Here is a 54207-nt window from a genome sequence, read left to right on the forward strand (position 1 = left end):
TTCATGGACCGGCATGCGCGCCGCGTCGCCCGACGGCCTGCCGTTGCTGGGCAGGCATCCGTGGCGCGAGAAGCTCTGGCTCGCGGTCGGCCACGAAGGCCTCGGCGTGACGACCGCGCCGGGCAGCGCGCAAGTGCTCGCCGCGCTGATGACCGGCGCCAGGCCCGATTTCGACCCGGCGCCCTATGCGCCGCGCGGCCTGCGAGGCATGGCATGAGCGCCCACACCCTGCTGCACATCGACGGGCATCTGGTCCGCGTGAAGACGGGCAGCTCGGTGGCCGCGGCATTGCGCGTGGCCGATGGCGGCGGCATGGGCGCCGCGCGCACCTCGGTCACGAGGCAGCCGCGCGCGCCGTTCTGCGGCATGGGCGTGTGCCAGGAATGCCGCGTGCTGGTCGACGGCCGCCGCAGGCTCGCCTGCCAGACCGTGTGCGCCGAGGGCATGCGCGTGGAGACGACGGAATGACCGGCATCGCGACGGACAGCTGCGACCTGCTGGTCGTCGGCGCCGGGCCGGCCGGCATGGCGGCGGCCGTGGCGGCCGCGCCGAGCGGCGCATCCATCGTCGTGATCGACGACAACCCCGCGCCCGGCGGGCAGATCTGGCGCGACGGCCCCGGCGCCGCCCTGCCGCCAGCGGCGCGCAAGTGGCGCGACGCGCTCGCCGCGCACGCGAACATCCGCGTGCGCAGCGGCACGCGCATCGTCGCCATCGCCGCACCCGACGAACTGCTGCTCGAAGACGCTGGCGGCGCGACGCGCATGGCGTGGCGCAAGCTCATTCTCTGCACCGGCGCGCGCGAACTGCTGCTGCCCTTCCCCGGCTGGACGCTGCCCGGCGTGACGGGCGCGGGCGGCCTGCAGGCGCTCGTCAAGGCGGGCATGCCTGTCGAGGGTGAACGCATCGTCATCGCGGGCAGCGGGCCGCTGCTTCTTGCCGCCGCAGCAACCGCACGCGCGGCAGGCGCGAAGGTGCTGCGCATCGCCGAGCAGGCGTCGTTCGCAGCGGTCGCGCGCTTCGGCGCCAGCCTGGCGCGCTGGCCGGGCAAGGCCGCGCAGGCCGTGACGCTGGCCGACGCCGGCTATCGAACCTCGTCGCGCATCGTCTCCGTGCATGGCGCGGCGCAGGTCGAATCGGTCCGGCTGCTGCAAGGCGGCAAGGAAGCCGACATCGCCTGCGACCGCGTGGCCTGCGGCTTCGGCCTCACGCCCAACACGCAGCTCGGGCAGCTGCTCGGCTGCGCACTCGCGCCCGTCGGCGGCGGCACGCAGGCCCTGTCGGTCGATGCAAGGCAGGCCACCAGCGTCCACGGCATCTACGCCGCCGGCGAATGCACCGGCTTCGGCGGCAGCGAGCGCGCGCTGGTGCAAGGCGCCATTGCCGGCCACGCCGCCGTGGGCAACGAGCGCGCGGCGAAAGCCCTCGAAAGCGAGCGCACCCGCTGGAACGCCTTCGCGGCGCAGCTGCACCGCGCTTTCGCGCTGGCCGACGCCATCAGGCGCATGCCGCAGGCCGACACGCTCGTCTGCCGCTGCGAGGACGTTCCGTTCTCCGCACTGGTCGGCTGCACCGGCTGGACCGACGCCAAGCTGCACCGCCGCTGCGGCATGGGCGCCTGCCAGGGCCGCGTCTGCGGCGATGCGGCGCAGTTCCTCTTCGGCTGGACGCCGCCCGCGCCCAGGCCGCCGCTGTCGCCGGTCCGCATCGCGACGCTGGCGGGCCTGGTGGACACAGCGGACCCGGTGGACGCCCGACAATGACGCCGCAGCATCCGCACAAGAACACCATGGCCGCCCCGAAGACCGATTCCCGCCCCCCGCCCAAGCGCCGCGCCGCCGACCTCGCCTACGACGCCATTGAAACGCTGCTGTCCACCGTGCAGCTCGAGCCGGGCAGCCAGATCGCCGAGGCCGACCTGGCCGAACGCACCGGGCTCGGCCGCACGCCGGTGCGCGAGGCGCTGATGCGCATGGTGTCGATCGGCCTCATCGTGCAGCAGCCGCGCCGGGGCCTGCTGGTGTCGACCATCGACCTGGCCGACCACCTCGACGTGATCCTCACGCGGCGCGTGCTCGAACGGCTGATTGCCGCGTGCTCCGCGCGCCGCGCCACCGCGCAGCAGCGCACGGCCATCGTGCATTGCGCCGAGATGATGGTCGAGGCCGCGGGCCGCGGCGACCTCAACGACTACATGAAGGCCGACCGCGCGCTCGACCTCGTCAACCACCAGGCGAGCCACAACGATTCGGCGGTGAAGGCCGTGGTGCCGCTGATCGTGCAGTGCCGGCGCTTCTGGTACGCCTACCAGCACGAGGGCGAGATCGTCGAGGGCGCGAACGCGCACCTCGAACTGGCGCAGGGCATCGCCACCGGCGACGAGGCCGCCGCCATTGCCGGCGCCGACCGGCTGATGGACTACCTCGAAGTGTTCGCGCGCAAGATCATCGACAGGTAGGCCCCGCCGGTCAGCTGCCCGCCGCGCGCCGCCGCTGCCGCAGCACCGTCGCGCTCTCGCCGCCCTGGCCCCAGTTGTCGGGGTCGATCTCGTCGATCAGCACCGTCACGTCTTCGGGCCGCTTGCCCAGCACCTCCTGCAGCAGCCTGGTGGCGCCGGCGATCAGCGCGGCCTTCTGCTCGCGGGTGGCGGGTTGCTCGCGGCGAGCGAGGCGGATGGTGACGAGGGGCATGAGCGGATTCCTCCAGAGGGCGTGGCTGCGTGATTCTGCCAACGCTGCCCGCCGCGCTGCGCACGCTGGCTGAGCCAGATGCTCGCGATCACGATGCCGATGCCCAGCATCTGCCATGCAGAGAGGCTCTGCCCCAGCAGCGCCCAGCCCAATATCACGGCCGTCACCGGGCTCAGGAAGGCCAGCGGCGCGATCGCCGAGGGCTCCAGCCGGGCCACGCCGCGGAACCACACGATGTAGGTCAGCGCGGCGCCCACCAGGCCGAGCCAGCCGAAGCCGATCCAGTTGTGCAGCGTGAGCGAGGGCAGCGGCGGCTCCAGCAGCAGCGCCACCGGCAACAGCAGCAGGCCGCCCGCCGTGAGCTGCCACGCCGTGAAGGTGAGGGCCGACACCGGCGGCTGCCAGCGCCGGCTCAGCACCGTGCCAAAGGCCATCGACACCGCGGCTGCAATCGCTGCGGCGATGCCGACGGCGTCGAGTGCCGCGTTCGGCGTGAGCACCAGCAGCGCGACCCCGCCGATGCCCACCACCGCCGCCGCCACCGACAGCGCGCGCACCGGCGCGCCCAAAAAGGCGCCGGCCAGGAACACCACCAGCAGCGGCTGCACTGACGTGATGGTGGCCGCCACGCCGCCCGGCAGCCGGTACGCCGCCAGGAACAGCATCGCCCACAGCACCGAGAAATTCAGCGCGCCGAGCACGAAGATGCGGCCCCACCATGCGCGCTCCGGCAGCTTGCGCACGATCAGCATCAACAGCAGCCCGGCTGGCAGCGCGCGCAGCAGCGCCACCGTCAGCGGGTAGCCGGGCGGCAGCAGCTCGGTCGTGACGATGTAGGTGCTGCCCCAGATCGCGGGTGCTGACGCGGTGAGGAGGACGTCGGTGGTGCGGCTTGTCATGGGTCGAATCTATGGAATTGACCGCCGGTTGTGAATGTTCGAATAATGAATTGATTCTTTACCGCCAGTCGTCAATTCGCAGCGTTTCCAGCATGGACCATCTCACGGCCCTCAAGGTGTTCCGCACCACCGCCGCCACGGGCAGCTTCGCCGGTGCCGCGCGGCAACTGGGGCTCTCGGCCGCGGCCGTCAGCAAGAACATCGCGCAGCTGGAGGCGCACCTGAAGGTGCGGCTCATCAACCGCACCACGCGGCAGATGAGCCTGACCGAAGCCGGCGCCGCGTACCACGAGCGCCTGTCGCGCATCCTCGACGAGCTTTCCGAGGCCGACGCCGCCCTCGCGCCCATGGGCAGCAGCCCCGGCGGCGTGCTGCGCGTGAGCGCGCCGCTCACTTTTGCGCTCACCTCGCTGTCGCCCGCCATTCCCGAGTTCATGGCCCGCTACCCCAAGCTGCGGCTCGAGCTCAACCTGCAGGACAGCCGCTCGGACATCATCGGCGAGGGCTACGACCTGGCCATCCGCGGCAGCGACCGGCTCGAGGATTCCAGCCTCGTCGCGCGCCGCCTCATGACCATGGACCACGTGCTGTGCGGCGCCCCCGGCTACTTCGCCGCGTTCGGCCGCCCCACGCAGCCCGAAGACCTGAAGGCCCACGAGTGCGTGCAGTTCACGCTCTCCGGGCATGCGAACAGATGGACCTTCAACCGCGCCGGCCGCAGCGTGGCGGTGCCCGTCGACGGACGCTACAAGGTCAGCTCCAGCATCGCCGTGCGCGACGCGCTGCTCGCGGGCTTCGGCCTGAGCCTGATCCCGCGCATCTACGTCGAGAACGAGCTGGCCTCGGGCCGCCTGCAGGCGGTGCTCGAAGACTGGGAGGCCGACAAGACGCCGGTGTACGCGGTCTACCCCTCGCGTCACCTCGCGGCGAAGACGCGCGCTTTCGTCGACTTCCTGACCGAGCGGTTTTCGGCGCGCTGATCGCTCCGGAGCGGCGCGCTCAGTCGGCGCCGGGCGCCGGTTCCGGGGCCTGCCAGCCCAGCAGCTCGGCCAGCCGCTGCACGATCCAGGCGGCTTCCGCCGCCGACACGCCCGCCTCGGGCGTCGCCAGCCCGGCGTGGATGCGCCGCAGGATCTCGCTCTCGATCGGTATTTCGGTGTGGTGCTGGATCTGCGCGTGGCCCACGAGATGGTTCGCCAGGTCTTCGCAGATCTCGTAGCGCGCGCGCACCACGCCGATCGGCTCGCTCAGGCGCTGGCGCGCGTCGCTGTAGACCGCGAAGAACGAGGGCGGGATGTAGATCTGGTTGTCGTCGGACATCGCGAATCGCTCAGGAAGGCCGTCGTCCCAACGACAAAACGCGCCCGGGGGCGCGTTCGTCGTCGTGGCTCCGTGGAGCCGGCGAAGGCTGGATCAGCCGCCCTTCTTGGCGCGCTTGCCAGGGTTCTTCTTGCTGCGCGTTGCGGTGCCGCGCTCGAGGCTGACCTTCTGGCCGCCACCGGAGCGAGGCACGGTGTAGCCGGGCAGCGGCGTCGGCTTCGGGGTGGCAACGCGTTCGGCTTCGGTACGGAATGTCTTGGGCATGAAAAGCTCGGGTAAAAGTAATGTTCGAACCCGCAATTAGGCCACATCGAGGATTTCATATGCCAATAACCGAAACAACCGCCGGCGCCGGGCGTCCGCGCTTCGTTTCGGGCTCGCTGATGCGCCATGTCTGCGTCATGGCGGGCACGGGCGCCATCGGGCTGATCGCGGTGTTCGCGGTCGACCTGATCAACCTGTTCTACATCTCGCTGCTCGGCGAAAAGGAGACTGCGGCGGCGGTCGGTTTCGCGGGCGTGGTGGGCTTCTTCCACGCGTCGCTGTGCATCGGGCTGACCATCGGCATCGCGGCAGTGGTGTCGCGCACGGTGGGCGCGGGACGCATGGAAGACGCGCGCCGCATCGGCACCTCGAGCCTCGTGCTGATGGTGGCGCTTTCGGTGCTCGCGGGCTCGGGCACCGCCTTCTTCCTGCACCCGGCGCTGCAGGCGCTGGGCGCGCAGGGCGAGACGGCGCGGCTCGCGCATCGCTACCTCTCGGTGACGGTGCACACGCTGCCGCTGCTGGGCATCGGCATGGCGACGTCGGCGCTGCTGCGCTCGGTGGGCGATGCGCGCCGCTCGATGACGGTCACGCTGGCGGGCGCCTTCGTGACGGCGGTGCTCGACCCGATATTGATCTTCGGCCTGGGCCTGGGGCTCGACGGCGCGGCCATCAGCGCGGTGGTCTCGCGCACGGTGCTGGCGGCCATCGGCCTGCACGGCGTGATGGTGAAGCACCGCATGCTCGGTCCCTTCCAGGCTTCGCGGCTCGGCGCCGATGCGAGTGCGCTGGGCTCGGTGGCCGGGCCGGCGGTGCTGACGAACCTGGCCACGCCTGTGGGCGCGGCCTTCGTCACGCATGCGGTGGCGCAGTTCGGTCCCTCGGCGGTGGCGGGCGCGGCCACCATCGACCGGCTCACGCCGGTGGCCTTCGGGCTGGTCTACGCGCTCAGCGGCGCGGTGGGGCCGATCCTGGCGCAGAACCTGGGCGCGGGGCAGTACCGAAGGGTGCAGGAAGGCCTGCGCGACAGCCTGCTGTTCATGGTGGCGTCGGTGGCCGCGGCGTGGCTGCTGCTGGCGCTGGGGCAAGGCGTGCTCATTCGCGCGTTCTCGGCCGAAGGGCAGGCGGCGGAGCTGATCTCGCTGTTCTGCAGCTGGCTGGCCGCGAGCTTCTTCTTCGCGGGCGGGCTGTTCGTGGCGAACGCCTCGTTCAACAACCTCGGGCATCCGCTGCTGTCGACCGCGTTCAACTGGGGGCGCGCCACGCTGGGCACGATTCCGTTCGCCTGGTGGGGCTCGCACCACGGGGCGGCCGGCGTGCTGATCGGGCAGGCCGTGGGCTCGTCGATCTTCGGGCTGCTCGCGGTGGTGGTGGCGTTCAGGCTGGCCGCGAAGCTGGCGCGGCAGGAGGCGCCCGACGCGGCACCGGCCCCGGTGCTCGACGCACCGGTGGCGCCTGCATCGGCGCTGGCCACGCCGCAGGCGGGCGTTACTGATCCAGCAGCCGCACCTTGACCGACTTGCCCTTGACGCGGCCGGCGGACAGCTTGCGCGCCGCCTCGGCCGCGATGGCGCGGTCCACCGCCACGTAGGTCGAAAATTCGTTCACGTTGATCTTGCCGACCTGCTCCTTCGTGTAGCCGCAGTCCCCGGTGAGCGCGCCCAGCACGTCGCCGGCGCGGATCTTTTCCTTGCGCCCGCCCACGATCTGCAGCGTGGCCATCGGCGGCTTCAGCGGCGTGCCCTTGGCAGGCGTGAGTTCGGACAGCTCGTGCCATTCGGATTCGCGGCCCTGCAGCTGCTCGATCTTCCCGACGAAGCCCATCTCGTTCATGCTGGCGAGGTTCAGCGCCAGGCCTTCCGAGCCGCCCTGCTGGCCGACCCGGCCGGTGCGGCCGACGCGGTGGATGTGGATTTCGGAGTCGGGCGTCACGTCGACGTTGATCACCGCCTCGAGATGCGAAATATCGAGCCCGCGCGCGGCCACGTCGGTGGCCACCAGCACCGAGCAGCTGCGGTTGGCGAACTGCACCAGCACCTGGTCGCGCTCGCGCTGCTCCAGCTCGCCGAACAGCGCCAGTGCGCTGAAGCCCTGGGCCTGCAGCACGTCGACGAGGTCGCGGCACTGCTGCTTGGTGTTGCAGAAGGCCAGCGTGCTCACGGGGCGGAAATGGTCGAGCAGCAGGCTCACGGCGTGCAGCCGCTCGCTGTCCTTGACCTGGTACCAGCGCTGGCGGATCTTGCTGCCTTCATGCTGCGCCTGCACCGTGATCTGCTCGGGGTTCTTCATGAACTGCTGCGCGAGCTTGGCGATGCCTTCGGGGTACGTGGCCGAGAACAGCAGCGTCTGGCGGGCCGAAGGGCACTGGCGCGCCACCGTCACGATGTCGTCGAAGAAGCCCATGTCCAGCATGCGGTCGGCTTCGTCGAGCACCAGCGTGTTGAGCGCGGACAGGTCGAGGTTTTCGCGCTCGAGGTGGTCCATGATGCGCCCCGGCGTGCCCACCACGATGTGGGCGCCATGCTCCAGGCTGGCGACCTGCCCGCGCAGCGCGACGCCGCCGCAGAGCGTGACGACCTTGATGTTTTCCTCGGCGCGCGCCAGGCGGCGGATTTCGGTCGTGACCTGGTCGGCCAGCTCGCGCGTCGGGCACAGCACCATCGCCTGGATGGCGAAGCGCCGGGGGTTGAGGTTGGCGAGCAGCGCCAGTGCGAAGGCGGCGGTCTTGCCGCTGCCGGTCTTGGCTTGCGCGATCAGGTCCTTGCCGAGCAGCGCGGGCGGCAGCGCGGCCGCCTGGATCGGCGTCATCTGCGTGTAGCCGAGCTGGGTGAGGTTGGCCAGCGTCTGGGGCGTGAGCGCCAGCGTGGCAAAGCCGTTGTCGGCTGGGGTGCCGCCGGCTGTGGGATTGGTTGTGGTCATCGTTCAGCAGCCGGGGAGCGCAAAAAAACAAAAGCCTTGCCGGCACCCTTGGCGGGGCGCCGCAAGGCCTTGCGTCAGTCGCGGATCAGCGGCGGGGTGCGTTGTTGTTGCCGGAGTTGGTCGGCGGCGGGCCGCGACGTTCCAGGTGACGGAAGGTGATACGGCCCTTGGTCAGGTCGTAGGGCGAGAGTTCGAGCGACACCTTGTCACCCGCCAGGATGCGGATGTGGTGCTTGCGCATCTTGCCGCCGCTGTAGGCGATCAGCTGATGGCCGTTGTCGAGCGTGACGCGGTAGCGCGAGTCGGGCAGGACTTCGGTCACCGCGCCGTTCATTTCGATCAGTTCTTCCTTGGGCATGTGTGATTACCTCTGAATCGTTCGATGTGTGTTGGAGATGGAATCGGGCGTAATTGTTTCAGGCCGCGCACGGGAGTGCGAGGGGCGCGCGTTCGCGCACCCAGCCAAGGCCCTCGTCGACGGCATAGCGGACCGCCGCGGCGTGGCTGGCGAAGCGCGGCGTGAAACGCATCACGCGGTCGTGCATGCCGCTGCCGCTGCCGGAGCGGATGGAGACGGAAGCGGCGAAATTGCCGTCGTCCTGGTGTCGGATGAGCGGCGAAACAAGGTACTTGCCCACCGCGATACTGTGTTGAATGATGTCCATGAAGCCTTGGCTCGGCGCGCGGATACGAAGCGCGAAGAGCCTGAAAAATAATTGAAAACGGGCGTGGGCCGGCCGGAATGGCGCGGCGGACGCGCTATTCGCTTCAACAGGAACGAAGGCAGTGGTGGCAATCATGGGCGCCCGGTCTGGCGCTCCAACACACTGTATGAGCCGGCTTGGGAATGAGGGGCCTGAAGAATCCAAGGACAGTGCAGGTCAGCCGGCGGTATTGACGAAATTCTTCGTCGTGGTATCGAAACGAACCCGACATTATAGCCCGCAGGGCATGACGACTGCTTGTCTTAATTACAACGCCTCCATGAAAAAGGCCCCGAGGGGCCAGCGATCAGGGGTTTTCAGCTACTAAAAACATAGCGATGCCGGGGCGGAGCAGGCCCTCCGTGCCCTGCGAGCCGCCCGAAGCAGCAGCGCCAGCCCCGTGAGTTGCATCGCCGCGCCCGCCCATCCCACCGCGCTCACGCCAAACAGCTCGATGGCCGCGCCGCCCAGCGCCGAGCCGGCCGCGATACCGAGGTACGTCGCCGAGGCATTGAGCGACAGCGTCATCGGCGCGCGCTCCGGCGCCAGCCGGATCAGCCGCACCGCCTGCGCCGGCCCGAAGCCCCAGCCGGCGAAGCCCCACAGCGCCGACAGCCCCACGATCAGCGGCAACGCCAGCCCGCGCGGCAGCATCTGCGCCGCGAACGACAGGCCGCCCAGAATCACCACCAGCAACAGTGCAAAACCCTGCGCCACGCGGTCGGCGCCGAAGCGGTCGGTGGCCCAGCCGCCGGCCGCGGTGCCAAGGGCCGCCGCCACGCCGATGGCGCAGAACACCGCGCTCGCGCCTTCGGCGCCGAAGCCCAGCGTGCCCGACAGGAACAGCGCGATGTAGGTGTAGAAGCTGAAGCCGCCGGTGGCCCACAGCAGGGTGACGAGCAGCGCCGGCAGCACGCCGGGTGCGCGCGCCGCCTCGAAGGCCGGTGCCTGCTTCGCGGCGGCGGGGGCTTGCGCCAGGGCGCGCGGCAATCCCAGGGCCAGGCCCCAGGCGGCCAGCGCCGCCACCGCCGCGATCAGCAAGTAGGCCGTGCGCCAGCCGCCCCAGCTCGCGATCCATGCGCCCAGCGGCACGCCGAGCGCCACCGCCACGGTGCCGCCGCCGCTCACGATGGCCAGCGCCCGGCCGCGCAGCGCGGGCGACACCATCGCCGCCGCCACGGCGCTTGCGGTCGGCAGGAACACGCCGGCTGCCAGTCCCAGCGCGATGCGCGCCAGCGCCAGTAGCGCGAAGCCGTGCGCCAGTCCTGCTGCCAGTGCGAGGCCCGAGAACGCGGCGAGGCTGGCGATCAGCAGCGGCCTCCGCCCGAAGCGCGCGAACAACGCCGCCATCAGCGGGGAGCCGACGGCGTAGCTCAGCGCGAACAGCAGCACCAATTGCCCGGCCCGCGCGGCGCTGACCTGCAGGTCGGCCGCCAGCACCGGCAGCAGTCCCGCGACCATGAAGCTTTCGGTGCCGATGGCGAAGGCGCCCAGCGCGAGCCAGCCGAGGCTCATGGGCAACCGTTCGGGCAAGGGCGCGGCAGTGGGGTTGGTTGGCATGGAAGGCTCCGTTCAAAGGTGTTCCGAGGCCTTCAGAATAGGATTGCGATTGGCTCCTTGAAAGAACCACAATCGGCGAAGTTCATGGAACCACTTTTCGAACTCGCCATCCGCCTGCCGGGCGCCGGCTCGCGCGAACTGCTGCGCGAAGTGCACCGGCAATTGCGCGGCGCCATCCTCGACGGCCGGCTGCAGCCCGGCGCGCGCCTGCCCGCCACGCGCGCGCTGGCCGAGCGGCTCGGCGTGTCGCGCAACACCGTGCTCGCGGCCTACGACCTGCTGCTGAGCGAGGGCTACCTGCTGGCGCGTCCCGGCGCGGGTACCTACGTGGCCGACATCCTGCCGGACTCGCGACGCGGCCGTCCCGCCCGCCCGGCCCGGGGCATGGCGGCCGGGCGCGATTCCCGGCTGGTGCCGCTGCACGTGCCCGGCGCCGATCTCGCGCCGACGCTGCAGCCGCAAGCCGCGCGCGACGACTTCCGCGTCGGCCTGCCCGACGTGAGCGCCTTCCCTTTCGACATCTGGCGCCGCCTGTCCGACCGAGCGCTGCGCCGCGTTGCGCGGCAGACCGCCGACTACGCCGACCCGCAGGGCCAGCAGGCACTGCGCGAGGCGATCGCGCGGCATGTGTCGTTCACCCGCGCGGTGGGCTGCACAGCCGGCGACATCGTCGTCACGGCCGGCGCGCAGCAGGCCTTCGGGCTGCTTGCGCGCATCCTGGTCGTGCCGGGGCGCACCGTGGTCGCGGTCGAGCAGTTGTTCTATCCCTCGCTGCGCGAAGCGATGCTGGCCGCGGGCGCGAAAGTGGTCACCGTGCCGACCGACACCGAGGGCCTGTGCGTCGAGCGCATTCCGCCCGAAGCGCGCGTGATCTGCGTGACGCCGTCGCACCAGTTCCCCACCGGCGTGGCGATGTCGCCGCAGCGGCGCGCCGCACTGCTGGCCTTCGCGCGGGCACGCAATGCGGTCGTGGTGGAAGACGACTATGACAGCGAATTCCGCTTCGCCGGCCGGCCGCTCGATGCGCTGCAGACGCTGGACCGCTCCGAGTCGGTGTTCTACGTCGGCACTTTTTCCAAGAGCCTGTTCCCCGCGCTGCGCCTGGGCTTCGTGGTCGCGCCGCCGTGGGCCCGCGCGGCGCTGGTGCGGGCGCGCGAACTGGCCGACTGGCACGGCCCGGTGCTGGGGCAGGAAGCACTCGCGGCCTTCATTGCCGAGGGGCACCTGGCCCGGCACATCCGCAAGATGCGCAAGCTGTACGGCGCTCGGCGCACCGCCCTGCTCGATGCGCTGGCGCGGCACGGCGCCGGGCGGCTCGAGGCGATTCCATCCAACGCCGGGCTGCACCTGTCGGCCTGGCTGCACGGCCCGACGCGGGCCGATGTGGTGGTCGAGCGCGCCGCTGCGGCCGGCATCGTGCTGCCGCCGCTCTCGCGCTTCGCGCTCGATCCGCACGCGCCCGATGTGCCCAACGGGCTGTCGTTCGGCTACGGGCTGATCGGCGAAGCGCAGATCGACGGCGCCATCCAGCGCTTGGTGCAACTGCTGTAAGCCCGCCCACGCAGGCATTCGAGCGCACGCGATGGCGTCGCGCTCCTACAGCCGTTGCGCGGGCCACTGCGCTCAATCGAGGCATGAACACGACCGCACTCTCTTCAGCAACCCCCGTGCGCTACGACCCCGCCGTGGAAACCTTCCGCGACGACGAGGCGCAGACGCAGACCGACCTGGTGGCCACGCTCGTCGACATGGAGAAAACCATGGCCGACCACACCGGCCATGCCATGCGCGCGGTGCACGCCAAGAGCCACGGCCTGCTGCGCGGTGAACTGAGCGTGCTCGACGGCCTTCCCGAAACGCTGGCGCAGGGCCTCTTCGCGTCGGCGCGCCGCTACCCGGTCGTCATGCGGCTGTCGACGCCGCCCGCCGAGGTGCTCGACGACCGCGTCTCGCTGCCGCGCGGCATGGCCCTGAAGGTGCTCGGCGTGGAAGGTCCGCGCGTCGACGGTGCCGAAGGCGGCTCCTCGCAGGACTTCCTGTTCGTCGACGGACCGGTGTTCTCCGCGCCCGACGCCAAGGGCTTCCTGCGCACCCTGAAGCTGCTTGCGGGCACCACCGACAAGGCGCCGAACGCCAAGCGCGTGCTGTCTGGCGTGCTGCAGGGCGTCGAGAAGGCGGTCGAGACTTTCGGCGGCCAGAGCGGCACGCTGATCGCACTCGGCGGCCATGCGGAGACGCACCCGCTCGGCGCCACCTTCTTCACGCAGGTGCCGATCCGCTATGGCGCCTACATCGCCAAGCTGCAGCTGGCGCCTGTTTCCCCGGCGCTGCTGGCGTTGGAGAACGCGCCGCTCGACCTCGCGGGCAAGCCCGACGGCACGCGCGAGGCGGTGGCCGACTTCATCCGCGCGAACCCCGCCGTGTGGGAACTGCGCGTGCAGCTGTGCGTGGACCTGGAACGCATGCCGGTCGAAGACGCGTCGGTCGAATGGCCGCAGGCGCTCAGCCCGTTCATTGCCGTCGCGCGCATCACGGCCGATCCGCAGGAAGGCTGGAGCGAGGCGCTGGCGCGCGAGATCGACGACGGCATGGCCTTCAACCCCTGGCATGCGCTGGCCGCGCACCGGCCGCTGGGCAACGTGATGCGCGCGCGCAAGGCGGCGTATGCGGCTTCGTCGGACTACCGCAGCGAGCGCAACGGTTGCCCGCTGCACCGCTGAAGATTTCAGCCCAGCCCGAGCATCCGCCGATTGGCCGCCACGTCCACGCCGCCCGCGGCGAAGTCGTCGAAGGCCCGGTCGGCCACGCGGATGATGTGGTCGGCAATGAACTTCGCACCCTCGCGCGCGCCGTCTTCGGGGTGCTTGATGCAGCACTCCCATTCGAGCACCGCCCAGCCCGGGAACTCGTACTGCGCCATCTTCGAGAAGATGGCCTTGAAGTTCACCTGCCCGTCGCCCAGCGAGCGGAAGCGCCCGGCGCGGTTGATCCAGCTCTGGAAGCCGCCGTACACGCCCTGTTTGCCGGTTGGGTTGAACTCGGCGTCCTTCACGTGAAAGATCTTGATGCGCTCGTGGTAGTGGTCGATGTAGGCCAGGTAGTCGAGCTGCTGCAGCATGAAGTGGCTCGGGTCGTACAGCAGGCAGGCGCGCGGATGGTTGTTCACGCGCTCCAGGAACATCTCGTAGCTCACGCCGTCGTGCAGGTCTTCGCCGGGGTGGATCTCGTAGCCCACGTCCACGCCCGCCGCGTCGAAGGCATCGAGGATCGGCCGCCAGCGGCGCGCGAGCTCGTCGAAGGCTTCCTCGATGAGTCCCGGCGGGCGCGGCGGCCACGAATAGAGGTACGGCCAGGCCAGCGCGCCCGAGAAGGTCGCATGCGCCGTGAGGCCCAGGTTGGCCGATGCCTTGGCCGCCAAGTGCAGCTGCTGCACCGCCCATTGCTGGCGCCTGGCCGGATCGCCGCGCACCTCGGGCGCCGCGAAGCCGTCGAAGCCCGCGTCGTAGGCCGGGTGCACCGCCACCAGCTGGCCTTGCAGGTGAGTCGAGAGCTCGGTGATCTCCAGGCCGTGCTTCGCCAGCGTGCCTTTCACTTCGTCGCAGTAGGTCCTGCTTTCGGCCGCCTTCTTCAGGTCGAACAGGCGGGCGTCCCAGCTGGGAATCTGCACGCCCTTGTAGCCGAGCCCGGCGGCCCAGCCCGCAATGCCGTCGAGCGTGTTGAACGGTGCCGTGTCGCCCGCAAACTGGGCGAGAAAAATGGCCGGACCCTTGATTGTCTTCATCGGTTTGTCTTCCTTGTTCGTGGGCGTCGCGTTGAAAGCATACTTGGCGTGTCGTCCGACCCCGTGCGAGAGGCCAACGAGCCACAATGGATTTTCCTTTTCGCATCACCCGTCCGGTTCGCTCCGTCGACAGTCCCGCGATGACACAACCTGTTTCCGCCCGGCTCAAGATCGGCCTGTCCGCCTGCTTCTCGCATGCCGACCCCGCCCGATCGCTCTTCACCAACAAGACGCTGCAGTACGTCGAGCAATCGATCGCGCACTGGCTCATGTCCGCCGGCGCCATGGTGGTGATGGTGCCCTGCCCCACCGGCGAGACCGCGCGCGGCGACACCAAGCTGTCGCACTACGCCGAATGGCTCGACGGGGTGGTGATGCACGGCGGCGCCGACGTCTGGCCCGGCAGCTATGGCGAGGTGCCGCTGAAGGACGCATGGATCGGCGACCGCATCCGCGACCTCTACGACCTGGCGCTGGTCGAAGCCTTCGAGCAGGCCGGCAAGCCCATCTTCGGCGTGTGCCGCGGGCTGCAGCTCATCAACGTGGCCTTCGGCGGCACGCTCTACCAGGACATCGAGGCGCAGCACGGGCACCCCGAGACGCTCAAGCACCGCGACCCTGTCACCTACGACCAGAACTTCCACCAGATCGAGCTGGTGCAGGGCACCCGGCTGTCGAAGCTCTACCCCGACCTGAAGACCGCGCGGGTGAACAGCATCCACCACCAGGGCGTGAAGGACATCGCGCCCGGCTTCGACATCGAGGCCTGGAGCCTGCCCGACCGCGTGCCCGAGGCCATCCGCCGCCGGGCCGACCGCGGCCGCAGCTACATCGCCGCGACCCAGTGGCACCCCGAATTCCACAAGTACGGCAGCACCGAGACGGTCGACGACACGCCCATCCTGCACGACTTCCTCTGGGCCTGCGCCACCGCGCGCGTGGCGCCGCGCACGAGCAGCATGCGCGGCATGCCGGGGCGCATCCGCAACCGCGCCGCGCGGCTGCTGAAGCAGGCACTGCTGCGGCGCTGAGGCCGCGCTCCCATCACCATCCGCGAGACCTTGGCCGCTGCGGGAGATCGTCGATGCGGTGATCGACGCGCAGGTCGAGGCGCACCGCGAGATGTACGACCGTTTTCGTGGCCGAGTGGGTGGGCGTGCTCGAGGCCGCCTCGGACGTGGCGGCCGATGGATGGCCCGGAGAAGGAGCGTGGCGCGCTGAATCAGCGCGAGCTGTTCTTCGTGCTGGAGACGCCGGCGTCGATGGTGCCGAACACGGTGACGCCGCTGCCGCCCGTGGGTGTGGCGGCGCTCGATGCATTGGCGCTGCCGGCCGAGCCGGTGCCCGCGCAACCCGCGACGAGCGCGCCCATCGCGACGGCAAGAACGGCTGCAATGAATGGCTTCACTGGAAACTCCAAGAGGTGTGGTGGGTCATGACCGTTTCCACTATAGGCCGCCGGCCCGGCCCCTCGTGTAACAACACACCGGGGCCGGCAGGGTTGTTGGCCTGCGGCGGGCCGCTCAGCGCGGGTCCGTCGCCAGCAGCATCTCGACCAGCGAGCGCAGGTGCCCCTGCAGCCGCTCGGCGCCGGCCTCGTCCAGCGCCAGCGTGGTCTCGTCCATGTAGAGCTTGCGGTTGATCTCCACCTGGATGCTGTGCCGCTGGCCGGCCGGGTCGCCGTTGCGGCGCACCAGCTCCACGCCCTTGTAGGGGTGGTTGTAGTCCACGCTGTAGCCGAAGCCGCGCAGGTGCTCGCAGATCTTGCGCGACAGCGCCGGGTCGGCGGTGCTGCCGTCGCGGTCGCCGATCACGAAGTCGGCATGCGCCAGCCCCGGGAAGTCGGTGGCATGGCTGGCCGCGATGGCCGGCATCGAGTGGCAGTTGATGTGGATGCTGTAGCCGTGGCGCGCATGCGCCTCGTCGATGGCCTGCGCCACCGCCGCGTGATACGGCCGCCAGCAGGTGTCGATGCGCTGGCGCACCTCTTCCACCGGCAATTGCCGGTCGTAGATCGGCAGGCCTTCGTCGGTGAGCTTCCAGATCAGCCCCTTGCCCAGGCGCACCTTCGACAGCACTCGCGGGTCGGTGGAGACCGGGTCGGTCCACTCGCCCTGCAGCATCGTGGTGTCGATCTCGGTGGTGTCGCGGTTGGCGTCCAGGTAGCTGCGCGGAAAGTGCGCCTCCACCCAGGCCACGCCCATCGCCGGGGCGAAGGCGTATAGCTTTTCCACGTGCGTGTCCTCGGCGCGGCGCAGCGTCGCGAGGTCGCGCACCGTGCCGAAGTCCTCGGGGTAGACGGTGCCGCTGTGCGGGGAGTCCAGCACCAGCGGCGTGTGCCCGGCAACGCTCGTCACCTGGGCGCGGGTCTGGATCAGTTTCAGGACTGGATGCATAGGCAGGCCGGGCTCAGTCCAATCGCACGCGTGCGAATTCGGCCACCTTCTTCATCTTGTCGATCTCGCTGGCGATCTGCTTGGTGAACTGCGCCGGCGTGGTGCCCGATGCGTACAGGCCCTGCAGCGCCAGGCGCTCGCGCACCGAGGCGTCCTTCAGCGCGGTGGCCACGGCCTGCTGCATGCGCAGCACCAGCTCGGCGGGCGTGCCTGCGGGCGCGATCATGCCGAACCACGACGGGTCGTTGTTGGCCGGATATCCCAGCTCGCCGTAGGTGGGCACGTCGGGCAGCACGTCGAGGCGGCCGTTCCACGACACGGCCAGCGCCTTCAGCTTGCCCGCCTTCACGTGCGGCAGCGAGGAAGCCACCTGGTCGAAGTACACCGGCACTTCGCCCGCGAGCACGTCGTTGATGGCCGGGCCCGCACCGCGGTAGGGGATGTGCACCATCGAGGTTCCGGTGCTGCTCTTGAACAGCTCGCCCCACATGTGGCCGATGGTGCCGTTGCCCGGGGAGGCGTACGACACCTTGCCCGGGTTGGCCTTCAGGTACTTCACCAACTCGGCGAAGTTGGCCACCGGCAGCTTCGCCGGGTTGATGACGATCACGCCCGGCGCCTTGACGATCTCGGTCACGGCGGCAAAGCCCTTGATCGGGTCGTACGGCAGCTTCTGGTACACGGCCGGGTTCACGCCGTGCGTGGACAGGGTGGCGATGCCGAAGGTCAGGCCGTCCGGCGTGGCGCGGGCCAGCTCGGCCATGCCGATGGAGCCGCCGGCACCGGCGCGGTTGTCGATGACCACCGGCTGCTGAAGGATCTTGGCCACGGGCTCGCCGAGCACGCGCGCCGTGATGTCGGTGGCGCCGCCGGGCGGGAAAGGAACGACCAGGCGAATCGGCTTGCCCTGGGCAAAGGATATTCCTGGAAGGATGGAAGCAGCGGCCAGCGCGGAGATGAAATGACGACGTTGCATGGGGTGGATTCCAATGTGCATTGAGTGAGAAGGAGCGATTTCGCCTCACTTCAGAAGCAAAGGATAGACCAGCTAACATTCTGATCTGGAATGTTTTAATGGGCATCCTGCCATGTCGCTGCGCCGTCTCAATCCTCCGCTGAACCTGCTGCGTGCCTTTTCCACCGTGGTGCGCTTCGGCGGCGTCTCGCGCGCGGCCGAGGCGCTGCACCTCACGCAGGGCGCGGTCAGCAAGCAGGTGCAGGAGCTCGAGCGCTGGATCGGCGCGCCGCTGTTCGAGCGCAACCGCAAGCGACTGGCGCTCACGCCGGCCGGCGAGCGCTACGAGAAGACGGTGCGCTCCCTGCTCGCGCAGCTGGAGGCGGCCACGCTGGAGCTCATCACCAGCGGCGACGGCGGCGGCGCGCTGCACCTGTCCACCCTGCCCACCTTCGGCGCCAAGTGGCTGATTCCGCGGCTGCCCGACTTCCAGCGCGCCCATCCGCAGATCACGCTGCATTTCGTGCCCTTCGTGCACGGCTACGACTTCGAGCGGCCCGAGCTCGACTGCGCCATTCTTTTCGGCGACGGCCACTGGCCCGGCGCGCAATCGCACTACCTCGCGGGCCGTGACGTGGCGCTGATCGCGCCGCGCGCCGCGCAGGCCGAAGTCGCCATCCGCACGCCGCAGGACGTGGCGCGCTGCACGCTGCTGCGCCACGTCACGGTGCCGCAGTCGTGGCTGCACTGGAGCGAGACGCACGGCGTGCGCGGGCTCGACCCGCTGGCCGGCCCGCAGTTCGACCAGTTCCAGACCATGATCCGCGCGGTGATGGTCGGCATGGGCGTGGCGCTGGTGCCGCGCTGCCTGGTGCAGGACGAAATTTCCTCGGGGCTGGTGGACGAGCCGCTGCCGGGCGGCGGCTACCGGGGCAACGAGGGCTACTGGTTCTGCTATCCGGAAGGGCGCGGCCAGCTGGCCACGCTCGATCATTTCCGCAGCTGGCTGCTGGCGGAGGTCGACCGCGCCAAAGAGGCGCAGGCGCCCGCCTGACGCCTGCTAGGTCGAACGGCTCATTCGGGCTTGGCGCCCGAAGCCTTCACAGCAGCGCCCCACAGGCGGATCTCGCTCGCCACGAAGCGGTCGAACTCCGCCGGCGTGGTGGGCGCCGGCTCGGAGCCGCGCTCGCGGATGAAGCGCTCCATCTGCTCGCTCTTGAGGATGTCCGTCACCTCGTGGTTGAGGCGCTCGACGATCTCGGGCGGCGTGCCGCGCGGCGCCATCAGGCCGAGCCAGCCCACCGCCTCGAAGTTCTTCGTGCCGGCCACGCCGCTTTCGGCCACCGTGGGCACCTCGGGCAGCTGCGACGAGCGCGTGGCCGACGTGACCGCCAGCGCCACCGCCTTGCCCGACTTGATGTGCGGCAGCGCGGCCGTCACCGAGTCGATCATCAGCGGCACCTGGTTGCCCAGGAAGTCCGACTGTGCCGGGCCGCTGCCGCGGTACGGAATGTGCGTGATGAACACATGCGCGGCCGACTTGTACATCTCGCCCGACAGATGCTGCGTGCCGCCGATGCCGGCGCTCGCGTAGCTCAGCCGGCCGGGTTCCGCCTTGGCGCGCGCGGTGAGCTCGGCCAGCGTACGGATGCCGCTCTCCGGCGTGGCCAGGAACACCAGCGGCACCTTCGCGATGAGCGAGATGCCGGCCAGGTCCTTGCGCGGGTCGAAGCCCGGCTTCGCGTAGAGCGTCTGGTTCACCGCCATCGCGCTGCCCGCCACCACCAGCGTGTAGCCGTCTGGCTGCGAGCGCACCACGAACTCGGTGCCGATGTTGCTGCCGGCGCCGGCCTTGTTGTCGACGATCACCGGCTGGCCCAGCCGCCTGCCGAGCTGCTCGGCCACCGCGCGGGCGAAGATGTCGGTGGCCTGCCCCGGCGGGAACGGCACCACCAGCTTGACCGGCCTGTCGGGCCACGCGGCGGCATGCGCCATGCCGGCTGCGCCCAGCGCCGCGACGGCCGCCAGGGCCACGCTCGCTGCGAAGTGTCTGCGCCGCATGGCTCAGGTCGCCGAGAGGTGCTTGCCCACGATGCCCGCGAGTTCGAACATCGTCACCTGGTCCTTGCCGAACACCGGCTTGAGCTTGGCGTCGGCATTGATCGCGCGCTTGTTGGTCGCGTCCTGCAGGCCGTTGGCCTTGATGTAGTCCCACAGCTTCTTGATGACTTCGGTGCGCGCCACCGGTTCGGCGCCGATCACCGCGGCCAGCGACTCGCTGGGCTTCAGGCCCGCGCCAGGCTTGCGCGGCGCGGCGGCCTTCTTCGCAGCCGGTGCCTTCTTGGCGGCGGGCGTCTTCTTCGCCGCCACCTTCTTGGCTGCCGCCGTCTTGCCCGCGGGCACGGCCTTGCCGAAGGTCTTGCGCGGCGGGAACTTGCTGCCGCCCTCGCGCGGTGCAAATTCGAAGGTCACCTTGCCCTCTTCGGCGTTCCAGGTCAGGAAGGCCTTGAAGGCGCGGCGCGTGCGCATGCTCACGAACTTGTCGAGCAGGTCGGTCTTGCCGGTGGCCAGCAGCTTTTCCATCTGCGCGCGCTCCACCGGCTGCTGCAGGATGATCTTGCCGGTCTTGAAGGTGCAGGTTGGCGTGGGTTGCGCATTGGTCGGCACCGACTTCTCGCAGACGTAGTTGCTGCCGTGCTCGAACACCGGCGCGCCGCACACCGGGCACGGGCCCACGGTGTCCTGGTCGCTGAAGTCGACGATCTCGCCGGTGTCGGCGTTCTTGTCGTCGCCGAAGTCGAACTCCAGCTTCCAGTTCTTGGCCTCGTCGTCGAACTTGATGACGATCTCGGAAGTGAAGGGCCAGCCGGCCTTGGAGCGGAAGCCCTCCAGCGGGCCGATGTGCTTGTCGCGCAGCAGCGCCTCTGCTTCGGCCACTTCGAAGGTGCGCCCGGCCGGCGACTTGCCGAACGAGAAGCCGCAGGCGTCCTCGCCGGTGCCGCTCTTGCCGGTGCAGGCGTAGCGGCGGTAGTTCTCGCGCACGATGCCGCCGCAGTTGGGGCACGGCGTCTGCAGGGTGGCGTAGTCGCCCGGCACGGTGTCGCGGTCGTATTCCTTCGCCTTCTTGACGATGTGCTCCGTCATCTCGGCGATCTCGCGCATGAAGGCGTCGCGGCTGAGCGCGCCCTTCTCCATCTGCGCGAGCTTGTATTCCCACTCGCCGGTGAGCTCGGCCTTGGAGAGTTCTTCCACGCCGAGGCCGCGCAGCAGCGTCATCAGCTGGAAGGCCTTGGCCGTGGGAATCAGCTCGCGGCCTTCGCGCAGCATGTATTTCTCGGTGATCAGGCCTTCGATGGTGGCCGCGCGCGTGGCTGGCGTGCCCAGGCCCTTCTCCTGCATGGCTTCGCGCAGCTCGTCGTCGTCGATGGTCTTGCCCGCGCCTTCCATCGCGCCGAGCAGCGTGGCTTCGGAGTAGCGCGCCGGCGGGCGCGTCTTCAGGCCCTTGATGTCGGCGGACTCGGTCTTCACGATCTCGCCCGGCTTCACCGGCACGAGGCGCTTGCCGTCCTTGTCGTCTTCCTTCTCGTCGTCCTGGGCTTCCTTGCCGTAGATGGCGAGCCAGCCCGGCTTCACCAGCACCTTGCCGTCGGTGCGGAAGGGGTACTTCCTGCCGCCCTGCTCCACCGTGCTGATGCGCGTAGTGACCTGGTATTCGGCGCTCGGGAAGAACACCGACAGGAAGCGGCGCACCACGAAGTCGTACAGCTTCTGCTCGGCCTCGCTCAGGCCGCTGGGGGCCTGCAGCGTCGGGATGATGGCGAAGTGATCCGACACCTTGGCGTTGTCGAAGATGCGCTTGTTGGGCTTGACGTAGTTGCCGTCGACCGCCTGCTTGGCGAACGGCGCCAGGTGCTTCATGCCGCTGTTGGCGAGCATGCCCATGGTCTGCTTGACGACGGGAAGATAGTCTTCCGGCAGCGCGCGCGAATCGGTACGCGGGTAGGTCAGCGCCTTGTGGCGCTCGTACAGGCTCTGCGCCAGCGCCAGCGTGGTCTTGGCGCTGAAGCCGAAGCGGCCGTTGGCCTCGCGCTGCAGCGAGGTCAGGTCGAACAGCATCGGCGAAGCCTGCGTGGTGGGCTTGCTTTCTTCGGTGACGGTGGCGGGCTTGCCGCGCGAGGCGTCGGCGATGGCGCGGGCTTCCTGCTCGTTCCATACGCGGTCGGCGCGCTGTTCGGGGTCGGGTTCGCCGTTGGCCAGGAGCGGCGCGTTGGCCTTCTTCCAGTCGGGGTTGAACCACTTGCCGGGGTACTCGCCGGCCTCGGCCGCGAAGCTGCCGTGGACTTCCCAGTAGTCGCGCGAGACGAACTTGCGGATCTGTTCCTCGCGCTCCACCACGACGGAGAGGGTCGGCGTCTGCACGCGGCCCACGGTCGTGAGGAAGAAGCCGCCGTCGCGCGAATTGAATGCGGTCATGGCGCGCGTGCCGTTGATGCCCACCAGCCAGTCGGCCTCGGAGCGCGAGCGCGCGGCGTCGGCCAGGCCCTGCATCTGCTTTTCGGTGCGCAGCGCGTCGAAGCCGTCGCGGATGGCCTGCGGCGTCATCGACTGCAGCCACAGCCGCTTGACCGGCTTGTTCAGCCCCGACTTGCCGCCGGCGTACTGCTCGATCAGGCGGAAGATCAGCTCGCCCTCGCGGCCCGCGTCGCATGCGTTGATGAGCTGCGTCACGTCCTTGCGCTTGGCCTGCTTGACCACCGCGTTCAGGCGCGTTTTGGTCTTGTCGACCGGCTTCAGGTCGAAGTGCGGCGGAATCACGGGCAGGTTGGCAAAACTCCACTTGCCGCGCTTGACGTCGAATTCCTCGGGCGCCTGGATTTCGACCAGGTGACCGACAGCGCTGGTCACGACATAGCTGTCGTTCTCGAAATGCTCGTCATGTTTGTCGAATTTGCCGGCCACCGGCGTGAGGGCGCGGACGATGTCCTGCGCCACCGACGGCTTTTCTGCGATTACCAAGGTCTTCATCAACAATTCCTAAAAAGTTCTCAGGCCGCCGCCGAGCCGCCTCAAGGCGGCCTGCGGCCCCCTCGGGGGGCAGCGACGACACGCAGTGCGGGAGCGTGGGGGCCACATACAATCTGCGGCTTCCCGCGTGCGCACGCGCACACGCGCATGTGTGCATATTCAAACTAACAGACTTCGGCGATGCCTTCCAAAACCCCACTTTCCGCCGGTCGCCGAATCCAGATGCGGCGCTCCGATGTCCACGGCAACGGCGTGTTCGCGGTGCAGGACCTGGCCGAAGGCGAAACGCTGATCGAATACAAGGGCGAGATCATCAGCTGGAAGGAAGCGCTGCGCCGCCATCCGCACGACCCGGCCCAGCCCAACCACACCTTCTACTTCCACATCGACGACGGGCGTGTGATCGACGGCAACGTCAAGGGCAACGACGCGCGCTGGATCAACCACTCGTGCGAACCGAACTGCGAGGCGGACGAGGTCGATGGGCGCGTTTATATCAAGGCGCTGCGCAACATCGCTGCAGGCGAAGAGCTCAATTACGACTACGGCCTGATCATCGACGAGCCGTACACGCCGAAGCTTCTGTCCGAATTCCCTTGCTGGTGCGGCTCCGAGCAGTGCCGCGGCACGCTGCTGACGCCCAAGGATGAGGACGAAGAAAAGAAAAAGAAGAAGAAAGACAAAAAGAAAGCCGAGAAGAAGGCCGAGAAAAAAGAGGCCGAAAAGAAAGAAGCCAAGAAGGCCGAAAAGAAGGCCGGCAAGAAGGCTGAAAAGAAAAAATCCGCCAGGAAGGACAAGTCCGGGAAGGACTGAACATGGGCAGCACCACCGCCGACTGGTTCGAAGACCGGATCGCCGCGGCGGTCGCCCCGCTGCTGCCCGGCTTCACCGTCGAGGCCGTGGCCGAGATCGATTCCACCAACACCGAGCTGATGCGCCGTGCGCGCGCCGGGCATGTCGAGCCCGTGCTGCTCGTGGCCGAGCACCAGACGGCAGGGCGCGGCCGGCTGGGCCGGCCCTGGCAGAGCGCACCGCGGCAGGAAGCCTCGGGCTCCCTGCTGTTCTCGCTGGGCCTGCCGCTGGCGCCCGCCGACTGGTCCGGCCTGTCGCTGGCCGTGGGTGTCAGCGTGGCCGAGAGCCTCGACCCCTCCGGCGCACACAAGGTCGGCCTCAAGTGGCCCAACGACGTGTGGGTCAACGACAGCAAGCTGGTCGGCATCCTCATCGAGACCGCGCTGCCGTCCAGCGGCCGGCCCGATGCGTCGCGCTACCTCGTGATCGGCATCGGCGTGAACATCGGCGCGCGCGATGCCGACGGCATGCGCACCCCGCCGGCCTGGCTGCGCCAGTGGCGCCCCGATGCCAGCGCGCCCGAGGTGCTGGGCGAGCTGGCCCCGCCGCTCGTGCAGGCCGTGCTGGATTTCGAGGCGCGCGGCTTCGCGCCTTTCGCCGAACGCTTTGCCGCGCGCGACGTGCTGCGCGGCCGTGAAGTGGCGCTCAGCGACGGCACCACCGGCCTGTGCGAAGGCGTGGCCTGGGGCGGCGAGCTGCAGGTGCGCACCGACGCCGGGCTGCAGCTCATATCGAGCGACGAAGTGAGCGTGCGCCCTCGCGGCATGGCGTTCTGACCGGCCGATCCGCATGAAGCTGCGTCTTCTGCTCGTCGTATTGCTGCTGGCCAACGCCGGCTACTTCCTCTGGGCGCGCGGCGATCTCGCCGGCTTCGGCCTGGCGCCGGCGGGGCTCAACGAGCGCGAGCCGCAGCGTCTCGCGCGGCAGATCCGGCCGGAGTGGCTGCAGATCCGCAACGACGCGAAGCCTGCCGCGCCGGCTCCGGCTCCAACCCCGGCCCCCGCAGCTGCCGCGCCCGCGCCCTCCCCCTGACCATCAGGCTCAAACGGGCGCCTCGGCCTCGAAGCGCACCGTGAAGAGCGCCCCCGGCGGATGCTTGCCGGGATGCGCATCCTCCAGCCTCACCTGCGCGCGGTGCTGGTTCGCGATCTCGCGCACGATCGGCAGCCCCAGCCCGGAGCCATCGGCCTCGTTGCCGAGCACACGGTAGAAAGGCTCGAACACCAGCTCGCGGTCGGCCTCGGCGATGCCGGGGCCGTTGTCCTCCACCTGCAGCAGCAGCACGTGGCCGAAAGGGTCGGCCAGCACGCGCACGGTGATCAGGCCCGGGCGCTCCGGCGTCGATGGCGTGTAGTTCAGCGCGTTGTCGACGAGGTTGCGCACCAGCTCCTTCAGCAGCGTCTGGTTGCCGTCGAACATCACGCCGGGCGCGCCCGCCTCGGCGCCGTCGTAGCCCAGGTCGATGCGCTTCTCGATGGCCCGCGGCACCGCCTCGCGCACCACCTCGATGGTGAGCCGCGCCAGGTCGCAGGGCTGGTGGTGCACGTTGGCGCTGTTGCCTTCGGCGCGCGCCAGCGACAGCAGCTGGTTCACCGTGTGCGTGGCGCGCTTGCTGGCGCGGCCGATCTGCTTGAGCGACTGCTTCAGCTCGTCGGCGTTGGCGCCTTCGCGCTGCGCCAGGTCGGCCTGCATGCGCAGGCCCGCCAGCGGCGTCTTGAGCTGGTGCGCCGCGTCGGCCAGAAAGCGCTTCTGCGTGCCGATGGAATCGTTGAGCTTGTCCAGCAGCTCGTTCACCGAAGACACCAGCGGCACCACTTCGAGCGGCACCGACGATTCGTCGAGCGGGCTCAGGTCGCCGGGGCGCCGTTCGCGGATGCGCGCCTCCACCACCGACAGCGGCTTGATGCCGCGCACCAGCGCCAGCCAGATCAGCAGCACCGCCAGCGGCAGGATCGCGAACTGCGGCAGCAGCACGCCCTTGATGATCTCGGCCGCCAGCACCGACTGCTTCTCGCGCGTCTCGGCCAGCTGCAGCAGCGAGGGCGGCACGTCGTCGCTGCCGCTGGCCAGCCACATCGAGGCCACGCGCACCGGCTGGCCGTGCACGTCGCTGTTGTGCAGGAACACCTGGTTGGGCGGCAGCGGCTCGTCGAGGCCGGGCTGGGGAATGTCGCGCTCGCCGCTCAGCAGCGTGCCGTGGCCGTCGAGCAGTTGGTAGTAGACGTGGCCGGCGTCGTCGGCCCGCAGGATCTCGCGCGCCGACTGCGAGAGCACGAACTGCGTGTGCCCTTCCTTCACCGTCACCAGTTCGGCCAGCGCCTTCACGTTGTGCTCGAGCGCGCGGTCGAAGGGCGCGTTGGCGATGCCCTGCGCCACCAGCCAGGTGACGCCGATGCTCACCGGCACCAGCAGCAGCAGCGGCGTGAGCATCCAGTCGAGGATCTCGCCGAACAGCGAGCGCTGCGCGCGCTGGAAAAGCTTCACCGGGCTCGCTCCCAGGCTTCGCGCATGAAAAGGGGCATCAGTTCTGGATCTTCTCGAGGCAGTAACCCAGCCCGCGCACCGTGGCGATGCGCACCGGGCCCTTCTCGATCTTCTTGCGCAGCCGGTGGATGTACACCTCGATCGCGTTGAGGCTCACCTCCTCGCCCCATTCGCAGAGGCGGTCGACCAGCTGGTCCTTGCTCACCAGCCGGCCGGCGCGCTGCAGCAGCACTTCGAGCAGGCCGAGTTCGCGCGCCGACAGCTCGATCATCTTGCCGTCGATGGTGGCCACGCGGCCGGCCTGGTCGTACACCAGCGGGCCGTGGCGGATGGCATTGCTGGTTGTGCCCATGCCGCGGCGCGTGAGGGCGCGCACGCGGGCCTCGAGTTCCTGCAGGCTGAAGGGCTTGGCCATGTAGTCGTCGGCGCCGTTGTCCAGGCCCTTGACGCGCTCTTCCACGCTGTCGGCCGCCGTGAGCACGAGCACCGGCAACTGCGAACCGCGCGCGCGCAGGCGCTTGAGGATCTCGATGCCGTGCAGGCTGGGCAGCCCGAGGTCGAGGATCAGCAGGTCGAATTCGTCATGGGTCATGAGCGCGGTGTCGGCCTGCGAGCCGTTGGCCACATGGTCGACCGCCGCGCCCGAGGTGCGCAGGCTGCGCAGCAGGGCATCGGCCAGCACCTGGTCGTCTTCGGCAATCAGAATCCGCATATGCGCCACCTCCGGCCTGTTTGGGTGTCGGGCGCCCGGCGGCGCCGTCGACGTTTGTCTCTGCCTCGAAGTCTAGCCCGCTGTATAGGCTTCCAGTCCGATGGTTACCACGGTGGCGATGTCGTCGCCCACGCTGCTGCGGAACTCGCGCTCGGCCTGCGTCACCGCGCCGTGGAAGGCGTCGAGCCAGGCCAGCCCGTCGGCCGTGAACAGCACGCGCCGGGCCCGCGCGTCGAGCGGATCGGGGCCGCGCGTGACCAGGCCCCAGGCCTCGCACTGGTCCACCAGGGCGCCCATCGCCTGCTTGGTCATGCCGGCGCGCTCGGCCAGCTCGGTGAGGCGCGAGCCCTCGCGCGCCAGGTGCCGGGTGATGTGGATGTGCGCCGCGCTCACCTGCGCGCGCGCCGCGAGGTTCGACAACGCCAGCGGCACGTCGACGTCGTGCGCCATCAGCTCCAGCACGCGCTCGTCGAAACGGCGCATGGCGTGGCCCAGCAGGCGGCCCAGGTGGGTCTGCCGCCAGGCGTCGGGATCGGTCGGAAAGGCGGTTTCGCTCATGCGCCGAATGGTAAAGCAAACTGACCAAAAAACAGGTTTACGCAGCGGCATCAGCCCCTACACTACTGTTCAAGCATCCAGCCTGTGGTTAAAAGCAGATGGGTGAAACCAGACACAAACCGTTGATATTCAAGGAGTTTCCACATGGACGCAGTCGTCAAGGGCGCAAGCATCTCGGTCGCCAACAGTGAAAAAGCCAAGGCGCTGCAAGCCGCGCTGGCCCAGATCGAAAAGCAGTTCGGCAAGGGCACGATCATGCGGCTCGGCGAAGGCGAGGCGCTGGAAGACATCCAGGTGGTCTCCACCGGTTCGCTGGGCCTGGACATCGCGCTGGGCGTCGGCGGCCTGCCGCGCGGCCGCGTCATCGAAATCTACGGCCCTGAATCCTCGGGCAAGACCACGCTCACGCTGCAGGTCATCGCCGCCATGCAGAAGCAGGCCGGCACCTGCGCCTTCGTCGACGCAGAACACGCCCTCGACGTGCAATACGCCCAGAAGCTCGGCGTCAACCTGTCCGACCTGCTGATCAGCCAGCCCGACACCGGCGAACAGGCCCTCGAAATCGTCGATTCGCTGGTGCGCTCCGGCGCGGTGGACCTGATCGTGGTCGACTCGGTCGCCGCGCTCACGCCCAAGGCCGAAATCGAAGGCGAAATGGGCGACTCGCTGCCCGGCCTGCAGGCCCGCCTGATGAGCCAGGCGCTGCGCAAGCTCACCGCCACCATCAAGAAGACCAACTGCATGGTCATCTTCATCAACCAGATCCGCATGAAGATCGGCGTGATGTTCGGTTCGCCCGAAACCACCACTGGCGGCAATGCGCTGAAGTTCTACGCCTCGGTGCGCCTGGACATCCGCCGCATCGGCACCATCAAGAAGGGCGACGAGGCCATCGGCAACGAAACCAAGGTGAAGGTGGTGAAGAACAAGGTCTCGCCCCCGTTCAAGACGGCGGAGTTCGACATCCTGTTCGGCGAAGGCATCAGCCGCGAAGGCGAGATCATCGACATGGGCGTGACCGCCAAGATCGTCGACAAGTCGGGCGCCTGGTACGCCTACAACGGCGAGAAGATCGGCCAGGGCCGCGACAACGCCCGCGAGTTCCTGCGCGAGAACCCCGAGCTGTCGCGCGAGATCGAGAACAAGGTGCGCGAGTCGCTGGGCATTCCGCTGCTGGCAGCCGATGCCGGCTCCACGCCCGAGAAGCCGCAGAAGGCCGCCAAGGCCGAGAAGGCGGACAAGGGCGAGTAACAAGCCCCCGAGCGCGGTCCCCTGCCGGGCCGCGCGAGCGGTTCCCGCATGGCATTCGACGCCCCGTCCCTCAAAGGCCGCGCACTGCGCCTGCTGAGCCAGCGCGAGCATTCGCGCCTGGAGCTGGAGCGCAAGCTCGCCAAGCATGAAGAAGAGCCCGGCACGCTGGCCAAGGCGCTCGACGAGCTGGCCGCCAAGGACTTCATCAGCGAGCCGCGCGTGGTGGCCTCGGTGCTCAACCAGCGCGCGGCCCGCTCCGGCGCGCTGCGGGTGAAGCAGGAACTGCAGGCCAAGGGCATCGCGCCCGAGGCCATCGCCGAAGCGGTGGCCGGCCTGCAGGAAACCGAGGTGGAGCGCGCCACCGCCCTCTGGCGCCGCCGCTTCGACGCCGCGCCCGCCGACGCGAAGGAACGGGCCAAGCAGATGCGATTCCTGATGGCGCGCGGTTTCTCGGGCGCCGTCGTGTCCAAGGTACTCAGGAGCGACTTCGATGAAATCGACGACGAATGAAGGCAGTGCTGCCGTCCAGTCCCGCGTCATCACGCAGCGCGTGGCCTGCGAATGGCGCCGCGCCTACGTGCTGGCTGCCGATCCGAAGCGCCTGCCCGACTGGGCCAGCGGCCTTGCGAAGAGCGCGCTGGTGCCGCACGGCGACCACTGGATCGTGCGCACGCCCGAGAGCGGCGACGCCCGCATGCGCTTCGCACCGCGCAACGACTTCGGCGTGCTCGACCACTGGGTCGCGCCCGAAGGCGTGCCCGAGGTCTACCTGCCCTTTCGCGTGATCGGCGTCGGGCCCGACGCCTGCGAGCTGCAGTTCACGCTGCTGCGACAGCCGCACATGGACGATGCGGCCTTCGAGCGCGACGCCGGCTGGATCGCGCGCGACCTGCAGTCGCTGCGCAGCCTGATCGAAGCCGACTGACCGGCCGGCTCAGCCGCGCAGCACCAGCGGCGTGAACTTGCGCCGCGCCTTCAACTGGTCGGCGTCCCACTCGATGCCCAGCCCGGGCGTTTCCGGCGCCACCGCATGTCCGTCCTCGATGCGCAGGCGGCTTGTCGTCAGGTCGTCGAGCTGCGGGATGTATTCGACCCAGCGCGCATTCGGCACGGCGGCGCACAGGCTCACGTGCAGCTCCATCAGGAAGTGCGGGCACATCGCGATGTTGTGCGCCTCCGCGAGGTGCGCGATCTTCAGCCACGGCGTGATGCCGCCCACCCGCGCCACGTCGGCCTGAACGATGGAGCAGGCGCCCTGCTGGATGTATTCCGCGAACTGCGACGGGTGGTACATCGATTCGCCCACCGCGATCGGCACCGAGGTGCTGGCCAGCAGCTGCGCATGCGCGCGCACATGCTCGGCCGGCATCGGCTCCTCGAACCACGCGAGGTCGAGCGGCGCGTACTGGCGCGCACGGCGGATGGCCTCGGCCACGGTGAAGCTCTGGTTGGCATCCACCATCAGCTCGAAATCCGCGCCGACCGCTTCGCGCACGGCCGACAGGCGCGCGATGTCCTGCGCCACATGCGGCTTGCCGACCTTGATCTTCGCGCCCAGGAAGCCGTCGGCCCTGGCGGCCAGTGTCTGCTCCACCAGCTGCGCGGGCTCGATGTGAAGCCAGCCGCCTTCGGTGGTGTAGACCGGCACGCGCTGCTGCGCGCCGCCGGCCAGCTTCCACAGCGGCAAGCCTGCCGCCCGCGCGTTGCGGTCCCACAGCGCGGTGTCGATCGCCGCCAGCGACAGGCTGGTGATCGCGCCCACGGCGGTGGCGTGCGTGTGGAAAAACAGGTCGCGCCAGATGGCCTCGTACTGCTGCGGGTCGCGCCCGATCAGCCGCGGCGCCAGGTGGTCGTTCAGCAGCGCCACGATGGACGAGCCGCCCGTGCCGATGGTGTACGTGTAGCCGGTGCCCGACGAGCCGTCGTCGCAGCGCACCGTGACCATCACGGTTTCCTGCGTCACGAAGGACTGGATGGCGTCGGTGCGCCTGACCTTCGGCGCGATGTCGATCTGCGCGATCTCGACCTGGTCGATCTTCGCCATCGCGATCAGCCTGCGTTGCGCGTCACGTCGGCCGGCAGGTCGGCGCCGTGGAACTTCTTGTAGATGGTGTTGAGCTCGCCGCTCTTGAGCTGCGCCTTCACGAACTCGTCGAGCCTGGCCTTCAGGCGCGGTTCGTTCTTGCGCATGCCGATGGCCATCATGTTGACCTTCATGGTGAACTTGGGCTCCATCTGCTTGGCCGGGTTCTTGTCGTTGATGGTCTTCAGCAGCGGCGGCGCGGTGGCGAAGATGTCGGCCTGCCCGCTCACCACGGCGGTGATGGAGGTGGCGTCGTCGTCGAAGCGAACGATCTGCGCGCCGGCCGGCAGGATCTTCGTCACTTCCTGGTCGTTGGTGGTGCCGCGCGTGGCGATCACTTTCTTGCCCGCGAGGTCCGCCGGGCCGGTGATGTTCATGCTCTTGGGCGCGCCCACCACGGCCAGGATGGCGGCGTAGGGCACCGAGAAGTCGACCACCTTCTCGCGCTCGGGCGTGACCGACATGCTGGAGATCACGATGTCCGCCTTGTCGGTCTGCAGGAACGGAATGCGGTTGGCGCCGGTGGTCGGCACGATCTCCAGTTCCAGGCCCAGGCTCTTGGCCAGCAGGCGCGCGGTTTCCACGTCGGAGCCGGTGGCGTTGAGCTTTTCGTCCTTCAGGCCATAGGGCGGCACGGCCAGGTCGATGGCCACGCGGATCTTCTTGGCGGCCGTGATGGTGTCGAGCTGGTCGGCATGCGCCGCGCCGCCCGCGAAGGCGAGCGGCAGTGCCAGTGCGAGCGTGGAAAGCAGTGCGCCGCGGCGCCGGGCGAGGAAAGAGCGGGTCATCGATGGTCTCCTGGAGTTGTTGATGAAAGCGGGTGTCGGTGGCGCGCGGCTCAAAGCCCGGTGCCGATGAACTGGCGCAGCTCGGGCGTCTGCGGATTGCCGAGGATGCTGGCGTCGCCCTCCTCCCACACCAGCCCCTGGTGCATGTAGATGACCTTGTCGGCCACGCCGCGCGCGAAGGCCATCTCGTGCGTGACGAGGATCATGGTCATGCCTTCGGAGGCGAGCTTCTCCATCACCTTGAGCACTTCGCCGGTGAGCTGCGGGTCGAGCGCGGAGGTGACTTCGTCGAACAGCATGAGCTGCGGCTTCATCGCGAGCGAGCGCGCGATGGCCACGCGCTGCTGCTGGCCGCCGGAGAGCTGCTCGGGGTAGGCATCGGCCTTCTCGGCCAGGCCCACGCGCTCGAGCACTTCCATGGCGATGGCGCCGGCTTCCGAGCCGCTCATCTTCTTCACCGACTGCGGCGCGAGCGTGATGTTCTGCTTGACCGTGAGGTGCGGGAACAGGTTGTAGCTCTGGAACACGATCCCCACGTCCTTGCGCAGCGCGCGCAGGTTCAGGGCGGGGTCGTGCACCGCGTGGCCGCAGCACCGGATGGTGCCGCTGTCGATGGTCTCCAGCCGGTCGATGCAGCGCAGCGCCGTGCTCTTGCCCGAGCCGCTCTGGCCGATGATCGCCACCACCTGCCCGCGCTGGACCGAGAACGACACGCCCTTGAGCACATGCAGCTTGCCGAAGTGCTTGTGGACGTCGTTGAGTTCAACAACGGGCTGCATTGAGCTTCCTTTCAAGGGCGCGACTCCATCGCGAGAGCGGGTAGCAAAGAATGAAATACAGAACCACCGCGCACCCGAAATACAGGAAGGGCTGGAAGGTCGAGTTGTTCAGCACCTTGGCGTTGTAGGAAAGCTCGGCATAGCCGACCACCAGCGACGCGATCGACGTGTTCTTGATGATCTGCACCAGGAAGCCCACCGTGGGCGGCGTCGCGATGCGCAGCGCCTGCGGCAGGATCACGCGGCGCATGCGCTCGATGCGCGTGAGCGCCAGGCATTCGGCCGCTTCCCACTGGCTGCGCGGCACGGCCTGGATGCAGCCGCGCCAGATCTCCCCGAGGAAGGCGCTGGCGTACACGGTGATGGCCAGCGCCGCCGCCGCCAGCGCGGGCACGGAGCCGATGCCCGCGATGTTGGGTCCGAAGAAGCACACGCCCATCAGCACCAGCAGCGGCGTGCCCTGAATGATCTGGATGTAGCCCGCGGCCGCCACGCGCACCGCCTTCACCGGCGACACGCGCGCCAGCGCCACCGCGAGCCCGATGAGCCCGCCGCCGATGAATGCGAGCGCCGAGAGCTGCAGCGTGCCCCACGCGCCCATCAGGAGAAAGCCGAAGTGCTCGGCCGGCATGAATGTCATGGCGCGGGCCTCTTCTTCACAACGGCGTGCCGAGCTTGCGCCGGCGCGGGAACACGACCATGCCGAGCAGCCAGAAGCCCAGGCGCATGGCGTACGACAGCGCCAGGTACACCACCCACAGCACGATGAAGATCTCGAAGTTGCGGAAGGTGTCCGACTGGATGCGGTTGGCCACGCCGAAGAGCTCTTCCGCGCCGATCGACGACATGATGCTGGAGGCCAGCATCAGCAGCACGAACTGGCTGGCGAGCGCCGGGTACACGCGCTCCACCGCCGGGCGCAGGATCACGTGCCAGAAAACCTGCGGCTTCGAAAGCCCCAGGCACTCGGCCGCCTCGAGCTGGCCCTTGTGGATCGACTCGATGCCCGCGCGGATGATCTCGCAGCTGTACGCGCCGATGTTCACCACCAGCGCCAGCACCGCGCCCACCATGATCGGCATCGTCACGCCCGCGCTCGACAGGCCGAAGATCAAGAAATAGCTCTGGATCAGCAGCGGCGTGTTGCGGATCGCCTCCACGTAGCCGCCCGTCAGCCCGCGCAGCCAGCCGTGCCGGCTGTTGCGGCCCAGCGCGCAGACGGTGCCCAGCGCGAACCCCAGCACGGTGGCCAGGAAGGACAGCTGCACGGTCGTCCACGCGCCTTCGAGCAGCAGCGGCCACTGCTCGAGCACGGGCATGAAGTCGAACTGGTAGTTCAATGCGTCGGGCTCCGTAAGTCCATTGAAGAAAAAGACAGGAAGGAAAAGGCGCGGCTACGCGGCGCGCGCGAGCGGCAGGCACGAAGGCCCGAGCGGCTCGAAGGCCTTGTAGGTCAGGATGAATTCGCGGTGCCCCAGCGCTTCGGACTTGGTGGCGGCGCCATCGGCCACGCGGCGCACCGCGTCGAAGATCTCCTCGCCCACTTCCTGCAGCGTGCCGCGCCCTTCGAGAATGCGACCGGCATCGACGTCCATGTCCTCGTGCAGCCGGCGGTAGGTGTCGGGATTCGCGCAGACCTTGATGACCGGCGACACCGCCGAGCCCACCACCGAGCCGCGCCCCGTGGTGAACAGGATCACGTGCGCACCGCAGGCGATGAGCTCGACGATCTCGGCGTTGTCGCTGATGTTCGGAAAGCCGAAGCGCGGCTCGCCGTCGGGCACCACGTCCAGCAGGTAGAGGCCGCCCTGCGGCGGTACGTCGCCGGGCTTGACGATGCCGTTGATCGGCGAGGCGCCGCTCTTGGCGTACGCACCCAGCGATTTCTCCTCGATGGTCGAGAGCCCGCCGTCGGCGTTGCCCGGCGCGAAGCTGCCGTGGCCCATGGTGCTGTAGTAGCGCGCGGCCTTGTTCACGCATTCGACGATGGCCTGGCCGAGCTCGGGCGTGGCGGCGCGCCGCTGCATGTGGAACTCGCAGCCGATCAGCTCGCCGGTTTCCTCGAAGATGCATCGCGCGTCCCGCGCGATCAGCAGATCGAAGGCGCGGCCCACGGCCGGGTTGGCGGTGATGCCGCTGGTGCCGTCGGAGCCGCCGCAGATGGTGCCCACCACGAGCTCGCTCAGGTCCATGGGCACGCGCTGCTGCTGCGCCAGTTCGGCCAGCGCCCACTGCACCCATTGCGTGCCTTCGCGGATGGTGCTGCGCGTGCCGCCTTCCTGCTGGATGGTGAGCGTGTGCACCGGACGGCCCGAGGCGGCGACCGCTTCTTCCAGCTTGCGCTTGTTCATGCTCTCGCAGCCCAGCGATATCAGCAGCGCCGCACCCACGTTGGGGTGCGTGGCAATCGCTTCCATCATGCGTTCGGCGTACTCGTTCGGATAGCAGCCGGGGAAGCCGACGAGATGCACTTCGGACTCGCCGTCCTGCTGGCGGAAGTCGAGCGTGATCTCGCGCGCCACGTGATGCGCGCATTCGACCAGGTAGGCCACGACCACGACGTTGCGGATGCCCTTGCGGCCGTCGGCGCGCGGGAAGCCGCGGATCTGGAATTCGGGAGCGTTCATGCGGGGAGGGCGCCTCAGGCGTGGCCGACGAAGGTCTTGCCCTCGTCCAGCGTGTAGGTCGGCGTGTAGTCGCTGTCGAGGTTGTGCGTGTGGATGTGCTCGCCCGCCGCGACCGGCGCGTGCAGGCTGCCGATGACGGCGCCGTACTTCAGCACCTTCTCTCCGGCGGCGATGGCATGGCGCGCGAGCTTGTGGCCCAGGCCGATGTCCCTGGCCAGCACGGCGGTGCCGCCCTCGAGCTGCACGGCGGTGCCGGCGGCGAGATGGGTGCAGGCGATCAGGCAGTTGTCGCCGGGCGAGAGCAGCACCAGCCGGGCGTCGATGGATTGCGGGGTAGGCATCCGTCGCTCAGAACTTGCGGTACTTCAGGTAGGCCTCTTGCGGGTCGGTGCCCGCGAGGATGGCGGTGCGCACGAGGTTCTCGCGGCCCATCATGTGCTCGGCCTCGGTGATGATGGCCTCGGCCTGCGCGAGCGGCAGGCAGATCACGCCGTCGGTGTCGGCCAGCAGCAGGTCGCCGGGGTTCACCGTGACATCACCGATGCGCACCGGCACGTCCATCGCGTCGGGCAGCCAGTAGCCGACGATGTCGCGCGGCGTGAAGTAGCGGTGCCACACCTGGAAGCCCTGCTGCAGGATGAATTCGGCGTCGCGCACGCCGCCGTCCGCGATCACGCCCAGCACGCCCTTGCGGCCCAGCGTCTCCGCCGAGAGCTCGCCCATGTGAGAGACGGTCGAGTCGTTCGGCTGGATCACGGCAATGTGGCCCGGCTTGGCGCGCGAGAGAAACCCGGTCCACGCCATCAGCGTCTCGTGGGGATCGGCCGTGGGGTCGACTCGGCCGTTCACCGTGAAGGCCGGGCCGCACATCTTCTGGCCGGCGATCAGCGGGCGCAGCGTGGGCGGCAGCGTGAAGTCGCGCAGGCCCGCGGCGCGCATCACGTCGTGGAGGATGCCCGTGTAGCAAGCCTGCAGGCGCGGAAGCAGCGAAGTAGCCGGGGCATCGGAAGCGTGGGCCATGGATATGTCTCGTTTTCTTAGGTAAAACTACATTTCATTAATGAGGTTAGCAGCGGGACCATCGTCCGACGCTGGGGTTTGCGCCTATTCGAGGGTATTTACCAATGAATCGGCGAGTCGGATCGGGTTTTTGAGGAGGCTTGGGGGCTTGCAGGTCGCGTATATTTGATTTCATCAGTGAAATTTGTATTTCACTTGTGCCGCAACCATCACTCAAAGGACACCGCCAATGACTTCTCGCGTTCAGGGAAAGAACATCCTCGTCACCGCCGCCGGCAAGGGCATAGGCCGGGCCAGCGCGCTGGCGCTGGCGCGCGAGGGCGGTACGGTGTGGGCCACCGACGTGGACGAAGCCGCGCTGGCCGAACTCGCCGCGCTGGCCCGCGAAGAAGGGCTGGCCGGGCTGAAGACCGCCACGCTCAACGTGCGCGACAACGCCGCGGTGCAGGCCTTCGCGCAGACCACGGGGCGGCTGGACGTGCTCTTCAACTGCGCCGGCTTCGTGCACAGCGGCAACATCCTGGCCTGCGAGGAAGCCGACTGGGACTTCAGCATGGACCTCAACGCGAAGTCCATGTACCGCACCATCCGCGCCTTCCTGCCGGCGATGCTGGAGCGCGGCGGCTCGATCATCAACATGGCCTCGGCCGCGTCGAGCGTGAAGGGCGTGCCCAACCGGTTCGTGTACGGCGCCTCGAAGGCCGCCGTCATCGGGCTGACCAAGGCGGTGGCGGCCGATTTCATCCAGCAGGGCGTGCGCTGCAACGCGATCTGCCCGGGCACGGTGGAGTCGCCCTCGCTGCGCGACCGGATCTCGGCGCAGGCCCAGCAGGCCGGCACCGACGAGGCCGCGGTGCGCGCCGCCTTCGTGGCGCGCCAGCCGCTGGGGCGCGTCGGCAAGCCCGAGGAAATCGCCGCGCTGGTGGTGTACCTGGCTTCCGACGAGTCGGGCTTCACGACCGGCGCCATCCATATGATCGACGGTGGATGGTCGAACTGAACGGGGAACGATGAAGCAAGCAGCACCAGCGCCGCAAGAGCAACAGGGCCGGGAAGGCCACGAAGAGGCCGCGCCGGAAGGCGAGGGCGCGCTGCGCTACGCCGCGCCGGCCCTGGAGAAGGGGCTGGACATCCTGGAGGCGCTGGCCGACAGCGTCTCCGGCTACACGCTCAACGAGCTGGCGCAGAAGGTCGGGCGCAAGGTCAGCGAGATCTTCCGCATGGCGGTGACCCTGCAGCGGCGCGGCTTCGTGCAGGTCGACGAGAACGACCGCTACACGCTCACGCTGCGCATGTTCGAGCTGGCGCATCGCCAGCAGCCGCTCAAGAGCCTGGTGAGCGTGGCGCTGCCGCTGCTGCGCGAACTGGCCAACCGCTCGCGCCAGTCGTGCCACCTGGCCATGTACCAGGGCGGGCGCGTGGTGGTCATCGCGCAGGTCGAGAGCCCGGAGCGCTGGTCCTTCGGGCTCAAGGTGGGCGTGGTGATGGGGCTGACGGACACCTCCTCGGGCCACGTGCTGCTGGCGTTCCGCGACGAGATCGACCGCGCCCGCATGCTGCGCGCCCACATCGGCGTGGAAGGCGAGCTGGAGATGGACCCGGGGGAGCTCTTCGCCATCCTGCAGGACGTGCGCGAGCGCGGCTACTCGGCCATGCCGAGCAAGCAGACCCGCGGCATCACCAACATCGCGTTCCCGGTGATGGGGGCGGCCGACCATGTCATCGCGTCGATCAACGTGCCGTACATCGAGCGCATCGACCAGAAGTCGGCACCTGACGCGGTGCAGGTGCGCGGCATCGTGGGCAACATCGCCGGGCGGCTTTCGGCGCTGATGGGGGCCAGCGGCTACAACGACAACGAATAGCGCGAGGGCGAGGCAGGGCGGGGCGGTGGCATCATCCGTGGCAAAACTACGGAGGAGCCTTCCATGTCATCTGATCCCGTCGGCCAGCAGTCTCTGGTGCGCACCGGCGCCAAGGCCGGCCTGTCCTTTGCCGGGTCCGTCATCAAGGGCGGCCTGCTCGGCGTCGTGCTGGGCGGCGGCGTTTTCTTCTTCTATCTGAGCCAGCTGCAGGGTCCGGGCAACGTGGCCGCGCGTGCCGGCGGCGTCGGCGCGCTGGTGGCGCTCGTCACCTCGCCGCCGCTGCTGGTGGCGCTGTTGCTGCTGCTGTTCGTGGTCGTCTACGTGATGCTGGGCGTGCACCAGGGGCGCGCGCGTGCGATGCAGCATCTGGTCGCGGCGCGCGGGGAGGCCGTGTCGCAGCGGCTGGCAGGCGGCATCGCCGGTCGCATCGAGGCGATGCCGCGCACGCAGGGCGTTCTGCATCGCGCGGCGGACTGGCTGTCGGTCGATGCCTTGAGCAAGCAGCTCGCGCCGGTGCTGGGCGAGGGCAGGGCGGTGCGCTCGGTGGTGGCTTTCGTGCTGAACCGCCTGCCGATGAGCGAGATGCTGGCCGAATGGCAGCAGAGTCGCGCCGAGCATGGCGCCCCTGCCGCGGGCGAAGACCCCGCGCTGCGCGCTGTGCTCACGCGCCGCATCAACGAGGCGCTGCAGGACATGGCCACGCCCTCGCGCAAGCCGCTTTACATCGCGCTGGGCGCGCACGCGGCCCTGCTGGGCGTGGGGCTCTGGCTGGTGAACTGACGAGCGCGCGGCTGGCGCTCAGAGCGCCAGCATCAGCTTCAGGTTCTGCACCGCGGCGCCGCTGGCGCCCTTGCCGAGGTTGTCCAGGCGCGCGATGACCACGGCGTGGCGGTGATCTTCATTCGGGAACACCCGGATCTCGAGGTTGTTGGTGTCGTTGAGCGCCAGCGCTTCGAGCTTGCCGTCTTCCGTGGGCGGCAGCACCTTCACGAACTGCTCGGGCGTGTTGCTCCGGGCATAGTGCGCGGCCAGGGCGTCCTGCAGGTCGCCGGCCTTCGGCTTGCCGGGCAGCAGGTCGAGGTGCAGCGGCAGCTGCACCAGCATGCCCTGCTTGAAATTGCCCACCGACGGGATGAACACCGGCCGGCGTGTGAGGCCGGTGTAGGTCATGATTTCGGGGATGTGCTTGTGCTTCAGGCCCAGCGCGTAGATCTCGAACAGCGGGGCCTCGCCCTTTTCGTAGGCCTCGATCATGGTCCGGCCGCCGCCCGAGTAGCCGCTCACGGAGGGCAGCGAAATCGGGAAATCGGCGGGCAGCAGGCCAGCGTCTACCAGGGGGCGCACCATCGCGATGGCGCCGGTGGCGTAGCAGCCGGGGTTGCCGACGCGATCGGCCTTCGCCACGGCCTGCCAGTGGCCTTTGGTGAGTTCGGGAAAGCCGAACACCCAGCCGGGAGCGATGCGGTGCGCCGTGGAGGCGTCGATGATCTTGGGCTTCCTGCCCGGCAGCTGGTCGATCAGCGCAACCGATTCGCGCGCCGCGTCGTCGTGCAGGCACAGCACCACCAGGTCGACGCCTGCCATCAGGTCCCGCTTGGCATTGGCGTCTTTTCGCAGTTCGGGAGCGATGCTCACGAGTTCGACCTGCGGCATCGTCTGGAGCCGTTCGCGGATTTGCAGGCCGGTGGTACCGGCTTCGCCGTCGATGAAAACCTTGGCCATGATGGAGTTTGCCCGGGGTAGCTAGAAGAAAGTACGTATTGACCGCAACCCCACGTACAGTATTGGTGCGGCGCACCATGATACAGTCCGCGGTTGTTCGCCGCCCCCAGCCGTCAGGCTGCCGTCGCCCGCGAGCAACAGAGCAGAAACACTCTCACCCCAGATCTCCCGTTCTCAACCTCCTCCTTCCGAGAGACATCCCTCATGAAGATTCACGAGTACCAAGGCAAGGAAATCCTTGCCAAGTTCGGCGTGCCGGTGCCGCGCGGCATCCCGGCCTATACGGTCCAGGAGGCGGTGGAAGCCGCCCAGAAACTTGGAGGCCCGGTGTGGGTCGTCAAGGCCCAGATCCACGCGGGTGGCCGCGGCAAGGGCGGTGGCGTCAAGGTCGCCAAGACCATCGAAGACGTCAAGAAGCTCGCCGGCGAGATCCTCGGCATGCAGCTCAAGACGCACCAGACCGGCCCCGAAGGCCAGAAGGTCCGCCGCCTCTACATCGAAGACGGCGCCGACATCCAGAAGGAATACTACGTCTCGGCAGTGACCGACCGCGCCACCCAGAAGGTGGCGTTCATCGCTTCGAGCGAAGGCGGCATGGACATCGAGGAAGTGGCTCACTCCTCGCCCGAGAAGATCATCACCGTGTTCGCGGACCCGGCCCTGGGCCTGACCGACGAACAGGCCAAGCAGATCGCCGACGGCATCGGCATTCCGGCCGACTCCACCGCGCAAGCCGTGGACATCTTCAAGAAGCTCTACACCTGCTACATGGAGACGGACGCCTCGCTGGTCGAGATCAACCCGCTCAACCGTGACAGCAAGGGCAACATCGTCGCCCTGGACGCCAAGTTCAACTTCGACAGCAACGCGCTGTTCCGCCACCCCGAAATCGTGGCCCTGCGCGACCTCGACGAAGAAGACGCGGCCGAAGTCGAAGCCTCGAAGTTCGACCTCGCCTACATCTCGCTGGACGGCAACATCGGCTGCCTGGTGAACGGTGCCGGCCTGGCCATGGCCACCATGGACACCATCAAGCTGTTCGGCGGCGAGCCGGCCAACTTCCTGGACGTGGGCGGCGGCGCCACCCCCGAGAAGGTCACCGAAGCCTTCAAGATCATGCTGAAGAACAAGAACGTGGAAGCCATCCTCGTGAACATCTTCGGCGGCATCATGAAGTGCGACACCATCGCCACCGGCGTGATCGCGGCCTGCAAGGCCGTGAACCTGCAAGTGCCGCTGGTCGTGCGCATGAAGGGCACCAACGAAGTCGAAGGCAAGAAGCTGCTGGCCGATTCGGGCCTGCCGATCATCAGCGCCGACACCATGGCGGAAGCGGCCCAGAAGGTCGTGGCAGCAGTCAAGAAGGCCTAAGGAACAAGTCATGTCGATCTATATCAACAAAGACACCAAAGTCATCACGCAAGGCATCACCGGCAAGACCGGTCAATTCCACACCGAGAAGTGCCAGGAATACGCGAACGGCAAGAACGCCTTCGTGGCGGGCGTGAACCCGAAGAAGGCCGGCGAGTCGATCTTCAACATCCCGATCTTCGGCTCGGTCAAGGAAGCCGCCACGCAGACCGGCGCCACCGTGTCGGTGATCTACGTGCCGCCGGCAGGCGCCGCGGCCGCCATCTGGGAAGCCGTCGAAGCCGACCTGGACCTGGCGATCTGCATCACCGAAGGCATTCCGGTGCGCGACATGCTCGAAGTGCGCAACAAGATGAAGGCCAAGGAAGCCGCCGGCGGCAAGAAGACGCTGCTGCTGGGCCCGAACTGCCCCGGCCTGATCACGCCCGACGAAATCAAGATCGGCATCATGCCCGGCCACATCCACCGCAAGGGCCGCATCGGCGTGGTCTCGCGCTCGGGCACGCTGACGTACGAAGCCGTGGCTCAACTGACGGAAATCGGCCTGGGCCAATCGTCGGCGGTCGGCATCGGCGGCGACCCGATCAACGGCCTGAAGCACATCGACGTGATGAAGGCTTTCAACGACGATCCGGACACCGACGCGGTCATCATGATCGGCGAAATCGGCGGCCCGGACGAGGCTGACGCAGCCCGCTGGTGCAAGGACAACATGAAGAAGCCGGTCGTCGGCTTCATCGCCGGTGTCACTGCCCCTCCCGGCAAGCGCATGGGCCACGCCGGCGCGCTGATCTCCGGCGGCGCCGACACGGCCGATGCCAAGCTCGCCATCATGGAAGAATGCGGCTTCACCGTGACGCGCAACTTCTCGGAACTGGCCAAGCTGCTCAAGGCCAAGCTGTAAGAAACGGCCCCTAGACACCGGCCGCAGAGCCGGGTCATGCGAGGACCACGCAGAAATTAAAAAGCGCCCGCACTGGATTGCGGGCGCTTTTTTCAATAAAACACAGTGGGATCAGAGACATGGAAATTCTTCAAAGCACGGACTTCTGGTTAGGTCTGCTCAAGATCGTCTGGATCAACATCATCTTGTCGGGCGACAACGCGGTGGTGATTGCGATGGCGGCGCGCTCGTTGCCGCCTGCGCAGCAGAAAAAGGCCGTCCTGTTCGGTTCGGGTGCGGCCGTGGTGCTGCGCATCGTGCTGACGGTGGTGGCGGCCAAGCTGCTGGCGCTGCCTTACCTGCAGATCATCGGCGGCATGCTGCTGCTGTGGATCGGCATGCAGCTGCTCAGCGAGGACGACGAGGACGACGGCGAGTCCAAGGAATACGGCAGCATGATGGCTGCCGTGCGCACCATCCTCCTGGCCGACCTGGTGATGAGCCTGGACAACGTGATTGCCGTCGCGGCCGCCGCGCAGGGCAGCATGGTCCTGCTGATCCTGGGCCTGGCCATCAGCATTCCGTTGGTGATTTTCGGCAGTACCCTCATGATCAAGCTCATGGAACGCTTCCCGATCATCGTCATGCTGGGCGCCGCGCTGATCGGCTGGGTCGGCGGCGAGACCATCGTGAGCGACGTCGCCCTGCGTGACGTGCTGGCGGCCAATCCCTGGTTGCACTATGCAGCGGCTGCGGCCGGTGCGGTGTTTGTCGTGGCCGCGGGCCGCTTGATGCAACGGCGCGCGCACGCCGCTGCTCACTGATTTCGCGAAGTCTGCGCTGACAAACCATGGCGAGTGTCGGCGTCTCCCTGTTCTCCACCCGTCCACCGCTGACTTGGGAGTTCGCAGCACTGACCGATGTCGGCAGGCTGCGCGCCCACAACGAAGACGCCGTACATGTGGATTCCGCGCTGGGGCTGGCCCTGCTGGCCGATGGCATGGGCGGTTACAAGGGCGGCGAGGTGGCGAGCGCCATGGCTGTCTCGCTGCTGCACGCCAGCTTCGGCCGCTGGTTCGCCCAGGCCGGCATGCAGGCGCCGGCCCGCGTGGTACGGCGTGCGCTGCAGGCCGCCACCGACGAGGCCAACAGCGCCATCCTGCAAGCCGGCACCACCAACCCCGAACTGCAGGGCATGGGAACGACGCTGGTGCTGGCGGCCTTCCGGCCGCAGCGCGTGGTGGTCGGGCACATCGGAGATTCGCGCTGCTACCGGGTGCGCAACAACAAGCTCGAACTGCTCACGCGTGACCATTCGCTGCGCCAGCAGCAGCTCGACGCGGGTGCCATCACCCCCGAGGAAGCGCTCAATTCGCCAACCCGCAATCTCGTGACCCGGGCGGTCGGCGTGGAGGCCCAGGTCCTGCTGGAAATGCATGAGCACAGCGCAAGGCCGGGCGATCTCTATATGCTTTGCTCCGACGGACTGAGCGAGATGATTTCCGATGAGCAGCTTTTCACGCTTCTAGAACACGATGTCGGGCTTCAGAAAAAAGCTTCGCTTTTGGTTGCAATTGCCAACGAGAATGGCGGCAGGGACAATATTTCGGTTGTTCTGGCAAGAGCAGGCGTTGCGCAAGCGCCTCGCGCAGCCAAGTAGCAGGCCCCAGCGGTACCCCACCGCTGCGCTTGCAGTCATTCAAGCTTTGCAATCGGGGAGTCGGCAATGCCGAAGATGATCATTTCGGTCGATGGCGTTGTCATCGGGCAAGTGGCGCTCGCCAAGGAACGCACGACGCTGGGACGTCGCGCCTACAACGACATCGTGATCGACAACCTGGCAGTCAGCGGCGAGCACGCGGTGCTGCACATGAGCGATGGCGACGTCGAAATTGAAGATCTCAACAGCACCAACGGCACCTACGTCAATGCGCTCGCCATCCAGAAGCAGGCGCTCAAGGACAACGACGTCATCGAGGTCGGAGGTTGCCGCATCCATTTCCGGGCCCGCAGCAACCTGGCCGTCGGCCCCGGTTCCGTGCGCAATCCCGTGGGCGAATATTCGCCGGCCACGCCGCTGTCTTCGGCGCCCACGGAATCGGGCGCGCTCGTCGAGCTTGGCATCCCGGTGCTGCGGGTGCTGGCCGGCCCCAACGAAGGCCAGGACGTCGCACTGCAAAAGGTCGTCACCACCATCGGCAAGCCCGGTGTTGCCGTGGCTGTCGTCACGCGCCGGCGGCAAGGCTACGTGGCGGCGGGCGTCGAAGGCAACGTCACGCTCAACGGCCTGCAACTTGGCACCGAGGCAGTCGCCCTGCAGGAGCGCGACGTGCTCGAGCTTGGCGGCACCGCGCGCATGCAGTTCGTGCGGGTCTGATTCCTTTCCCCCCGGGTTTCGTGGCGGCGTGAACCGTACGGACGGCGCGCCGTGAGCGTGCTGCGGCGGCACTGGCCGCGCATCGTCATCAGCCTGCTGCCGCTGCTGCTGGCGCTGGCGCACGCCACCGGCGCGTGGCCGCTCAGCGCGCTCGAGCGCCTCGACCGCCTGATCTACGACATCCGCCTGCGCGCGACCATGCCGCGCACGCTCGACCCGCGCGTGGTGATCGTCGATGTCGACGACGCCAGCCTCGCGCGCCAGGGGCAGTGGCCCTGGGCGCGCGACAAGATCGCCGGCCTCACCACCGAGCTGCTGGACCGCCAGCAGGCGGCGGTGCTGGGCTTCGACGTCATGTTCCTCGAGCCCGACCGGAGTTCCGGCCTCGATAGGCTGCGGGCAATGGCAGCCGGCCCCCTTCGCGGCATGCAGGGGCTCGCTGACGAGATCGAGCGGCTCGCCCCCGCGCTGGATCACGACGCCACCCTCGCCAGGTCGCTGGAAGGCCGGCCGGTGGCGCTCGGCTACTACTTCACGCGGACCGGCAAGCCCGGCACCAAGGGGCAATTGCCCGACGCGCCCCTGCTGCCGGTCGACGCGTTTCCCGCCGGCGGCATCTACGCTTCCAGCTGGAACGGCTTCGGCGCCAGCCTGCCGGCGCTCGCCAAGGCCGCGCCCACCGCGGGCTTCCTGAACACACTGGTCGGCGCACAGGGCGACGGCGTGATCCGCAGCGTGCCCCTCATTGCCCGCTATCAGGGCGACCAGGCCCAGCCCGGCTACTACGAGTCGCTCGCGCTCGCGGTCTACCGGCTGGCGAACGGCTTGCCGCCCGTGCGTCCGGCCTTTGCCTCCGGCGGCGCCGTGCCGCGGCTCGAATCGCTGCGGATCGGCCAGTTGCGCGTGCCGGTGGACCAGAGCGCCAGCATGGAGGTGCCGTTTCGTGGCCCGGGCGGCGCTGGCGGCGGATCGTTCCGCTACATCCCGGCCGCCGACGTGCTCGAAGGACGCCTCGCCCCTGGCGAGCTGAAAGGAAAGATCGTGCTCGTCGGGGCCACCGCGCCGGGCCTGCAGGACCTGCGCGCCACCCCCGTCGAAGCCGCGTTCCCGGGCGTGGAAGTGCACGCCAACGTCGTCTCCGGCCTGCTCGACCAGCGGCTGTTCAGCGTGCCGGACTATGCGCCGGGCTACGAAGTGCTGAGCGTGCTGGTGACGGGGCTGCTGCTGGCCTTCGGCCTGTCGCTGATGTCGGCGCCGCGCGCGGTGCTGCTGGTCGCGGCAACCGTTGCCGCGCTGGTCGGGCTCAATTCCTGGCTCTTCGTGGGGTACGGCCTCGTGCTGCCGCTTGCGTCAGCCCTTGCCATGACCATGCTGGCTTTCGTGCTCAGCATGAGCTGGGGCTACTTCGTCGAATCGCGCGCGCGGCGCGGGCTGGTGCGGCTCTTCGGCACCTATGTTCCGCCGCAGCTGGTCGACGAAATGCTGGTCCAGCCGGACCGCTACAGCATGCGCGCCGAAAGCAAGCAGATGACCGTGATGTTCTGCGACATGCGCGACTTCACCCGCCTGTCGGAGCAGATGACCCCGGCGCAGCTCCAGGCCTTCCTCAACACCGTGTTCAGCCGGCTCACCGACGTGATCAGCGCGCACCGCGGCACCGTCGACAAATACATGGGCGACTGCGTCATGGCCTTCTGGGGCGCGCCAATCGACGCGCCCGACCACGCCGCATTGGCCGTGCGCGCCGCGCTCGGCATGGCCGATGCCGTGCGCGACATCAACAGCGCCAACCGCGCCGGCGGCCGCCCGGAGATCAGCGTGGGCATCGGCATCAACAGCGGCGTCATGAGCGTGGGCGACATGGGCTCGGCCGCGCGGCGCAGCTACACCGTCGTCGGCGACGCGGTCAATCTCGCGTCGCGCCTCGAAGGCCTGAGCGGCCACTACGGGGTGGAGATCGTCGCCAGCGGCGCCACCCAGGAACTGGCGCCCGGCTACGTCTGGCAGGAGCTCGACAGCGTGCGCGTCAAGGGCAAGGCGCAGGCCGTCGCCGTGTTCACCCCCCTGGCCGAGCGCACGCCCGAAGCCGAAAAACAGGCCCAGCCGATGCTCGAGCGCTGGGGCGCCGTGCTCGCCGCCTACCGCCGCCAGGACTGGGCCGTGGGCCGGAACTTGCTGGCCCCCTTGCTCGCCGCGGATGCCAAAAAAGTCCTTTACCAGCTCTACGCCCAGCGTTTAGCCTCCATGGCGTTGCGACCCCAGGATCCGAACTGGGACGGCGCAACCCGGTTCGAAACCAAATGACGACAGACACACACAAGGGGTCTTTCACAATGCAGGTTCGTGTGCTGGGTTGCTCAGGCGCCATTGCCAAAGACTGCCGCACCACCTCGTTCCTGGTCGACACCGACCTGCTCGTCGATGCGGGCACCGGCGTGGGCGACCTCTCGCTCGAAGAAATGGCCGCCATCGACGACGTGGTTCTGACGCACTGCCACCTCGACCACATCGCCGCCCTGCCCCTGATGCTCGACGCCATCGGCAGCCGCCGCTCCAAACCGCTGCGCGTGCATGCGCTGCGCGCCACCATCGAAGCGCTGCGCGCTCACGTGTTCAACAACGTCATCTGGCCCGATTTCGAGAGCATTCCCAGCCCTGAAGCGCCGTTCGTGAGCTTTCACGACATCGAGGTGGGGCAGATGCTGCAGCTGGGCAGCTGTGCGCCCAAGTCGATCGAGGTGCTGCCGGCCGTGCACACCGTGCCGGCCTGCGGCTTTGCCGTGCGGCGGGCTTCCGGCGGAGCGAACTGGGTTTTCAGCGGTGACACCGAGCGCAACCCGCCGTTCTGGGACCGGGTCAACGCGCTGGATGTGGCGATGCTGGTGATAGAGACGGCCTTCAGCAACAGGGAGCAGGCGCTGGCCGAGCGCAGCTTGCATTTGTCACCGGTGATGCTGGCGGGCGAGCTGGCGCGGATCGACCCGGCGAAGCAGTTTCCGATCTACATCACCCATACCAAGCCGGCGGAAACCGACGAAATCATGAGCCAGATCGAGGCGCTGGGAGAGCATCAGGTGGAGGGGATGGCGCACCGGGATATCCGGTGGTTGAAGGCGGATGGGGTGTTGACTTTCTGATGCATTGGCAGACCTTGCCGGTTGACATATTTGTCATGCAAGAAGCATCCAGACACAAAATGTGTCGCATCGTGTTACACGTTGGTAAACAAAGGTGACGTGTTCGGTCGACAGAAGGTTGGTTTGGAGGGTGGCACAGATGCTGCGGAAGTTCTCTCGCTCCGGGCAGGTTCCCGGGCGTGACAACCAACCAACCTGGAGTTAGTGAATGAACCGTCGTTCCATCGCACGCAATGTGCAAAAGGGTTTCACCCTTATTGAATTGATGATCGTTGTGGCGATCATTGGTATCTTGGCTGCTATCGCGATTCCGCAATACCAAACCTACGTTGCTAAGTCCCAAGTCACTCGCGCGGTTGCTGAAGTCGGAGCGCTGAAGACGAAGGTCGACACTTGCCTGCTCGACGGTAAGACAACCATTGGCACCGAACCTGATTGCGATCCGGGCGCGACCGCCTCGACCATGCTGACGGGTGGCGCTCAAGGTAGCTCGCCCGCCGCTACCGCCAAGGTGAATGGCTATCCGCAGATCACGTTGGGCACTGCAACCACTGCATCGACGATTGTCGGCACTCTGGGCAACTCTGCTGCTCAAGCCATTTCTGGCAGCACGATTACCTGGAGCCGCGCTGTCGACGGTACCTGGTCGTGCGTCAGCACTGCCGATGCCAAGTACAACACCCCAGCTTGCCCGAAGGCTTCTACTTAATAGTTTGGGCTGATCCCGCAAAAGCCGCCTTCGGGCGGCTTTTTTTTGAGGGCAGAGCAACATGAAGAGATCGACGTCGCGCGGCTTCACTTTGATCGAGTTGATGGTCGTCGTGGCGATCATTGGGAGCCTTGCGGCGATCGCAGTTCCCCAGTACCAGACCTATGTCTTCAAGTCACATGTCCAACGCGTCGTTGCAGAAGCCGGTGCATTGAAGGCTGCGATTGAGTTGTGTCTGGTGAGTGGCAAAGTGACGGTGGGCGAGCAGGCGACCGCCGGGAATTGCGACCCGCAGGCCACTGGGTCAAACCTACAGGCAACTGCCGGAAATGCAGCGCCCGCAATCGCTGCCAAGTGGGCCACTGCGGGCAGCGGTGTCCCCGAAGTAAGCCTTTCTGCTAAGGACGTTTCGACCATCGTGGCCACCTTTGGCAATGCTGCAGGAAGGCCTTTGCAAGCACCAACGGCCGGCACAATCACTTGGACGAGGCAAACAAACGGAAGCTGGAATTGTCGTGCTGCCAACATTGAGCCCAAATATGTGAGCACTGCCTGCCCACTATGAGAGGATGAATTGGCGAGTGCGATGGCTGCCGAAGCCAATGGGGTTCAGAAGAGGAGGTGAGCGTATTGCTCCCTTTTTTCTTCCTTTGTTGGTACTAGCTCTAGTAGCCCCGAACTTCATTCTCGTACGCAGCGCCGCCAATATTCTCGAGGCGTCGCACTCAGAGAACATTGCTTATGCAATCTGCATCTGGGCGCTGGTTTTCGCGGTCGTGCCCCGCCTTTGGATGGGGCTTGTCGTGGTGGCCGTGTGTTCGCTTTGGTGGCCACTCGAAGTCTTTTTGCGTCTGAACTTTGCGCAGTCAGTGACGCCGACTTTCGTCGGCATGGCAATGGATACGGACGTACGCGAAGCGTCCGAGTTCCTGGTGTCTGCAGGATGGACCGCGTTGCTTCCGGCCGTGCTGTTTGTCGGCGCCGCCATTGTTTTAGGGCGTCATCTTTATCGCAGGCGATCCAAATGGACACATCGTTCGCGCCGATGGGTCTTGTTCGCTGTTCCGACCATCTTGACCGCGTTGATGCTGTCTCATGCGGAAATGGGTGACGCGAACGCTGCGACGGAACCCTTCGCAAACAGGGCTGGCAGCATGGCAGCAGTCTTTGCCACGGTCTATCCGCTTGACCTGCCGCTGTCGGCGATCTGGGTGCACCGGGACGCATCGGTAATCCGACAACTCAGAGCAAAACTGAACGACTTCGACTTCGAGCCGAAGCTTGCCGACTCGCATCCAGACACGGTCGTGCTGGTGATCGGAGAGTCCTCGCGCTCCGATCGATGGCAGCTTTTTGGTTATGGGCGCAAGACCACGCCAAGGCTAACGTCGATGAGCGACCTGATCCTTTTCCCCGACGTGGCTACGCAATCGGTCGCTACGCGATATGCCGTGCCCAACCTTATCTCCCGGCGGCCGGTGCTGACGAGCGATGGCAAAGTTGCCCTCAGTGCGGAGCCATCCATCCTGGCGGCGCTGAAACAAGTGGGCTACCGAACCTCCTGGTTGTCGAATCAAGGTGTGGGAGGCTTCTACGAGAGCCCTATCGCGATGTACGCTGGCGATGCGGACGAGGCGATCTACCTCAACCCGACAAGCTACGACGCTCGTGGAACCTACGACGAAGCGTTGCTTGCGCCATTGCGCCGAAGGCTGGATACCGAGGGCAGAAAATTCATCGTGTTGCATACGCTTGGCAGCCATTTTGATTTTTCGCATCGCTACCCGTCTTCCTTCGACATTTACCGCCCCTCGTTGACGACCGTTCCCGCACAGGACGGCATCAAGCAAAACACCTCGCTCGCGGCACAGATCAGCAACGCCTACGACAACAGCATCCAGTACACAGACTCGCTTCTGTCTCAAGTTATTGAAGCAGTCGATCACAAGGGGGATGCGGCAGTGGTGATGTACATCTCTGATCACGGTCAGGATGTGTTCGACGAGCAATGCAACGCGAAGAGCATCACGCGAGCATCAAGTCACTCGTTCATCGTGCCAGCATTGATCTGGTCGAGCGCCAAAGCCAAGCTGCGGATCGGCGACCGACTGTCCGCGCTATCGGACTCGCGAACCCGGCCCAAGGTTGCCAACGGCGTGCCGCAGACTCTGCTCGATCTCGTCGGGGTGGCAACGCCCTCAGAGGCGAGGACGTCCAGTTGGTTTGATCAGCAGCATGGACCTCGAAAGGTCTACTCTGCACAAGGATGGACCGACTTCGACAAGTCCGCCGCACGAGATGCATGTGAGATCAAGCCATAGCCCAGGTCGGATGGGCCGGAGACTATGAAACTTGTCTCGCGACAAGCCTGAGCGGCGGCAATCTTTTTCCAAGATCTGAATTTGCCGCCCACTTTTAGCTTTGCGAGCTAGCTGAATCGGACTTCCGAACAAAGAGCCCGCGCTCAATCAATCGTCGGCACTTCCCGCCAATTCAACAACCTCACTCCCGTCCCCTTGCCGAAATCGATCGGCGGTTGGTTCACTTCACCCTTCACGTTGCCCGCGATGCCCTGCATTCGGCCGTTGTTGTTGATGATCTGAATGTCCGTGATCGCGCTGCTGTAGCTGACGTATGCCGCCCCCGTCGTCAGCGCCGTCGTGCCGGACCCGTAATTCACGGCGTAGATACGGCTCTGACCCGATGGGCTGCAAGCATCGCCGGTGGTCAGCAGCGTGGAGAACACCACGACCCCATTGAAAGAGGTCGCCCCCAGCGTCACGCGCCAGGTGATCCCCGAAGTCGCATCCTTGCCCAGGTCGAGATACCAGCCCAGCTGGGTTCCCAGGTTGAACGCGTTGGTGCCTGTCAGGTTGGCCTCGGTGAGCGCACCCAGGTTGCTGCGAGTGATCGGATAAGTGCCGCCGGTGCCGAAGCTCGTCGCGTTGCCGTCGATGATCGCGTAGAACGACTGACCCGCTGTCGAATTGATGTCCACGGTGTCGAGCAGCTGGCCTGTGCCGAACAGCACATAGCGCTTCTTGCTCTTGGGATCGATTTCAATCAGCGGCTGCGTGGTGATCGGTTGGGCTGTGCCGCTGGCATCCGCCAGGGTCGCAAGCTTCAACGGGGCAGGGTAAGAGCCGGTGCTGCCCTTCGCCGCCGTCACGTCGAAGCGCCAGAGCTGTCCGTTCAGGTCGCCAGCGTAGAGTGCGTCGGCCGTGCCATCCGTGAAGTCGGTGATGTAGGCGGTCAGCTGCGTCAGGCCTGCCGACGCGTTGCCCGTTTGCACTTTCTCCAGCAGCGCTCCGGTTTTCGGGTTCACGAAGTACACATAGCCGTAGCCATCGGTGTTGTTGTAGCCCGAGGTGAGGACCACGACCCAGCCGTATTTCTTGGTCTTCAGAACGACCGGCGCACCAAAGCTGTAGCCCAGGGTATTGCCGACGCCTGTGGTAGCGCTGGAGAACTCCCAAAGCACCTTGCCCTTGATGTTGGCCTCGGTGGTCATGTTCGCGGGGTCGGTGACGTCGATGGCGTAGAAGCCCTTGCCACCCTTGCCAAGGCCACCGATCAGCACGGTGTGCCAGTCCGAGTTGTTGCCGGTGGCGGTAGTGGTGAAGACGCCGCCGGCAGTATTGAAGTCGATGTCGAAGGTCTTGGGCGATGCGTCGACGTAGTACCGGTGTTCATAGTCCGGGTTGCCGAGTTGTCCCAGGCCGTTGAGCGCCGGTGTGGCGGGGCTGCTGGGGCCCGAGAACAGCATGCTCGGCACGTACGCGAACAGTTCCTGGCCGGCGGTGGTTCCGGTCAATGCGCCGTTGAATGCGTGCATCATGCCGTCGTTGGCGCCTGCGTAGACGATGGTCGGCCGGGAGGCGTAGTCCGTCTTGAACTTCGCATAGCCGGGGTTGACCGTGTTCGAGAACTGGCCCGAGGGAGGGCCTACCGGTGTGACTTTCGCATTCACGATGTCGCCGAGCAGCAAGGCACGGCGGCGGTAGGGCTTGGTGTCGTCGGTGGTCGTCTTTTCCTTGCTCCGGTCACCACGCAGGTAGTTCAGGAAATCGCTGCTGTCATCGCCTGTCACCCATGGCGTATCGAGGGCGGTGACCTGGGCCGAGGTCAGGTTTGCCTTGCGGAAGGGCACGCCTGCGGTCCCGTTCCAGGTGACCACCCGGCGTGAGGTATCCCAGCCGGTACCGGCAAGTTGGTTTTCCAGCGTGGTGGAAGTGTTCCACATCTCCGTGAGGGTCGGTACGCCGGCCGGGAACGTGAGCTGGCTGCCGGAGAGCACGCCGGTCCATCCGTTCGAGTCGTACTGCGACGCGTAAGACGCCGCGCCGGAGGACGACACCTGCGGGCTGGACAGCGAGAACGACGTGGTGAATGACTTGATGGCGTTGGCAATGCTCGCGAATGCCTTCGTCAGGCCATCCACCATCGAGTCGGGCCGGCCCGCGGTGAAGTAGTTGTCGGGCCGTGGCTGGGTCGTGCCGCCATTGCGCGTGTCGGTGAGCATGTCACCGCTGGTCGCCCACCAGGTTTGCGGGATGGTGCCGGTGAACGTGTACGGGTCGAATGTGCTCTGCATGCCGGCGGGTATCTTGAGACCACCGAACTTTGCGGCCAGGTAGAACTGGTTATTGGCCTGGAAAGCCTGTTCGAGCACGTCGACCCAATACGTCTGCACCGTCTGCTTGCCGATGGAGTTCGGCTTGTTTGCGTCGTCGGGCCGGATGTCCTTGGTGTTGGCGTCGTAGGCGAGGCCGGCCATGAGCGCCGAGTTGTTGCTGCAGCAACCGTTCGAGATATTCGTACGCGTGCCGAGGTCGTCTCCCATCCCCTGCAACTGGCCGACCTTGTTGGTTGCCGTCACCGCATTGACTGTCTTGTCGGCCGTGACCGCCGCCGGCATCGCGGGTTCGTTGGCGTTGTTCTTGTTGCCGGGTACGTTCTTGTCGGCGTGCGTGTAGATGTCGCCGATACCGAGCACGAAGTTGCGTTGGCACGAGTATTGGATGGGGTCGTCCCAATTGGTGATGACCGGAAAGCCATCGAGGCGTTTCGCCGTCGTGTTGGTGTCGGTGGTGTTGAGGTTGCTCCATTCCGGCACGTTGCCCAGGTTACGGTAATAGCGAAGCGCTGCGTAGTAGAGCTCACTGACCGGGTCGTTGGACTTGTAGTTGCCGGGAATGATCTGGCCGAACTTGTTGAGGTAGTTGATCACTCCGCTGTCGGCAATGGTCACGCCGTTGGCCGAGGTAGCCGTGGCGTCGGCCGGGTTGGGGTTGCGAACGAACACGCCGGTGTTTTCGTCCCACTCCTTGTTGGAATTGGTGGTGTCGGGAAGCCCGGGCACCGGTTGCTGTGGTCCCACGAACTTCTGGCGTGCGCGCATCACGCCGCCATCGCGGCCGTTGCCGTCCTCGTTGAGGTAGCCGAAGGCGCTGAAGCGCATGCGGCGCGCATACTGCTGGATCAGGCCCTCGGGCTTCCAGTTGTTGCCGTACTGTTTGCAGTTGCTTTCCACGCCGCCGGGTGCGTTGGGGTTGCACACCCTGTTGCGCATCGTGTAGTCGTTGGTGACCGCGGCACCGATGTTGCTGGTGAAGGTGCTGAAGCCATTGTCTGTGGGCTTCTGCCACAGGAACTGCATCACCGCGCCGCCGGAGTTCTCGTAGTACTCGATCTTGACGTCGAAGCTTTGACCTGCCGTCAGGGAAACTGTTGCGTCGTAGTTGGTCGCGCCCTGATCTATCCACTTGTCGATGAGCAGCACTCCAGAAATCCACAGACGAACGCCATCGTCCGCGCGAACCCGGAATGTGTAGGTGCCGGTGGTAGGCGCCACGAACTTACCCGTGTAGCGCGCCGCGAAGTTGTCTGCGCCGATGCCCGTCACGGGCGCGCCGGAGCCCCAGTCGTGGTCGACGGTGTCCTGTGCAACCGTGACGGTCGCCGAGCCAGTGAGCGTCTTGTTGGCGTTGTTGTAGTACTCGCCCTTGAGTGAAGCGCCGGAGGCCGTGATGCGCATTGCATATTTGCGGCCGTTGACGGAGATGCCGAGGCTTGTTGCGTTGCTGAATGGCGTGGCGCCCGCAATCTCGGCGGTGGGAAGGTTGCGGTCGTCGAACAGGCCTTGTCCTGCGTGATAGCCCTTCTCCAGGATGGTGTCGGTCGCAGTGTCCACCACGCGCCGGCCGCCGGTCATTGCCCAGCGGAACGGGTCGATGGTCGCCGTGGCCGCCCAGTTCAGGAAGTTGCCGCTCCACTTCGTGCCGTCGCATTTGCGGTTGGTGGCTACGGCTGTAGGGTTGAAGAAGCTCTTGTCGCCGGTGTTGGTCTCGTTGGGCGTGGTATCCACCACGTACGAGTAGCACTTGCCGGGGTCGAAGTAGCCCAGAAACGTGCTGGTGCTGGCGTAGGCGGCGGTGTGTGCGGTGCGCGATGCTGTGGGCCATTCCACAGACAGC

General features: G+C 67.4%; 56 protein-coding genes (2 of these 56 cut by a window edge). 29 read left to right on the top strand and 27 right to left on the bottom strand.

The annotated features are described in order from the left end of the window. The 4 genes in view from C4F17_RS19455 to C4F17_RS19470 are tightly spaced (at most 26 nt apart) and all read left to right on the top strand, a layout consistent with a single transcriptional unit that may run on beyond the window. Positions 1-217, top strand: the 3' end of a protein-coding gene (locus C4F17_RS19455; protein WP_106936338.1) for an NAD(P)/FAD-dependent oxidoreductase. It extends 887 nt beyond the left edge of the window; only the last 217 of its 1104 coding nucleotides appear in the window; its start codon lies off the left edge, out of view; it ends in the stop codon at positions 215-217. Beyond that, on the top strand, positions 214-468 hold the full coding sequence (locus C4F17_RS19460) for a (2Fe-2S)-binding protein (RefSeq protein ID WP_106936339.1): 255 nt from the start codon (positions 214-216) through the stop codon (positions 466-468). Before C4F17_RS19455 ends, C4F17_RS19460 begins: the two co-directional genes overlap by 4 nt. Further along, on the top strand, positions 465-1763 hold the full coding sequence (locus C4F17_RS19465) for an NAD(P)/FAD-dependent oxidoreductase (protein WP_106936340.1): 1299 nt from the start codon (positions 465-467) through the stop codon (positions 1761-1763). Before C4F17_RS19460 ends, C4F17_RS19465 begins: the two co-directional genes overlap by 4 nt. A gap of 26 nt (positions 1764-1789) precedes the next feature. Continuing rightward, on the top strand, positions 1790-2458 hold the full coding sequence (locus tag C4F17_RS19470; protein WP_234382226.1) for a GntR family transcriptional regulator: 669 nt from the start codon (positions 1790-1792) through the stop codon (positions 2456-2458). Positions 2459-2468: 10 nt separating this feature from the next. Here the strand turns inward: C4F17_RS19470 and C4F17_RS19475 are convergent, their stop codons facing one another. Continuing rightward, positions 2469-2690, bottom strand: a complete 222-nt coding sequence (locus tag C4F17_RS19475; protein WP_106936341.1) for a tautomerase family protein — start codon at positions 2688-2690, stop codon at positions 2469-2471. Continuing rightward, positions 2621-3589, bottom strand: coding sequence for an EamA family transporter (locus tag C4F17_RS19480; protein ID WP_106936342.1), 969 nt, complete (start codon positions 3587-3589; stop codon positions 2621-2623). Before C4F17_RS19480 ends, C4F17_RS19475 begins: the two co-directional genes overlap by 70 nt. A gap of 92 nt (positions 3590-3681) precedes the next feature. Between C4F17_RS19480 and C4F17_RS19485 the strand changes: the two genes are divergently transcribed. After that, positions 3682-4569 (top strand): LysR family transcriptional regulator, encoded by an 888-nt coding sequence (locus tag C4F17_RS19485; protein ID WP_106936343.1) that lies wholly within the window; start codon positions 3682-3684, stop codon positions 4567-4569. 19 nt (positions 4570-4588) lie between these two features. Here C4F17_RS19485 and C4F17_RS19490 read toward each other — a convergent pair whose 3' ends face one another. Both C4F17_RS19490 and C4F17_RS33165 read right to left on the bottom strand, forming a co-directional pair. Further along, positions 4589-4909, bottom strand: coding sequence for a hypothetical protein (locus tag C4F17_RS19490; protein WP_106936344.1), 321 nt, complete (start codon positions 4907-4909; stop codon positions 4589-4591). Positions 4910-5002: 93 nt separating this feature from the next. Then, the gene (locus C4F17_RS33165) at positions 5003-5173 is read right to left on the bottom strand and encodes a hypothetical protein (RefSeq protein WP_164546861.1); all 171 of its coding nucleotides are present in this window, start codon (positions 5171-5173) and stop codon (positions 5003-5005) included. A gap of 59 nt (positions 5174-5232) precedes the next feature. Here C4F17_RS33165 and C4F17_RS19495 point away from each other — a divergent pair, with 59 nt between their 5' ends. Continuing rightward, positions 5233-6687 (top strand): MATE family efflux transporter, encoded by a 1455-nt coding sequence (locus C4F17_RS19495; protein ID WP_106936345.1) that lies wholly within the window; start codon positions 5233-5235, stop codon positions 6685-6687. On the opposite strand, the gene dbpA is transcribed toward C4F17_RS19495, so the two are convergent. The 4 genes from dbpA to C4F17_RS19515 form a co-directional block, all read right to left on the bottom strand. After that, positions 6662-8092, bottom strand: coding sequence for an ATP-dependent RNA helicase DbpA (gene dbpA / locus C4F17_RS19500; protein WP_106936346.1), 1431 nt, complete (start codon positions 8090-8092; stop codon positions 6662-6664). The two genes, C4F17_RS19495 and dbpA, sit on opposite strands and share 26 nt — an antisense overlap. Positions 8093-8177: 85 nt before the next feature. Next, positions 8178-8450, bottom strand: a complete 273-nt coding sequence (infA, locus tag C4F17_RS19505) for a translation initiation factor IF-1 (RefSeq protein ID WP_015867950.1) — start codon at positions 8448-8450, stop codon at positions 8178-8180. A gap of 58 nt (positions 8451-8508) precedes the next feature. Beyond that, entirely contained in the window at positions 8509-8757 is a 249-nt protein-coding gene (locus C4F17_RS19510; protein ID WP_081271150.1) for a hypothetical protein, read from the bottom strand. A gap of 363 nt (positions 8758-9120) precedes the next feature. Then, on the bottom strand, positions 9121-10356 hold the full coding sequence (locus C4F17_RS19515; protein ID WP_106936347.1) for an MFS transporter: 1236 nt from the start codon (positions 10354-10356) through the stop codon (positions 9121-9123). An 84-nt stretch (positions 10357-10440) separates the two neighbouring features. Here C4F17_RS19515 and pdxR point away from each other — a divergent pair, with 84 nt between their 5' ends. Then, on the top strand, positions 10441-11907 hold the full coding sequence (gene pdxR / locus C4F17_RS19520; protein ID WP_106936348.1) for a MocR-like pyridoxine biosynthesis transcription factor PdxR: 1467 nt from the start codon (positions 10441-10443) through the stop codon (positions 11905-11907). Positions 11908-11990: 83 nt separating this feature from the next. Continuing rightward, positions 11991-13076, top strand: coding sequence for a catalase family protein (locus C4F17_RS19525; RefSeq protein ID WP_106936349.1), 1086 nt, complete (start codon positions 11991-11993; stop codon positions 13074-13076). A gap of 5 nt (positions 13077-13081) precedes the next feature. Here C4F17_RS19525 and C4F17_RS19530 read toward each other — a convergent pair whose 3' ends face one another. Further along, positions 13082-14137 carry a sugar phosphate isomerase/epimerase family protein gene (locus C4F17_RS19530; RefSeq protein ID WP_106936350.1) on the bottom strand — a complete coding sequence of 352 codons (1056 nt, stop codon included), beginning with the start codon at positions 14135-14137 and terminating at the stop codon, positions 13082-13084. 140 nt (positions 14138-14277) lie between these two features. Between C4F17_RS19530 and C4F17_RS19535 the strand changes: the two genes are divergently transcribed. Beyond that, a complete protein-coding gene (locus C4F17_RS19535) occupies positions 14278-15168 on the top strand; it encodes a gamma-glutamyl-gamma-aminobutyrate hydrolase family protein (RefSeq protein ID WP_081268691.1) in 891 nt (296 codons plus the stop codon). 191 nt (positions 15169-15359) lie between these two features. Here C4F17_RS19535 and C4F17_RS19540 read toward each other — a convergent pair whose 3' ends face one another. From C4F17_RS19540 to C4F17_RS19550, 3 genes are all read right to left on the bottom strand, one after another. After that, the gene (locus C4F17_RS19540; protein ID WP_106936351.1) at positions 15360-15545 is read right to left on the bottom strand and encodes a hypothetical protein; all 186 of its coding nucleotides are present in this window, start codon (positions 15543-15545) and stop codon (positions 15360-15362) included. A gap of 115 nt (positions 15546-15660) precedes the next feature. Further along, a complete protein-coding gene (locus tag C4F17_RS19545; protein WP_106936352.1) occupies positions 15661-16533 on the bottom strand; it encodes an N-formylglutamate amidohydrolase in 873 nt (290 codons plus the stop codon). Between the two features lie 13 nt (positions 16534-16546). Next, a complete protein-coding gene (locus C4F17_RS19550) occupies positions 16547-17509 on the bottom strand; it encodes a tripartite tricarboxylate transporter substrate binding protein BugE (protein WP_106936353.1) in 963 nt (320 codons plus the stop codon). Between the two features lie 112 nt (positions 17510-17621). Between C4F17_RS19550 and C4F17_RS19555 the strand changes: the two genes are divergently transcribed. Then, complete coding sequence (locus C4F17_RS19555; RefSeq protein ID WP_081268695.1) at positions 17622-18542, top strand: LysR substrate-binding domain-containing protein; 921 nt, start codon at positions 17622-17624, stop codon at positions 18540-18542. Between the two features lie 20 nt (positions 18543-18562). On the opposite strand, the gene C4F17_RS19560 is transcribed toward C4F17_RS19555, so the two are convergent. Further along, on the bottom strand, positions 18563-19549 hold the full coding sequence (locus C4F17_RS19560; protein WP_106936354.1) for a tripartite tricarboxylate transporter substrate binding protein: 987 nt from the start codon (positions 19547-19549) through the stop codon (positions 18563-18565). Between the two features lie 3 nt (positions 19550-19552). Then, positions 19553-22513, bottom strand: coding sequence for a DNA topoisomerase III (locus tag C4F17_RS19565; protein ID WP_106936355.1), 2961 nt, complete (start codon positions 22511-22513; stop codon positions 19553-19555). 180 nt (positions 22514-22693) lie between these two features. Between C4F17_RS19565 and C4F17_RS19570 the strand changes: the two genes are divergently transcribed. From C4F17_RS19570 to C4F17_RS19580, 3 genes are read left to right on the top strand one after another with little or no spacing between them, the layout of a single operon-like run. Continuing rightward, positions 22694-23326 carry an SET domain-containing protein gene (locus C4F17_RS19570; protein WP_106936356.1) on the top strand — a complete coding sequence of 211 codons (633 nt, stop codon included), beginning with the start codon at positions 22694-22696 and terminating at the stop codon, positions 23324-23326. 2 nt (positions 23327-23328) lie between these two features. Continuing rightward, positions 23329-24141 (top strand): biotin--[acetyl-CoA-carboxylase] ligase, encoded by an 813-nt coding sequence (locus tag C4F17_RS19575; protein ID WP_106936357.1) that lies wholly within the window; start codon positions 23329-23331, stop codon positions 24139-24141. A gap of 13 nt (positions 24142-24154) precedes the next feature. After that, complete coding sequence (locus tag C4F17_RS19580; RefSeq protein ID WP_106936358.1) at positions 24155-24397, top strand: sporulation protein; 243 nt, start codon at positions 24155-24157, stop codon at positions 24395-24397. Positions 24398-24406: 9 nt separating this feature from the next. Here the strand turns inward: C4F17_RS19580 and C4F17_RS19585 are convergent, their stop codons facing one another. From C4F17_RS19585 to C4F17_RS19595, 3 genes are all read right to left on the bottom strand, one after another. After that, the gene (locus C4F17_RS19585) at positions 24407-25849 is read right to left on the bottom strand and encodes a sensor histidine kinase (protein WP_081268700.1); all 1443 of its coding nucleotides are present in this window, start codon (positions 25847-25849) and stop codon (positions 24407-24409) included. 37 nt (positions 25850-25886) lie between these two features. Next, the gene (locus C4F17_RS19590; protein WP_081268702.1) at positions 25887-26561 is read right to left on the bottom strand and encodes a response regulator transcription factor; all 675 of its coding nucleotides are present in this window, start codon (positions 26559-26561) and stop codon (positions 25887-25889) included. Positions 26562-26633: 72 nt separating this feature from the next. Further along, positions 26634-27119: a MarR family winged helix-turn-helix transcriptional regulator gene (locus tag C4F17_RS19595; protein ID WP_106936359.1), complete on the bottom strand. Its 486-nt coding sequence runs from the start codon at positions 27117-27119 to the stop codon at positions 26634-26636. Positions 27120-27263: 144 nt separating this feature from the next. On the opposite strand from C4F17_RS19595, the gene recA reads away from it, so the two are divergent. Genes recA through C4F17_RS19610 form a run of 3 tightly spaced genes read left to right on the top strand, consistent with a single transcriptional unit; the run spans position 27264 to position 29295 of the window. Continuing rightward, complete coding sequence (recA, locus tag C4F17_RS19600) at positions 27264-28370, top strand: recombinase RecA (RefSeq protein ID WP_081268704.1); 1107 nt, start codon at positions 27264-27266, stop codon at positions 28368-28370. A gap of 48 nt (positions 28371-28418) precedes the next feature. Beyond that, positions 28419-28880, top strand: a complete 462-nt coding sequence (gene recX / locus C4F17_RS19605; protein WP_081268705.1) for a recombination regulator RecX — start codon at positions 28419-28421, stop codon at positions 28878-28880. Continuing rightward, the gene (locus tag C4F17_RS19610) at positions 28861-29295 is read left to right on the top strand and encodes a polyketide cyclase (protein ID WP_081268706.1); all 435 of its coding nucleotides are present in this window, start codon (positions 28861-28863) and stop codon (positions 29293-29295) included. The genes recX and C4F17_RS19610 overlap by 20 nt, the downstream gene beginning before the upstream one ends. A 9-nt stretch (positions 29296-29304) precedes the next feature. On the opposite strand, the gene C4F17_RS19615 is transcribed toward C4F17_RS19610, so the two are convergent. Genes C4F17_RS19615 through C4F17_RS19650 form a run of 8 tightly spaced genes read right to left on the bottom strand, consistent with a single transcriptional unit; the run spans position 29305 to position 35667 of the window. Further along, positions 29305-30414 (bottom strand): mandelate racemase/muconate lactonizing enzyme family protein, encoded by a 1110-nt coding sequence (locus tag C4F17_RS19615; protein ID WP_106936360.1) that lies wholly within the window; start codon positions 30412-30414, stop codon positions 29305-29307. 5 nt (positions 30415-30419) lie between these two features. Next, positions 30420-31241 carry a transporter substrate-binding domain-containing protein gene (locus tag C4F17_RS19620; protein WP_106936361.1) on the bottom strand — a complete coding sequence of 274 codons (822 nt, stop codon included), beginning with the start codon at positions 31239-31241 and terminating at the stop codon, positions 30420-30422. Between the two features lie 50 nt (positions 31242-31291). Then, the gene (locus tag C4F17_RS19625) at positions 31292-32020 is read right to left on the bottom strand and encodes an amino acid ABC transporter ATP-binding protein (RefSeq protein WP_081268709.1); all 729 of its coding nucleotides are present in this window, start codon (positions 32018-32020) and stop codon (positions 31292-31294) included. Then, positions 32004-32651 (bottom strand): amino acid ABC transporter permease, encoded by a 648-nt coding sequence (locus tag C4F17_RS19630; RefSeq protein ID WP_106936362.1) that lies wholly within the window; start codon positions 32649-32651, stop codon positions 32004-32006. The genes C4F17_RS19625 and C4F17_RS19630 overlap by 17 nt, the downstream gene beginning before the upstream one ends. Before the next feature lie 25 nt (positions 32652-32676). Continuing rightward, a complete protein-coding gene (locus C4F17_RS19635) occupies positions 32677-33360 on the bottom strand; it encodes an amino acid ABC transporter permease (RefSeq protein WP_106936363.1) in 684 nt (227 codons plus the stop codon). A 54-nt stretch (positions 33361-33414) separates the two neighbouring features. After that, positions 33415-34647, bottom strand: a complete 1233-nt coding sequence (locus tag C4F17_RS19640; RefSeq protein ID WP_106936364.1) for a UxaA family hydrolase — start codon at positions 34645-34647, stop codon at positions 33415-33417. Between the two features lie 14 nt (positions 34648-34661). Then, positions 34662-34988 carry a UxaA family hydrolase gene (locus C4F17_RS19645; protein WP_081268712.1) on the bottom strand — a complete coding sequence of 109 codons (327 nt, stop codon included), beginning with the start codon at positions 34986-34988 and terminating at the stop codon, positions 34662-34664. A gap of 7 nt (positions 34989-34995) precedes the next feature. Further along, a complete protein-coding gene (locus C4F17_RS19650) occupies positions 34996-35667 on the bottom strand; it encodes an RraA family protein (protein WP_106936365.1) in 672 nt (223 codons plus the stop codon). A 229-nt stretch (positions 35668-35896) separates the two neighbouring features. Here C4F17_RS19650 and C4F17_RS19655 point away from each other — a divergent pair, with 229 nt between their 5' ends. From C4F17_RS19655 to C4F17_RS19665, 3 genes are all read left to right on the top strand, one after another. Then, positions 35897-36667: an SDR family oxidoreductase gene (locus C4F17_RS19655; RefSeq protein WP_081268714.1), complete on the top strand. Its 771-nt coding sequence runs from the start codon at positions 35897-35899 to the stop codon at positions 36665-36667. 10 nt (positions 36668-36677) lie between these two features. Next, the gene (locus C4F17_RS19660) at positions 36678-37532 is read left to right on the top strand and encodes an IclR family transcriptional regulator (protein ID WP_081268715.1); all 855 of its coding nucleotides are present in this window, start codon (positions 36678-36680) and stop codon (positions 37530-37532) included. Positions 37533-37595: 63 nt separating this feature from the next. Next, positions 37596-38312, top strand: a complete 717-nt coding sequence (locus tag C4F17_RS19665; RefSeq protein ID WP_106936366.1) for a hypothetical protein — start codon at positions 37596-37598, stop codon at positions 38310-38312. Positions 38313-38330: 18 nt separating this feature from the next. Here C4F17_RS19665 and argC read toward each other — a convergent pair whose 3' ends face one another. Next, entirely contained in the window at positions 38331-39254 is a 924-nt protein-coding gene (gene argC / locus C4F17_RS19670; protein ID WP_106936367.1) for an N-acetyl-gamma-glutamyl-phosphate reductase, read from the bottom strand. A 204-nt stretch (positions 39255-39458) separates the two neighbouring features. Between argC and sucC the strand changes: the two genes are divergently transcribed. The 10 genes from sucC to C4F17_RS19720 all read left to right on the top strand — a co-directional run bounded on the left by sucC (position 39459) and on the right by C4F17_RS19720 (position 50052). Continuing rightward, entirely contained in the window at positions 39459-40625 is a 1167-nt protein-coding gene (gene sucC, locus C4F17_RS19675; RefSeq protein ID WP_081268718.1) for an ADP-forming succinate--CoA ligase subunit beta, read from the top strand. 10 nt (positions 40626-40635) lie between these two features. Further along, on the top strand, positions 40636-41529 hold the full coding sequence (gene sucD, locus C4F17_RS19680; protein WP_106936368.1) for a succinate--CoA ligase subunit alpha: 894 nt from the start codon (positions 40636-40638) through the stop codon (positions 41527-41529). Positions 41530-41648: 119 nt separating this feature from the next. Next, positions 41649-42332 (top strand): TerC family protein, encoded by a 684-nt coding sequence (locus C4F17_RS19685; RefSeq protein ID WP_081268720.1) that lies wholly within the window; start codon positions 41649-41651, stop codon positions 42330-42332. Between the two features lie 26 nt (positions 42333-42358). Further along, on the top strand, positions 42359-43168 hold the full coding sequence (locus tag C4F17_RS19690) for a Stp1/IreP family PP2C-type Ser/Thr phosphatase (protein ID WP_081268721.1): 810 nt from the start codon (positions 42359-42361) through the stop codon (positions 43166-43168). Between the two features lie 66 nt (positions 43169-43234). Next, positions 43235-43885 carry an FHA domain-containing protein gene (locus C4F17_RS19695; RefSeq protein ID WP_081268722.1) on the top strand — a complete coding sequence of 217 codons (651 nt, stop codon included), beginning with the start codon at positions 43235-43237 and terminating at the stop codon, positions 43883-43885. 51 nt (positions 43886-43936) lie between these two features. Then, entirely contained in the window at positions 43937-46189 is a 2253-nt protein-coding gene (locus C4F17_RS19700; RefSeq protein ID WP_106936369.1) for a CHASE2 domain-containing protein, read from the top strand. Positions 46190-46218: 29 nt separating this feature from the next. Next, a complete protein-coding gene (locus tag C4F17_RS19705) occupies positions 46219-47022 on the top strand; it encodes a 3',5'-cyclic-nucleotide phosphodiesterase (protein ID WP_106936370.1) in 804 nt (267 codons plus the stop codon). Between the two features lie 208 nt (positions 47023-47230). Further along, entirely contained in the window at positions 47231-47731 is a 501-nt protein-coding gene (locus C4F17_RS19710; protein WP_106936371.1) for a pilin, read from the top strand. Positions 47732-47792: 61 nt separating this feature from the next. Next, on the top strand, positions 47793-48296 hold the full coding sequence (locus tag C4F17_RS19715; protein ID WP_106936372.1) for a pilin: 504 nt from the start codon (positions 47793-47795) through the stop codon (positions 48294-48296). Positions 48297-48333: 37 nt separating this feature from the next. After that, positions 48334-50052, top strand: coding sequence for a phosphoethanolamine transferase (locus tag C4F17_RS19720; RefSeq protein WP_234382229.1), 1719 nt, complete (start codon positions 48334-48336; stop codon positions 50050-50052). A gap of 143 nt (positions 50053-50195) precedes the next feature. Here C4F17_RS19720 and C4F17_RS19725 read toward each other — a convergent pair whose 3' ends face one another. Beyond that, positions 50196-54207, bottom strand: the 3' portion of a protein-coding gene (locus C4F17_RS19725) for a PilC/PilY family type IV pilus protein (protein ID WP_106936374.1). Its footprint extends 152 nt past the window's final position; the window shows 4012 of its 4164 coding nt (coding positions 153-4164); its start codon lies off the right edge, out of view; its stop codon occupies positions 50196-50198.

It is taken from the genome of Variovorax sp. PMC12 (assembly GCF_003019815.1).
GTDB lineage: Bacteria > Pseudomonadota > Gammaproteobacteria > Burkholderiales > Burkholderiaceae_C > Variovorax.

What these genes read in the sequence shown, in the direction of transcription:
- C4F17_RS19660 (WP_081268715.1), top strand. Translation starts at nt 36,678, where the DNA reads ATGAAGCAAGCAGCACCAGCGCCGCAAGAGCAACAGGGCCGGGAAGGC.
- argC (WP_106936367.1), bottom strand. Translation starts at nt 39,254, where the DNA reads ATGGCCAAGGTTTTCATCGACGGCGAAGCCGGTACCACCGGCCTGCAA.
- C4F17_RS19590 (WP_081268702.1), bottom strand. Translation starts at nt 26,561, where the DNA reads ATGCGGATTCTGATTGCCGAAGACGACCAGGTGCTGGCCGATGCCCTG.
- C4F17_RS19645 (WP_081268712.1), bottom strand. Translation starts at nt 34,988, where the DNA reads ATGCCTACCCCGCAATCCATCGACGCCCGGCTGGTGCTGCTCTCGCCC.
- C4F17_RS19545 (WP_106936352.1), bottom strand. Translation starts at nt 16,533, where the DNA reads ATGCATCCAGTCCTGAAACTGATCCAGACCCGCGCCCAGGTGACGAGC.
- C4F17_RS19525 (WP_106936349.1), top strand. Translation starts at nt 11,991, where the DNA reads ATGAACACGACCGCACTCTCTTCAGCAACCCCCGTGCGCTACGACCCC.
- C4F17_RS19570 (WP_106936356.1), top strand. Translation starts at nt 22,694, where the DNA reads ATGCCTTCCAAAACCCCACTTTCCGCCGGTCGCCGAATCCAGATGCGG.
- C4F17_RS19620 (WP_106936361.1), bottom strand. Translation starts at nt 31,241, where the DNA reads ATGACCCGCTCTTTCCTCGCCCGGCGCCGCGGCGCACTGCTTTCCACG.
- C4F17_RS19475 (WP_106936341.1), bottom strand. Translation starts at nt 2,690, where the DNA reads ATGCCCCTCGTCACCATCCGCCTCGCTCGCCGCGAGCAACCCGCCACC.
- C4F17_RS19595 (WP_106936359.1), bottom strand. Translation starts at nt 27,119, where the DNA reads ATGAGCGAAACCGCCTTTCCGACCGATCCCGACGCCTGGCGGCAGACC.
- C4F17_RS19460 (WP_106936339.1), top strand. Translation starts at nt 214, where the DNA reads ATGAGCGCCCACACCCTGCTGCACATCGACGGGCATCTGGTCCGCGTG.
- C4F17_RS19555 (WP_081268695.1), top strand. Translation starts at nt 17,622, where the DNA reads ATGTCGCTGCGCCGTCTCAATCCTCCGCTGAACCTGCTGCGTGCCTTT.
- C4F17_RS19625 (WP_081268709.1), bottom strand. Translation starts at nt 32,020, where the DNA reads ATGCAGCCCGTTGTTGAACTCAACGACGTCCACAAGCACTTCGGCAAG.
- C4F17_RS19470 (WP_234382226.1), top strand. Translation starts at nt 1,790, where the DNA reads ATGGCCGCCCCGAAGACCGATTCCCGCCCCCCGCCCAAGCGCCGCGCC.
- C4F17_RS19615 (WP_106936360.1), bottom strand. Translation starts at nt 30,414, where the DNA reads ATGGCGAAGATCGACCAGGTCGAGATCGCGCAGATCGACATCGCGCCG.
- recA (WP_081268704.1), top strand. Translation starts at nt 27,264, where the DNA reads ATGGACGCAGTCGTCAAGGGCGCAAGCATCTCGGTCGCCAACAGTGAA.
- C4F17_RS19560 (WP_106936354.1), bottom strand. Translation starts at nt 19,549, where the DNA reads ATGCGGCGCAGACACTTCGCAGCGAGCGTGGCCCTGGCGGCCGTCGCG.
- C4F17_RS19515 (WP_106936347.1), bottom strand. Translation starts at nt 10,356, where the DNA reads ATGCCAACCAACCCCACTGCCGCGCCCTTGCCCGAACGGTTGCCCATG.
- C4F17_RS19495 (WP_106936345.1), top strand. Translation starts at nt 5,233, where the DNA reads ATGCCAATAACCGAAACAACCGCCGGCGCCGGGCGTCCGCGCTTCGTT.
- C4F17_RS19690 (WP_081268721.1), top strand. Translation starts at nt 42,359, where the DNA reads ATGGCGAGTGTCGGCGTCTCCCTGTTCTCCACCCGTCCACCGCTGACT.
- C4F17_RS19510 (WP_081271150.1), bottom strand. Translation starts at nt 8,757, where the DNA reads ATGGACATCATTCAACACAGTATCGCGGTGGGCAAGTACCTTGTTTCG.
- sucC (WP_081268718.1), top strand. Translation starts at nt 39,459, where the DNA reads ATGAAGATTCACGAGTACCAAGGCAAGGAAATCCTTGCCAAGTTCGGC.
- pdxR (WP_106936348.1), top strand. Translation starts at nt 10,441, where the DNA reads ATGGAACCACTTTTCGAACTCGCCATCCGCCTGCCGGGCGCCGGCTCG.
- C4F17_RS19580 (WP_106936358.1), top strand. Translation starts at nt 24,155, where the DNA reads ATGAAGCTGCGTCTTCTGCTCGTCGTATTGCTGCTGGCCAACGCCGGC.
- C4F17_RS19465 (WP_106936340.1), top strand. Translation starts at nt 465, where the DNA reads ATGACCGGCATCGCGACGGACAGCTGCGACCTGCTGGTCGTCGGCGCC.
- C4F17_RS19530 (WP_106936350.1), bottom strand. Translation starts at nt 14,137, where the DNA reads ATGAAGACAATCAAGGGTCCGGCCATTTTTCTCGCCCAGTTTGCGGGC.
- sucD (WP_106936368.1), top strand. Translation starts at nt 40,636, where the DNA reads ATGTCGATCTATATCAACAAAGACACCAAAGTCATCACGCAAGGCATC.
- C4F17_RS19490 (WP_106936344.1), bottom strand. Translation starts at nt 4,909, where the DNA reads ATGTCCGACGACAACCAGATCTACATCCCGCCCTCGTTCTTCGCGGTC.
- C4F17_RS19550 (WP_106936353.1), bottom strand. Translation starts at nt 17,509, where the DNA reads ATGCAACGTCGTCATTTCATCTCCGCGCTGGCCGCTGCTTCCATCCTT.
- C4F17_RS19575 (WP_106936357.1), top strand. Translation starts at nt 23,329, where the DNA reads ATGGGCAGCACCACCGCCGACTGGTTCGAAGACCGGATCGCCGCGGCG.
- C4F17_RS19685 (WP_081268720.1), top strand. Translation starts at nt 41,649, where the DNA reads ATGGAAATTCTTCAAAGCACGGACTTCTGGTTAGGTCTGCTCAAGATC.
- C4F17_RS19640 (WP_106936364.1), bottom strand. Translation starts at nt 34,647, where the DNA reads ATGAACGCTCCCGAATTCCAGATCCGCGGCTTCCCGCGCGCCGACGGC.
- C4F17_RS19655 (WP_081268714.1), top strand. Translation starts at nt 35,897, where the DNA reads ATGACTTCTCGCGTTCAGGGAAAGAACATCCTCGTCACCGCCGCCGGC.
- dbpA (WP_106936346.1), bottom strand. Translation starts at nt 8,092, where the DNA reads ATGACCACAACCAATCCCACAGCCGGCGGCACCCCAGCCGACAACGGC.
- C4F17_RS19695 (WP_081268722.1), top strand. Translation starts at nt 43,235, where the DNA reads ATGCCGAAGATGATCATTTCGGTCGATGGCGTTGTCATCGGGCAAGTG.
- infA (WP_015867950.1), bottom strand. Translation starts at nt 8,450, where the DNA reads ATGCCCAAGGAAGAACTGATCGAAATGAACGGCGCGGTGACCGAAGTC.
- C4F17_RS33165 (WP_164546861.1), bottom strand. Translation starts at nt 5,173, where the DNA reads ATGCCCAAGACATTCCGTACCGAAGCCGAACGCGTTGCCACCCCGAAG.
- recX (WP_081268705.1), top strand. Translation starts at nt 28,419, where the DNA reads ATGGCATTCGACGCCCCGTCCCTCAAAGGCCGCGCACTGCGCCTGCTG.
- C4F17_RS19720 (WP_234382229.1), top strand. Translation starts at nt 48,334, where the DNA reads ATGGGGTTCAGAAGAGGAGGTGAGCGTATTGCTCCCTTTTTTCTTCCT.
- C4F17_RS19480 (WP_106936342.1), bottom strand. Translation starts at nt 3,589, where the DNA reads ATGACAAGCCGCACCACCGACGTCCTCCTCACCGCGTCAGCACCCGCG.
- C4F17_RS19630 (WP_106936362.1), bottom strand. Translation starts at nt 32,651, where the DNA reads ATGCCGGCCGAGCACTTCGGCTTTCTCCTGATGGGCGCGTGGGGCACG.
- C4F17_RS19665 (WP_106936366.1), top strand. Translation starts at nt 37,596, where the DNA reads ATGTCATCTGATCCCGTCGGCCAGCAGTCTCTGGTGCGCACCGGCGCC.
- C4F17_RS19565 (WP_106936355.1), bottom strand. Translation starts at nt 22,513, where the DNA reads ATGAAGACCTTGGTAATCGCAGAAAAGCCGTCGGTGGCGCAGGACATC.
- C4F17_RS19535 (WP_081268691.1), top strand. Translation starts at nt 14,278, where the DNA reads ATGACACAACCTGTTTCCGCCCGGCTCAAGATCGGCCTGTCCGCCTGC.
- C4F17_RS19715 (WP_106936372.1), top strand. Translation starts at nt 47,793, where the DNA reads ATGAAGAGATCGACGTCGCGCGGCTTCACTTTGATCGAGTTGATGGTC.
- C4F17_RS19710 (WP_106936371.1), top strand. Translation starts at nt 47,231, where the DNA reads ATGAACCGTCGTTCCATCGCACGCAATGTGCAAAAGGGTTTCACCCTT.
- C4F17_RS19610 (WP_081268706.1), top strand. Translation starts at nt 28,861, where the DNA reads ATGAAATCGACGACGAATGAAGGCAGTGCTGCCGTCCAGTCCCGCGTC.
- C4F17_RS19705 (WP_106936370.1), top strand. Translation starts at nt 46,219, where the DNA reads ATGCAGGTTCGTGTGCTGGGTTGCTCAGGCGCCATTGCCAAAGACTGC.
- C4F17_RS19485 (WP_106936343.1), top strand. Translation starts at nt 3,682, where the DNA reads ATGGACCATCTCACGGCCCTCAAGGTGTTCCGCACCACCGCCGCCACG.
- C4F17_RS19650 (WP_106936365.1), bottom strand. Translation starts at nt 35,667, where the DNA reads ATGGCCCACGCTTCCGATGCCCCGGCTACTTCGCTGCTTCCGCGCCTG.